This window comes from Streptomyces aureocirculatus, assembly GCF_000720475.1.
In the GTDB taxonomy this organism is placed as follows: Bacteria; Actinomycetota; Actinomycetes; order Streptomycetales; family Streptomycetaceae; genus Streptomyces; species Streptomyces aureocirculatus.
In genome coordinates this window covers 1-57,671 of the sequence record NZ_JOAP01000012.1, presented here as the reverse complement: position 1 = coordinate 57,671, position 57,671 = coordinate 1, and the positions used below count along the sequence as shown (strand labels likewise).

Genomic DNA, 57,671 nt, shown 5'->3' with positions numbered 1-57,671 from the left:
GGGCCCTGGGCGGGGCTCCGCCGCAGGTCGGGATCCGGCTTCAGACGTTCCGCTTCAATGTGTAGCGGCTGACGTGACACCGCGGCGCTGATCTGGCAGACATGCAGGTCAGAGAGGGTCCGACTCTTCGGGGTCGGGCCCTTGGTTTTTTCCCGTGCTGGGATTGGTGCTGGGATAGCTGCCCCCTCGTCACCTGTCGTCACCCCTGGTCATCCGTACCGTGCTGGGATTGCGCTGGGATGGGGTGACGGCGCTGTGCTGGGTGGTGTGCCGCGCGACACTTCGCGGCACGCAGGCCGTGGCGCTTTTCCTACTCGTTTGACACACTTCGGGCATGGTGGAGAAGACGTACAGCATCGGGGAAGGGCCGGCGACGCGGGTGAGCCTGTCGCTGCCGGAAGGGACCGCGGAGGCGATCAGGGCGCGGGTGGGCAAGCGGGAGTTCTCCGCGTTCATCGCCGAGGCGGTCGAGCGTGAGTTGCGCGGGCAGGTCCTTGACGAGTATCTGGCGGATTACGAGAACCGCAAGGGGCCGGTCTCCGAGCAGGCTCGCCAGCGAGCGCGGCAGGTCTTCGACGAGGTGTTCGCCGAGGAGGGTGAGTGGCCCGCCGCAAGCTGAGTCACGAGGGAACGCTGGTCTTGGACAGCGAAGGGCTCTCGAAGCTACTCGCCGATGACGAGCAGGTGGTGGCGCTGGTAGCTGAGGCGCGCTCGCGCGGCATGGAGGTCGTGATCAGCGCACTCACCATCATTGAGGTCGTCCACGCTCGCACGAACAAGTCTCGCCTGAACTGGGTGCTCTCCGGACTGCGCGTGGTCGTGGTGGGTGACGAGGAGGCGAAGGCGGCCTCGAAGCTGCTGATGGATGCCGGCTTGCATGGGCATAAGTACGCGATCGATGCGGCTGTCGCCGAGGCCGCGCTGCGGCAGCATCGGCCGGTAATCATGCTGACCTCTGATATCGATGACATGGCCAAACTTTGCAGCGATCGCGTTCGGCTAGTGGGGATCTAACTGCCTCCGACCCCGGTGCTGCCTTCATGGCCGAGACCCGCCGGAATGGGATTTGGGCGCCGTACCTTGGCGGGATTGCCAGTGGTGAACGCGAGTCCGGACTGATACCACTGATCAAGATCCGGGCAGCACGGTTGTAGCGGGGGAACGTGGGCTGGCAGGAAGAAGTCGTCTCGGCGCTGGACGCCTGGGTGGCACACGAGGGCGTAGCTACTCGGGAGCCACGGTGGCGCCCGCTGGGGCGAGCGGTGCGAGGCCGCAAACCCGGAGAATACGTAGTTGACGTGCGCGGGTCCGAAACCGGGACGGACCAGCTCCAGGGGGACAGTCTGCGACTGGCCGGACCTGATGAGAGCGACATTGACGCAGGTTACTCCGTGCTCGACGTATACAGGGACGGCACCACGCTTCGAGTGCGTGTTCCGGAGTTCGCAGACCCGGCGGATCCCTGTCTGTGGATGAAGCCGCAGCCCACCGGATTCCTCGTCAAGGCGCTGCGGGAAGGCATGGCCTCGCTCGCCGATGCTCCGCTGGCCCATCTCATGGCCCGAGGCGAGGCGGGCACGGGGCGGCTTGCTCCCATTGGGCTGCCACCCGGCACGCTCTTGCCGGCCCAGGATCGCGCCTATCAGGCATGCATGGGCGAGGGTCTGTGGCTGGTGTGGGGGCCACCGGGTACTGGCAAGACCACAGTTCTCAAACGCGCCATCAGCGATCTCGTCGCCCGGGGGAAGCGGGTCCTGCTGGTCTCGGCCACCAATATCGCTGTGGACAACGCCCTGTGGGGCGTGGTGAAAGAGCGACGACATGGCGATGGCGAGCTCGTCCGCGTGGGGCCACCTCACCTGCGGGAGATAGCGGAAGACGCGAGTGTCTGCCTCACGCTGATGGTGCGCCTCCGATTGACCGAAATCGTTGAGCGCCGCCGTGCTGTCGCCGCTCAACTGGTCGAGGCTCGGGAGCGGGCCCGGCAGTTGGAGGAGCTGGAGCGGAGCCTCACGGACTTCGACGCTGTGGCGTACGCCGCGGACCGTGTCCGACTCGATGATCCTGCCCGAGCTTCCGCGGCTTTGGAGCAGATGCGCGATGAGGCACGCCGGGATGCCAAGGACGCGGAGGACACTGCCGTACGGCTGGAACGGTCCTACCAGGCCGCGCTCGAAGCGGTGAGGGTGACGAAGCAGGCTCAAACTGACTGGAAGTCGTACGACGAGTATCAGGAAAGCCTGGATCGACTCCGTCTGGCAGTGACCGACTTGGAGGCGAAGGCACTGGTCGCCGGCGGTGAGTGTGTGGCGGCTCAGGAGCTCGTGGACGGCCTTGAACAGATGAAGGGCTTTGCGAGGCGCCGGGCAAAGCAGGAACGGGAAACTGCGCGCACTCGACTGGAGACGGCGCGCGCTGACGCGCACCAGGCCGGTCAGCAGGCGGTGGACGCCCGGTCGGTCCTGGCCCGGCAGGAGGACGCCGTCGCGACGCAGCTAGCGGAACTCGGCGCTCGGATTCCGTTCAGCAAGCAGGAAATCGCGCTCCGGCAGACGACCCTGCAGAAGGTGGGGAAGGCCCTGGAACAGGCCCGGCGACACCATCTGGCGGCGGGCGCCAACCTGGCCGTTCTCGCCAGGGAACTTGGGCTTTCCCAAGCGGCTGAAACTCGTGTCGAGGAGGCCGACCGACTCGGCCACCCCCGACGCCATGCACAGGTGACGGACCTGAAACCTCGGGTGGCGGAGGACCAAGAGTACCGGTCGGCGCTGGAACGCCGTCATCGCGAACTCCAGGAGGAGTACGACAAGTTTGCGCGTGACGCCCAGGGTGAGATCATTCGCGGTGCCAAGGTTGTTGCCACTACCCTTGCCCGCTTCCGTACCACGAAAGCGGTCTTCGAGGGTGAATACGACGTGGTCCTGGTCGACGAGGCCGGGGCCGCGACCTTGCCCGAGGTCCTCCTTGCCGTGGGAAAGGCGAAGACCACTGCGGTCCTCCTTGGGGATTTCATGCAGCTCGGTCCAGTACTGCCGCAACTCGACGGAAGCAAGCGGCCCGACGTTGCCCGCTGGATCCTGCGTGAGGTCTACGAGCACTTCGATATCGAGTCCCCCACGGCGGCCGTGAATCACCAAGGCTGCGTCGTACTGGATGTCCAGCACCGCTTCGGCCACGACGTCATGAGTCTGGCGAACTCACTCGCGTATGACGGCGTGTTGAAATCCGGCCCAGGTGTTGAGCAGCGTGCAGCACGGCGCGCCTCGGACGACCCCGAGATCGTGATCATCGACACCGACGGGCTGCAGAACCTCGCCCAGGTCCACCGCACCGGCCGTCGCAAGGGATGGTGGCCGGCCGGCTCCCTGCTCGCACGAGCCCTGATCGACCTGCACGGAGAGGACGGTGAGGAGGCCGGTGTCGTGACGCCGTACCCGGTGCAGGCCGAAGCAACCTTGGAGGCGCTCCGGGACAACGAGGGTGTCGGCAGTCGGCTCGCCGAAGTCGGAACGGCTCACCGATTCCAGGGGCGCGAGTTCCCCGTAGTCATCTTCGACACCGTGGAGGACGACTACGGTGACGGCCTCTGGATGTCCCGGGCGTCCCGGGCTCCTGGAGCGTCGGCCTGGGAGCGCAATGGGGTACGACTTTTCAACGTCGCCGTCACCCGTGTTCAGACCAGGCTTTACGTTGTCGGAAGCCGAAGGCGCATTCTTGCTGCGGGCGAGCAGACCGCCATGGGCAGGCTTGCTGCCCTCGTCGGCGACCGACGGGTCCGCACGGTTCCGGCCACTCATCTGATCGCCCCCGGCGAGCGGCCGGACATCCCTCTCGGTCCGTTCGGCACGCGTCTCGCCGACGTCCTCTCCCGCCATGTCGAGGTCTCCGACGTCGACGACGAGATCTCGTTCTACGAGATATTTGCCGCACGGCTGGCCGAAGCGCGCAACTCCTTGTGGATCTGGTCTCCGTGGACTGCGAAACGTCTCATCGGGCTGCTGCCGGTGCTGGACGAGGCCGTGCGCCGAGGAGTGCGTGTGACGGTTTTCGTCCGTGATCCCTACGACACGGGTCAGAAGAAACAGGCCGACTTGGTCAGGCAGCTTCGGGCAGTGGTGCAGACGGTCGTCCCCGTCAACGTAATGCACCAGAAGATCGTCGTGATCGACGAGCACACGGTTCTGCTGGGGAGCCTCAACTCTCTCTCGCAGAGCCGCTCACGTGAGGTCATGCTGACCATCAAGGGCGGCCACTTCGCACGCAAGATCCTGACTCACGAGCATGCGGAGGACTTTGCCAAACCTCCTCGGTGCGATGCATGCAAGGGGGAGGAAGTGGACCTGCGCCGCCGGGCCGACGGTTCCTGGTACTGGCGATGCTTCAACCGGATATGCCCAGCGCGGCGAGGGAGTCGGGCGTGGGAGAAGGTTGTTCGGTTTAAGTCAGGGGCACGGCGCTAGCTGGGTCAACCTCGATGAGACAAGACCGCCCTGCGGCTGCCTGGTTCACGGCGGCTCGTTGAGGTTCTCGGTCGAGTCCTGGTAGGCGCGGGTGGCGCGGACGAAGTAGTCGAAGAGCACCTCGCGCTCCTCCGGGGAGTAGTCGCCGATGATCGCCCCGATCGCCCGGCGGGCGGGGGCCAGGACCTCGTCGAGTCTGCCGGGCCTGTCGATCGGCTCGATGATGACCTTGCGGCGGTCGTCGGGCGAGGGCGCCCTGCGGACGTATCCGGCCGCCTCCAGACGGTCGATGAGGCGGGTGGTCGGCCCGGTCGTCAGGCCGGTGCGCGTGCCCAGTTCCCCGGGGGTCATCGCCCCGGACAGTTCCAGGATGTTCAACGCGTACAGGTCCGTGGCGCCCAGGTGGCACGCCTTGGCGCCGGCGTGGCCGTGCAGCATCACCGCACTCAGATACTGCCGGTAGATCTTGCTCGCATCCTCGGGCGTTGACACGGGATGCTCCCCTCTCTAATCTCTTCCTAAAGGAAGATAAATCTTTACCGAAGAAACGTCTTGCGGGAAGTTACCTCTGAAGGTACCCCGCCACAGCGAACGGTCCAACCAGAGCGAACGGTCCAAGGTGCAGACCGACACGCTGGTTCGCCAGGCCGACGACACCCGTCCGATGAGGAGCATTTCCGTTGTTTGCCGCTCTGTACTGGATCAACGCCGTGCTGACCCTCGCGGCCCTGCCGCTCTGGCTGCTGGCCGGGCAGTTGACCGGCCGGTTACGCAAGGCCCGGACCCTGGGCCGGTTGCGGCGCACCTCCTGGGCGGCGCTGACGGCAACGCTCCTTGCGCTCCTGCCGACCGCCACCACGGCGGCGCTGATCGGCGGCGCGCTGGGCTCGTACGGGACGGTCGTGATGGCCGATCGGCTGTACGTGCAGTTCCCGATGATCCTCGCCGCGCTCGCGGTCGTCCTGGTGAAGGGACTGCCCGGGCTGTGGCGCACCGCCAGGGTCGGCGGTGATGCGGCCGAACCCGTGCCGGTCGAACGCGCCCGCGCTGCCGCAGGACCCTGGCTCGTCGTCCCGGTGCAGATCAACGCCGTGGTCACGGCCATCAGCCTCTATCTGTGGTGGATCTCCCCGCCGCTCGGCAGGAGCGCGATGGTGTGGTGGGCGGTGCTGCTCGTCGCCGCACTGGCCCTGGTCGTCCGGCAGCGTCGGCGGCGCGACGCTCTCGGCTCGGAGAGCGGGGGCGTGACTCGTCTGGTGTCGGTGATGCGGATCGCCGCCGCATCCGTCGTGGTGTTGGTCGTGGTCGGCGGCGGACTGGTCTGGTCGGCCGAGCGGAGCAGGCTGCCCGAACGCCACTCGGCCAACGGCCACGGCGACTACGACCTCGGTGGCGGGCCCGACGTGCCAAGGGCGGCCGCCGGTCATCAGCACGCCGTACCCGTGGCCGCCTCCGGTCGGAGCGTCGACAGCCTCACCGAGCGGGACCTGTCGGGGCCGGTGCGCCGCTTCACGCTCACCGCCCGCACGGCCAGGATCCGCCTCGACTCGGGCCGCACCATCGACGCCTGGACCTTCAACGGAAGCTCCCCGGGCCCCGAACTCCGCGTCCGCCAGGGCGATCTGGTCGAAGTCACCCTCGTGAACGCCGACATCGAGGCCGGGGTGACCCTGCACTGGCACGGCTACGACGTGCCCAACGCCGCCGACGGAGCCGCCGGCGTCACCCAGAACGCGGTGGCCCCCGGACACCGCATGAAGTACCGGTTCCGGGCCAAGGACGCCGGCAGCTACTGGTACCACTCGCACCAGCAGTCGGCCGAGCAGGTACAGCGCGGCCTCTACGGGGCACTGATCGTCGAGCCCGGGCCCGTGAAGGGGGCCGACATCGCTGTGCTGTACCGCGAGTGGGGTACGGACGCGGTGGCCGGTGGGGCGCGGGTCTTCGGCACGTCGGACGGTCTGCGGCGGCAGCGGATCTCTCCCGGCACCCCGGTGCGGCTGCGGCTGGTCAACACCGTCAACGACCCCGTCGACCTGACGCTGGCCGGCAGCCCGTTCCGGGTCGCCGCGATCGACGGCGGTGAGCTGCACGGCCCCGGTGAGATCCGTGGCAAGGCCCTGCCGATGGCAGCCGGCGGCCGCTACGACCTGACCTTCACCATGCCCGCCCACCCCGTGGAACTCCGGCGGGCCGACACCGGGGGTCCGGCCCTCGTCCTCAGCCCGGACGGTCGGGGCCGCGCACCGGCACAAGCGACGAACGGCACCTTCGACCCGGCTTCCTACGGCACGCCGACGGCCACCCCGTTCGGCCCGGGCACCCGCTACGACCGGCACTTCACCCTGAACATCGACTCCTCGTTCGGGTTCTTCGACGGGAGGCCGGCGCTGCGATACCGCATCAACGGCCGGGTCTTTCCCGACATCCCGAACATGGTGGTCCGCGAGGGCGAGACCATCAAGATGACCTTCGTCAATCGCAGCGACGCCGACCACCCCATGCACCTGCACGGGCACCACGTCCAGGTCCTGACCCGCAACGGGAAGCGGGTCACCGGCGCCTCCTGGCGGGCCGACTCCCTGAACGTGGCACCGGGCGAGACCTATGACGTCGCCTTCAAGGCCGACAACCCCGGCCTGTGGATGGACCACTGCCACAACCTGTTCCACGCCAAGGTCGGCATGATGCTCCACCTCGCCTACGCCGGGGTGACCACCCCCTACGATTCCGGCACCGCCACCCCCAACCAGCCCGAATAGCGGTGCCGCCAGCCGTTGCCGTACGTCCGGGCAACGTCAGCCCAGGACCAGCAAGGTCGCGATGGCCGGCCCGAACGCCCCGCCCAGTTGGTAGCTGAGGGCGAAGAGACCGATGGCCGTGGGGCGCTGGGCGTCGGGCGTGGCGGTGGCGGCGTGCATGGAGAGGGTGGCGTTGGCGCCGGTCGCCGTGAACGCCGCCGCGCCCGCCGCGAGCAGCAGCAGGGGGCCGGACGTCGCGAAGACGGCGGTAACGATCGCTGCCGCGCCCACCGTGACCAGCACCACGCGCACCGCCGTCCTGCCCATCCGCGCCGCGTTCGCCGCCAGCAGCCACGACAGTGCCGACGCCGTCAGCAGGGTCACCAACTGGCCGGTGCCGATCGCCCCCTTCGACCAGTCCGCCCGGTCCCGCAACAGGCTCGGCACGGTGAAGAGCAGGGTGAAGTATGTGGTCGACAGCGCCCCGCCGAGTGCCGCGGAGATGAGGAACAGCGGCGAGCGCAGGAGCTGGACCGGGATGAAGCCCCCTGGGCGGCGGCGGATGTGCCGGGTCAGGAGGGTGCCGGTCAGCAGCGCGGCCGCCAGCGCCGGGAGCGGTGTCGTCGGCAGCAGGATCAGCGACGTCGCCAGCGCTATGAGCAGTGCCGCCCCGCGCGCGTCGAAGCCGCCTCCGCCCGGCTTCGTCCCCCGCGTGTACCGCGCCACCGCCGGTACGGCGAGCACCGCCACCGCCGACACCCCGAACGCCAGCCGCCACGACACCGCGTCCGTCAGCGTCGCCCCCAGCAGCGGACCCGCCGCCCCGAGGACACCGAACCCGGAGCTGATCACGCCCATCCTGCGTGCGCTCCCCGCCAGGTTCATCGCCGCCGCCACCAGGCCCGCGCCGCCCAGCGACTGCGCCACCCGGCCCGCCAGGGCCACCGGCAGCCACGGCGCGACCGCCACCAGGGCCGTGCCGCCGAGCACCAGCGCCGTGCTCAGGCGCAGCAGCGGCTGAAAACCGCGCCGCCGCAGCAGCGCGGCCAGCAGCGGCGTGCCCGCCGCCATCCCCCAGGCGAAGGCGGTCACCAGCCACGTCACCGTGGCCGTTCCGACTCCCAGGGAGCGCGCCATGTCCGGCAGGATCAGTACGGGGGCGTTGGCCCCCGCCGCCACCGGAGCCGCCAGCAACGCCAGCCATACGACCGGGACTTGGCCGGGCTTTCGTTCCCTTCCGGCGACGGTTGTGCCGGTGGGGGTGCCGGTTGGTTTGGGTGCGAGTGCGGGTGCGGGTGCTACTGGTGCGGTGGTGCTGGACATGGTGACCCCCTGGAGCGGGACGGGCTGAGCACGGTGGAGGTGAGGGAGGGCTGCGGCTGTGCGGCCGGGCGCAATCGTCTTCGCCTTCGTTTTCTGAAGGCTAAAAGTCTGAACGTTGAGATAAAAACACGGGGTTTCGTTCAGCGTCAAGTGTCTTAACATTGAGAGAGTTGGGTGTGGGGTGGGAGCGTGGAGTGTGGAGCGCGCCGAGCCCGCGGAGACCGCGGAGCCCGCGGAGACCGCGGAGCCCGCGGAGACCGCGGAGCCCACGGAGACGAGAAGGAGGCAGCCATGAGCGACGCCGTGGACGCGATCGTCGGGCAGTGGGAGAAGGAGCGGCCCGAGCTGGCGGACGATCTCTGGCCGGTCCAGTTGATCGCCCGGGTGCAGCGGGCGAACCGGATCGTCGAGCGGGAGCTGAAGGCGTTCTGCGCGGAGCACGGCGTGGAGGTGGGCGAGTTCGACGTCCTGACCACGCTGCGCCGCTCGGGGCCGCCGTACGCCCTGACCGCGGGCGCCTTCCTCAAGGCCGCCATGGTGACCTCCGGCGCGATCACCAACCGCATCGACCGGATGGAGGTCAAGGGCCTCGTCGAGCGCGTGCGGGACACCGCCGACCGGCGGACCGTCAAGATCAGGCTCACCGGGCGGGGGCAGCAGCTCACGGACATCCTGATGGCCGGTCATCTGCGTAACCAGGCCCGGATCCTCGGCGGCATCGACCCCGCGGAGATGGACCGGGCCGTCGTCGTGCTGCGTACGTTTCTGGAGCTGCACGGCGACACGTCGATCACCTGATGACGTCCCGGCCGCCTGGCGGCGCCCCGATCGGCTGACGGCATGTCGATCACCTGACGGCCGTCGCCGCGGGCCGGGCGGGACCGGTGCCGGGAGTGGTCCTCGTGGCCCGTGGGGCGCGGGCACCCTCGCGGGAAGCCCGCGGCGCAGAAGCATGGAGTGCCCACGGTGGCTGAAATCCCGCCACCGCGGCCCCCCGCAACCCTCCGCCCCACGGAAGCCGCAGTCCGGTGCCGCCGCCCGGACCAGGCGTTATCTCCCGCCGTCCGGACGAAATGCACGGATTATTGCCGCCATGTCATGGCGGGGGCATGGCAGTCGTGTTACGTCCGAACACTGCCCTTGTGGGTTTCCTATGGATCGGTCAATCTTTCGTCGGCGACAGCGAGTTGAACACTGATCAACTTGGCGTGACCTGTCTCCCAAACGTTGTCATGCCCTTGTCGCATCCCCCACCAGCGCACCACCGATTGAGGAGGACCCCTCAGATGGCAGTGATGCGTCACCCCCGCCGAAGACTGGCCGGTATAGGCACCCTCTCCCTGACCGCCGCCACGGCTGTCGCCCTCGGTGTCGTCTCCGCGCTCCCCGCGAGCGCGCAGCCGCAGGCCGCCGAAGGCCGGATCCAGTACGCCGGTGCCCCCGGCGCGATCGCGAACAGCTACATCGTCACGCTCGACGCGGACGCCGCGAAGGCCGACTCCCCGGCCGGCAGGGCACTGGCCAAGAAGCACGGGGCTGAGATCGAGCGTACGTACAAGAAGGTCCTGAACGGCTACGAGGTGCAGGCCTCCGAGGCCGAGGCGAAGAAGTTCGCCGCCGACCCCGCCGTCGCCTCCGTCGTGCAGAACCGGACGTACACGGTCGCCGCCACCCAGAACAACCCGCCGTCATGGGGTCTGGACCGTATCGACCAGCGCAACCTCCCGCTGGACCAGAAGTACACCTACCCGGACAAGGCGGGTGAGGGCGCCACCGTCTATGTCATCGACACCGGCGTCCGCAAGACGCACCAGGACTTCGGCGGCCGTGCCGTCGACGGCTACGACGCCATCGACAACGACAACGTCGCGCAGGACGGCCACGGCCACGGCACGCACGTCGCGGGCACCGTCGGCGGGATCGCGCACGGCGTCGCCAAGAAGGCGAGGATCGTCGGCGTCCGCGTGCTCAACAACTCGGGATCGGGCACCACCGCGCAGGTCGTCGCGGGCATCGACTGGGTGACACGCAACGCCACCAAGCCCGCCGTCGCCAACATGAGCCTCGGCGGTCCGGCCGACAGCGCGCTCGACACCGCCGTACGCAACTCCGTCGCCGCCGGCATCACCTTCGCCGTCGCCGCGGGGAACGAGTCCACCAACGCCTCGACGCGCTCACCCGCGCGCGTCACCGAGGCCATCACCGTCGGCGCCACCACCAACACCGACGCCAAGGCGAGCTACTCGAACTTCGGTGCGGTCCTCGACCTGTTCGCCCCGGGCTCCAACATCACGTCGGCGTGGAACACCAATGACACGGCGACCAGCACCATCTCGGGTACGTCGATGGCGTCGCCGCACGTCGCGGGCGCAGCGGCCCTGTACGTCGCCGAGAACCCGACGGCCACCCCGGCCCAGGTGTCCACCGCCCTGACCACGGCTGCGACGCCGAACGTCGTCGGCAGCCCCGGCACGGGCTCGCCCAACCGCCTCCTGTACGTGGGCGGCGGCGGCACCAACCCGCCCGGATCGAAGTTCGAGAACGGCGCGGACTTCGCCATCACCGACAACGCCACGGTCGAGTCGCCGGTGACGGTCACCGGCGTCGACGGCAACGCCCCCGCGGCGCTCGCCGTCCCGGTCGCCATCAAGCACACCTACGTCGGTGACCTCAAGGTCGAACTCGTCGCCCCCGACGGCACCGCCTACGTCCTGAAGAACTTCGGCACGGGCGGCAGCGCGGACGACATCAACACCTCGTACACCGTCGACGCCTCGTCGGAGACGGCCAACGGCACCTGGAAGCTGCGGGTGACGGACAACGCGGCCCAGGACGTCGGCACCCTCGACTCGTGGGGGCTGCAGTTCTGACGCCGCGCGGTAGCGGCACCGAGCGGTACCAGTAGGTGACTTCGCCCCCGTGGAACGGCCCCGGATCCCCGGACCCGGCCGACCGCGGGGGCGCGGTCATGTTTGCGGGTGGGAGTGCCAACCACTGTCGTGGGAACGTTAGTTGATGGCTATAACGCGTGAAAGGCCCTGCGTAAAGCCCTGCGCGGCAGGAAATCATCACTTCGAGTGATTCTTTGGCCTAGGGTTGCGGCGAACAACCCACGGTTGCCAGGCTGTTGCTGTCTGTCAACCTGATGGGAGTGGCCAGTGACCTTCGGTGAGCAGCCGGCGTATCTGCGCGTCGCGGGTGATCTCCGCAAGAAGATCGTCGACGGTTCGCTGCCTCCGCGCACCCGGCTCCCCTCGCAGGCCAGAATCCGCGAGGAGTACGGGGTCTCGGACACGGTCGCTCTCGAAGCCCGCAAGGTGCTCATGGCCGAGGGCCTGGTCGAGGGCCGCTCCGGTTCCGGTACGTATGTGCGCGAGCGCCCCGACCCCCGCCGCATCGCGCGTACGGGCTTCCGCGGCCCCGGCGTCTCCACCCCCTTCCGGCAGGAGCAGGCGGCCGAGAGCGCCCGCGGCACCTGGGAGTCCCGCAGCGAGCAGGTGGAGGCGAGCGCCGTGGTCGCCGAGCGCCTCGACATCCGCCCCGGCGACCGGGTGATGTGCACGAGGTACGTCTTCCGGGACGCGGGCGAGGTCATGATGCTCTCCACGTCCTGGGAGCCCCTCGCCGTCACCGGGCGGACGCCGGTGATGCTCCCGGAGGAGGGGCCCCTCGGCGGCTGCGGCGTGGTGGACCGCATGGCCGCCATCGACGTGATCGTGGACAACGTCGCGGAGGACGTCGGCGCCCGCCCCGGCCTCGCCGAGGAGTTGCTCGCCCTCGGCGGTGTGCCCGGCCATGTCGTTCTCGTCATCCGCCGGACCTATTACGCCTCGGGGCGCCCCGTGGAGACGGCCGACATCGTGGTGCCCGCGGACCGCTATCGCGTCGCCTATCACCTGCCGGTGCGCTGACCGCCGACGCGCGGCGGGGTCGGAGGCGGCTCCGGGTGCGGTGGCGGAGGCGGTGGCGGCGGTATCCGGCCGTTCTTGTGGCCGGTCGTTGTCGGGGCTCCCGGTGTTCGAGGGGGCGCCGGGCGGCTCCCGGCGGCCCGGACCGTCGGTGACCCGCCGTGCCATCGGCGTGAGCGGGGCGCACGTCGCCCGAGGGCAAGTCAATAAACCGTAAACCAGGGGGAGTTACGGCTCGTGGGAGCCGTGCGGGATCGCTACAGGGGGCGCGCCCAGGAAGATGCGCCCCCTGTACGCTGGCCGATTGCGTATCTCTTTGTGCAAACTCGTATCCGCTCCGTAAAGGTCGGGCGTAAGGTCGGGCATATGCGGATTGCGGTTTCCTTACAGATCGAGGCGTGGGGCGCGTCGGGGGCGGGGAGCGGAGGGACGGCATGAATGACGGAACGGTCATACTTCCCTGGCTCGTGATACGGCAGGACGACAACGGCAACCGCTACCGGGTCGGCAGGTACGCGACCAAGGCCGAGGCCCAGAAGATGGCCGACAGCCTCGGCGTTCGCGGCAAGGAGAAGCTCTACTGGGTGGAGCGGCTGAGTCCGAACGGCGGACGGTGAAGGCCGTAGGCTCCGCCGTATGACTGAGCTGATCGCGGTGGTGGGTGCCGCGCTGTACGACGAGGGGCGACTGCTCGCCGCCCGCCGGAGCGCGCCCGTGGAACTGGCCGGGCGCTGGGAGCTGCCGGGCGGCAAGGTCGAGCCCGGGGAGCGGGGCGAGGACGCGCTGGTGCGCGAGCTGCGCGAGGAACTCGGGGTCGAGGCGGAGTCGCTCGGGCGGGTGCCTGGGGAGTTCGAACTGGGGTGCGGTCATGTGATGCGGGTGTGGCGGGCCCGGCTGCTCGCGGGTGAGCCCCGGCCCCTTGAGGACCACGACGAACTGCGCTGGTTGCGTCCCGGGGAACTGTGGACGGTGGACTGGCTGCCCGGCGACGTCCCGGCGATCCAGGCGCTGATCGACTCCTCGTCGGAGCGTACTGGGGGCTTCTCGCCCGGCTCCTCCTCGTAGGACCTCAGGTCAGACTTCCCGGCCCTGGTCGAACCTTCGTCCCCCGGACGAACCCTCGCGGCCCTGCGGTCGACCCCTCGGGCCCTGCGGGCGAACCTCGGACCTCTGACCGACTCCGCGTGTCGGAGCCCCGCGCAGATGTCGCACATCCGTCCCCCTCGGGGTGTGGAACCCCGGGGCCCGCGGTGTCACAAGGCATTCCATGGCGCCCGGGCAAGGGGGCGCGCGAGGTGAGGGGGGGACAGTTCAAGCGCCCCCTACGCTATTCGTGTCACTGTGACCCCGTGGACACGGTAGTCCGGCCGGGATATCGGGTATGTGCCCATTAACCCCATGAAACCGGACATAGGTCCGCCGCTGGCCTGGGAAGTGATCGGCGTGATCGACACCGAAGGCGACTGCGCCGAGTGGGCTTTCCCCGCGGACCCCGGAGCCGTGCGCACGGCCCGGGCCGTGGTCCGCAGGCAACTCGGCGAGTGGGGTCTCGGCGCCCTCGGTGATGTCGCCGTGCTGCTCGTCAGCGAATTGGTGACCAATTCCCTGCGGTATGCCTCGGGCCCCATCGGCGTGCGCCTGGTGCGCCCGCCGGGAGCGGGCGGCATCCTGCTCGTGGAAGTCTCCGACCCGCTCCCGGACCCGCCGAGGGAACGTGCCGCCGCCCCCGACGACGAGGGCGGACGAGGCATCCAGCTCGTGGCACGATCGTCCCGGCGCTGGGGTACCCGACCGGGACGAACGGGCAGCGCGGGGAAGACGGTGTGGTTCGAGCTGGTGCTGCCCGGATAGAAGACAGGTGGCGCCGGTACGTACAAGTGCGGGGGACGAGCACAAGGCGGACACGGGCCAAAAAGCGTTGAGTCCGTGCTGTGATCGTGAACGGCGTGTGGCCCCGCACCGTAGTGCTGGATACTGCGGGCAGCCACATCCGGTGACCGGTGCCGGACGCGGTGAGCTGGAGGGGACGGTTCGCGTGAGCGAGATACCAGCGAAGGCGACGGGTGCGAAGCGGCCTGTGGCGCGGGCGGGCGGCGCCCTGCCCACCCGGCCGGTGCCGGGTCTGCCCGGAGCCGGGGGGACACCTCGCTCGGCGGATCCGGCGGGGGCCCCGGACGCGGTGGACGGCACCCGGGGTGCCGCGGGGGCCGCGGGCGCGGCGGCCGCCGGTCCGGAGGGCGACCCCGAGGGCTCCGCGACCGAGGACGCGCCTGGCTCCGCCGGGGACGCGCCCGGCTCCGGCTCCGGTACGCCTGGCTCCGCCGGGGACGCGCCCGGCTCCGCCTTCGGTACGCCCGGCTTCGCCGAGGATGCGCCCGGCTCCGCCTTCGGTACGCCCGGCTTCGCCGAGGATGCGCCCGGCTCCGGCAGCGATGCGCACGGTTCCGCTGGGGACGCGCCTGACTCCGGCTCCGGTACGCCTGGCTCCGCCGGGGACACGCCCGGTTCCGCCGAGGGGCCGCTTGTTCCCGCCGAGGGTGGGCCCGGTTCCGCTGGGGACGCGCCTGACTTCGGCGTCGGTGGGCATGGCTCCGCTGAGGACGCACCCCGTTCCGCCGGGGACGCGCCCGGCTCCGGCAGCGATGCGCACGGCCCCGCCGGGGACGCGCCCGGCTCCGGCGGCGATGCGCACGGCTCCGCCGGGGACGCGCCCGGCTCCGGCAGCGATGCGCACGGCCCCGTCGAGGACGCGCCCGGCTCCGGCAGCGATGCGCACGGCCCCGCCGGGGACGCGCCCCGCTCCGGTCGCCGTACGCCCGGCCCCGTCGAGGACGCGCCCGGCTCCGGTCGCCGTCCGTCCGGCCCCGCCGACCGCAGTGGCGCGGGCCGCGTAGGACCGGGCACGTCCGCCTCGGCACACCCGGGTCGGCCGGGGGACGTACCGCAGCGGGCCGGTGGTGTCGGCGCGCGTCGCCGGGGTGCGGCGGTCGCGTACTCCCCGGTCGACACCGGCCCCCTCATCTCGGACGACATCGCCTGGCAGGCCAGCCCCCCGGGGTCCATCTACGACTACATCAAGGTGGCGTCCTTCTCGATCGGGCCCGACGGCCTGGTCGACCAGTGGAGTGTGCGCGCCGAGCGGCTGTTCGGTGTGGCCGCGCAGGACGCCGTCGGCAAGGACCCGATCGAGGCCTTCGTCGCCCCCGAGCTGCGCCGCAGGGGCCACCGCAAGATGGCCGAGATCCTCGACGGCCGGGAGTGGACCGGGTCGGTCCCCTTCCGGGTGCCCCCGGCCGCTCCGGGCCCGGCCGACGCCGGTTCGGACACCGCCGACGCTCCGGCCACCCCCGGCCTGGAGGGCATCGCGGAGGTCTATGTCATGCCGGCCAGGACGGCCGACGGTGAGCGCTCCGCGGTGTGCATCGTCGTCGACGTCCGCGCCCTCCGGCAGATCGAGAGCGATCTTGCCGCATCACAGGCGATTTTCGGGCAATCTCCCTTCGGTTTCCTGCTGTTCGGTACTGACCTCACGGTGCAGCGGGCCAACCACCGCTTCGCCGACGTCTTCGGCGGCGCCGTCGAGGACCACCGCGGCCGGACCGTCCACGACTATCTGCCCCGCCACGAGGCCGACCGCATGCAGGCCGCGCTGCACCGCGTCCTGGAGACCGGCGAGGCCGTCACGGACATGCAGATCGTCGGCCCGGCCCCGGGCGGCAACGAACGCCGTCACTGGTCCATCAACCTCTACCGCGTGCACAGCGGTTCCGGCCGCCCCATCGGCATCGCCTTCCTCGGCAGCGACGTCACCGGCCGCCACGCCGCCGCCCGCGAAGCCGCGCACGCCCGCCGCAACCTCGCCCTCCTGAACGAGGCGGGCGCCCGCATAGGCAACTCCCTCGACCTGGAGACCACCGCCCGCGAACTCCTCGACGTCGCCGTCCCCGGCTTCTGCGACCTCGCCTCCGTCGACCTCTACCAAGGGCTCCTCGACGGCGACGAGGCCGTGAACGTCCGGCAGAGCCTCGCCGACGGCAGTGCCGAGCTGCGCCGGGTCGCCTTCGCCAGCGCCGTCGCCGACGCGCCCTTCCCCGAGGGCACAGGCCCCGTCGAGGTCGGCTCCGTACACCGCTTCGGCTTCAACTCGCCCTGCGCCGACGCGCTGCGCGCCGCCCGCCCGCGGCTCATCGCCGCAGGTGACGACAGCGGGCCCGCCCGCCGTCTGACCAGCGGACTCATCCAGTCGACGCTCGCCGTGCCGATGGTCGCGCACGACACCGTCGTGGGTCTCGCGCAGTTCTCCCGTACGAAGGGCAGCGAACCGTTCGGCGAACGCGACCGCGCGCTCGCCGTCGAGCTCGCCTCGCGCGCCGCCGTCTGCATCGACAACGCCCGCCTCTACCGCCGCGAGCACGAACGCGCCCTGATCCTGCAGCGGTCCCTGCTCCCGCCCGGCGATCCCGAGGCCGCGGGGCTCGACATCGCCTGCCGCTATCTGCCGGGGAACGCCGCCACCGAGGTCGGCGGCGACTGGTTCGACGTCATCGAGCTGCCAGGACACCGCACGGCCCTGGTGGTCGGCGATGTCATGGGGCGCGGTCTGCGCGCCGCCGTCGCCATGGGCGAGCTGCGCTCCGCCGTCCGCACCCTCGCGCTGCTCGACCTGGAGCCCGCCGAGGTGCTCTCCGCGCTCGACGAGATCGCCCGCGGCCTCGGCAGCCCGCAGAGCCCAAGGGACGCCCGGCGCTCCGGGCCCGCCCGCGGCGGCGACGGCGACGACCTCGCCGAGGTCTACCTCGCGACCTGCGTGTACGCGGTGTACGACGCCGTCACCCGCCGCGTCACCTTCGCCAACGCCGGGCACCTGCCACCCGTACTCGTCGAACCCGGCGAGAGCGCGCTCATGCTCGACGTGCCACCGGGCATGCCGCTCGGCGTCGGCGGCGAACCCTTCGAGGAGGTCGAGGTCGACCTGCCGGACGACGCGCTGCTCGCGCTCTACACGGACGGCCTCGTCGAGTCCCGCGACCACCCCCTCGACGAGGGCCTGAACGCCTTCGTCGGCGCGCTCACCGACCCCGCGCAAGCCCTTGAGGACATCTGCGACCACGTCCTGAACACCCTGGACACCCACCACGGTGAGGACGACATCGCCCTCCTGATGGCCCGCGTGCAGGGGCTGCCCGCCGAGCACGTCGGCGACTGGACGCTGCCGCGCGAGCCGCAGTCCGTGGGCCGCGCCCGCGAACTGGCCTGCGAGCGGCTGCGGGAGTGGGACCAGGACGGGCTCGTCGACACCGCCGAGCTCCTGGTCAGCGAACTCGTCACCAACGCCCTGCGCTACGGCGAGGGCGAGATCCGGCTGCGGCTGCTGCTCGACCGGACCCTGGTCTGCGAGGTGTGGGACGCGGGTCTCGTCCAGCCGCGCCGCCGCCGTGCCCGCGACACCGACGAGGGCGGCCGCGGCCTCCAGCTCGTCGGCCTGCTGAGCGCCGCCTGGGGCTCACGCCGTACGCCGCGCGGGAAGACGGTCTGGTTCGAACTGGCCCTGCCCGACGGGGACGCGCAGCCGATGGACCCCGCGGAGGCGCTGATGAGCCTGTTCTGACCCCGGCCCCCGCGGGGAGGGGGCCGCACGTCTCCGGGAGGGGGCCTCACGTGGTCGCCTTCAGCGCGGCGAGCCGCGCCTCCACCTCCGCGGTGTCGCCCAGGCTGTCGAGGCGCTCGAACTGCGCGTCCAGCGAGGACGCGGCGAGCTCCGCACGGCCGAGCGCCCGCGCCTCCTCCCGCCGCACCTTCTCCTCGAACCGGTTCAGCTCGCTCGTCGGATCGAGCACGTCGACGCTGCGTGCCGCGTCCAGCATCCGGTTCCGCGCCTGTGCGGACTTCGACCGCGCGACCAACTGGTTCCGCTTCGACTGCAACTCCGTCAGCTTGATCTTCATGGTGTCGAGGCCGTCCTTGAGCCTGCTGACCACGTCGGTCTGCGCGGCGATGGACGGCTCGGCGTCCCTCGCCTCCTTCTCGGACCGCAACTGCCGCCCGAGCGCCACCTTGGCGAGCCCGTCGAACCGGTCCGCCTCCGCGGCGCTCCCGTCCGCCCGCAGCATGTCCGCCTTCCTGCTGGCGGCGAGCGCCTTCGCACCCCACTCCGCAGCGGCCTCCAGGTCCTCCTTGTGGTCCTGTTCCTGGAGCCGCAGATCGCCGATCGTGGTCGCGACGGCCTGCTCGGCCTCCCGGATGTTCTCCGTGTAGTCGCGGATGAGCTGGTCCAGCATCTTCTGCGGGTCCTCGGCCTGGTCGATGAGCGCGTGCACATTGGCCCGCGCCAACTGCGCCACGCGCCCGAGGATCGTCTGCTTGACCATGGCTGTCTCCTTGTTCGGGGCGTGCGAGGTGTCTGGGGCCTGCGAATTGTTCTGGCGGCGTACGAGGCCTACGAGGCCTACGAGGCGTACGGGTACGGGCGTGCTGCGGGCTTACGAAGGTCAGAACCGGCCCCCTCCACCCCGGCGCCCCCGCGTCCCGCCCCCGCCGAAGCTCCCAGGACCGCCCCCGCCGGAACCACCGGACCCGCCCCCGCCGCCGAACCCGCCCCGGTTCACGCCGCCCAGGATCTGCCCGAGGACGATCCCGCCGAGAACGGCCCCGCCCGCGCCGCCGCCCCCGCCGCCGTACGGATTGCCGTACGCCCGCACGTCCCGCTCGGCGAGTGCGTGTGCCTCGCGGGCCAGGGAGTCGGCGCGCTGGGCGTCGGCGAGGGCGGCCGCGGGCCCGCTGGTGCCCGCGGGCTGCTCCGCAAGGGCCAGGTGCCGCTGCCCCTCCGCGAGCCGGGTGCGGGCCTCGCTGCCCACGGCGCCGCGGTGCGTCGTCACATAGTCCGAGGCGGCCGCGACGGCGCTGCGGGCGGTGAGGAGTGCCTGGCCGAGCAGGGAGCGGGCGCGTTCGTCGGCGCTCTCGCGGGCGCGCGCGCCGGTGAGCGCCGCGTCCAGGGCCGCGTCCGCCTCCTCCACACGGCGCAGGGCGTCGACGGGGTCGGGGCGGCCCGCCGTCAGGGACCGCCGTACCTCGGCGAGCACGGCCTCCACCCGGGCCACCCGGCCGCGCAGCTCACCGGTCGGCACGCCGGTACCGGTGCCCGACAGGAGTCCGCGTGCCTCCGCGAGGTCGGCCTCCGCCTCGGCGAGGGCGCCCGGCAACCTGCGGGACGCCTCGGCGAGTTCGGCGGCGAGGCGCTCCACGGCCGTCACGAAGGTGCCCGCCTGGTCGACGGCGCCCTCGGCCGCGCGCAGATGGACCGCGGCCCGGGCGTGGTCGGCACCGCCCACCGCTTCGCGGGCCCGGTGCAGTTGGGCCGACGCGAACACGAGCCGGTCCTCGGCCTGGGCGAGGTTGCCGAGAACCGCTTCGGTGGCGCCGGGGGCGTACGCGGCGCGCGCGTCCTTGAGGGTGCTCCCGGCGGCGTCGGTGCGCGCCTCCACCTGCCGGAACACCGTCTCGGCGTGCTCCAGCGCGGCGGGCGCCCCGCGCTCCAGGGCGCGCAGCTCGTCGAAGGCGGCGGCCTCGGCGTCCAGGCGGCGCCCCGCCTCCGTGCAGCGGGCGACGATCTCGTCGAGCATGCGGCGGCGCGTCGCGTCGTCCTCGGGGTAGGCGTCGTCCAGGCGCTGGCGGAGCCGGAACGCGGCCGTCAGCTCGTCGCGTGCGGCGGCGACGGCGGCGGTGAACGGCTGTGCGGCGTCCTCGCCGAACTGGGCGGTGGCGAAGCCCAGCTCCTCGGTGCTGGTGCGCACGGCGTCGTCGGTCTCCACCAGGAGGGCCCTGGACCTGGCGTCGAGTTCGGGCAGCGGCACGGGCCCGGGACCGGCGGCCGCGCCCGGTGTCGTACGGGTGGCGAAGCGCCGTTTCCTGCGCCGGTACGCGGCGAGGGCGACGGCGCCCGCGACCCCGGCGGCGACCACCGGCAGCGCGAGGTCGCCCGCGACGCCGTCGTCGGCGGCCCGCCCGCCCCCGCCGGGGTCGGCCTCGCCCGGCGTGACCGTCGGCGTCGGCACGGACCGCCCGTCGAGCGCCGCCGCGTACCCGTTCGCCGCCCCGACCGCGGCCCCGGCCCAGTCGCTCCGCCGCAGCGCGGGTTCGACGGCGGTGCGGGCGACCTCCCGCATCTGGGCGTCGGTGAGCGGGGACCCGGCGGCGACCGTGTAGGCGTACCGGCGGTCGTGGGTGGCCACCGCGAGCAGCACGTCGTCGTCACCGAGGCCGTTCCTGTCGGCGGTGGCGTCGGCCCAGCCCTGCGCGGAGCGGCCGGAGAAGTCGCGTACGTACACGACGAACAACTGCACGCGCTGCTCGTCGTAGAGCTGATCCAGGGCCGCGGCGACGGCCCGGCCGCGGTCGCCGAGCGCGCCGGTCCTGTCGGTGACCTGGCCGTCGCGGTCAAGGCGTACCGGGTCGTCGAAGGGCGCCGCGGGCACGGCGGCGACGGGCGCTGCGGGCTGCGCGGACGCCGTGGGCGCCGACGGCGGGAACCAGCACGCGCCGAGCAGCACGGCGGCCGCCGCCCGCGCGGATATGTGCGACGGGGCGCGGGAGGACGGCGTCACATCGGTCAGCGTATGACCCGCTTTGTCCGCCCGCGACCGGGGGCACTCCGGGTGCGGTCGACGCGCTACGGCTGTACGAAGCGGACCTCGGGGAAGCGCGGCGACGGGCCGTCCAGGAGGTGGTTGTCGCGGCCGCGGAGCCAGCGGTCGAAGAACGCGGTGGCGTAGGCACGCTGGGCGGCGGTGGCGCGGGCCGGGTCGACGGTGCCGATGTTCTTCTCGACGACGTCGCGGCCCACTCCGGCCTGCGGCAGGACCGCCGCCAGGTCGGTGTACGTCTGGTGCTTCGCGCCGCGCAGCGTCAGGTCCCGCTTCCAACCCGTGCTGTGCTTCCAGAACGGGGCCCAGGACGGCTCGGTGGTGTGGTCGCTGCCGTCCCGGCCCATCAGGACGAACGGCCGGTCGAGGCCGTGCCGGGCGACGGGCATGAGGTTCGTGCCGTTGGGTTCGCCGTTGTACTCCAGGGTGCCGTCCATATTGAGACCCGCCCGCACGCGCTTGTCCTCGTACATGGTCTCGGCGGTGGCGATCCCGCCCGCGGACTGCCCGAACATGCCGACGCGCCGGGTGTCGACCGCCTCGCCGAGGCCGTGGGGCAGCGACGTGAGCCGGTCGAGGACGAACTTGTCGTCGGCGACGCGGACCGTGAGCACCTTCTCCAGGAGCTGCGGCATCCCCTCGGGCCCGGCCTGCGCGAGCGCGTCCCGCACGGGCTTGTCGTCCGTCACGGAGCCGTCGGGGAACTGCACGCCCGGCGACTCATAGGTGTGGTCGACGGTCACCACGACGTAGCCGCGGCTCGCCATCTCCTCGGCGAGGGACGTGCCCCAGGTGCGCGGGTCGCCCGCGCCCGCGCTGTACACGAGCACCGGCAGGCGTCCCCCGTGCCCTGACCGCGCGACCGCCCTCTTCAGGGGTGCGCCCTCACGGGCGTGCGTGCGCATGCCCGCCCAGTCGACCGCGCCCGAGGGGATGCCGTGCCGCTCCGCCGCGCCCCAGCGGGCCGCCGCTCCCGCGGCCATGTACGGCGCGAGACGGTGTCCGCCGGTGGCCCGCGCCGGGTACCAGACGCTCACCATCAGCTCCCGGTGCGGCCGCGACGAGACCCACGGGTCGGGCCGCGAGGCGTCCACCAGGCGGGTGGAGAACGTGCCGACGGCGTGCGGTCCCGTCGGCGCGGGCAGCACGGCCCGCACCCCCGGCCGGTCCGGCACGGGAGCCCCCGCCGCCCCGTGCGCGGCGGCGGGCGCGGCGGCCCCGGCGGCCAGCACGGTCGCCACCGCGAGGCCCAGGGTGAGCGCGCTCCTGCGGGAACGGGTGATACGAAGATCGATGAGGTCCATGCCTCCATGCTGGCGTCGCCGTACGCCCGCCACCATGGAGGCAATCCGGAGAATCCGGGTGGGGGATTACCCCCACCCGCGGTTTCCGACTGTCTACGTAGACCGCCGCTGTCCACGTAGACAGTCGCTGTCTACGTAGGCCGCCGCCGGATCTTGTTGCCCAGCCAGACCAGCGGGTCGTACTTGCGGTCGACCGCCCGCTCCTTGAGCGGGATGAGCGCGTTGTCGGTGATGTGGATGCCCTCGGGGCACACCTCCGTGCAGCACTTGGTGATGTTGCAGTAGCCCAGGCCGTGTTCCTCCTGGGCGGTGGCCTTGCGGTCCAGGCCGTCCGCGGACGCCGAGTCCAGCGGGTGCATGTCGAGTTCGGCCACGCGCATCAGGAAGCGGGGCCCGGCGAAGGCCGTCTTGTTCTCCTCGTGGTCACGCACCACATGGCAGGTGTCCTGGCACAGGAAGCACTCGATGCACTTGCGGAACTCCTGGGAGCGGTCCACGTCCTCCTGCATCATGCGGTACTCGCCAGGACCGAGGTCCTTCGGCGGTACGAACGACGGCACCTCCCTGGCCTTCTCGTAGTTGAAGCCCACGTCCGTCACCAGGTCCCGCACCACGGGGAACGCCCGCAGCGGCGTCACCGTGACGACCTCGTCGCGGCCGAAGACCGACATGCGGGTCATGCACAGCAGCCGGGGGCGGCCGTTGATCTCGGCGGAGCACGAACCGCACTTGCCCGCCTTGCAGTTCCACCGCACCGCGAGGTCGGAGGCCTGGGTGGCCTGGATCCTGTGGATGATGTCGAGGACGACCTCGCCGTCGTTGACCCGGACGGTGAAGTCCTTCAGGTCACCGCCGTCGACGTCGCCGCGCCAGACCCGGAAGCGCGCGTCGTAGGCGCCCCCGTCGGCGACCTTGTCCTCGCCTTCGCCCGCGTCGGGGCCGGGGCCGGAAGCCGCCTCGGAAGGCGTACGCGTACTCACTCGTAGAGCTCCTCTTCGGCGAGGTACTTGACCAGCTCCTCCTTGTCGAAGAGGGCGAGCAGGTCGGGACGGATGGGGTCGGTGGTGACCCGGGTGAGGGCGATCTGGCCGTGGCCCGGATCCATCGCCGTCAACTCACCGGTCGGGTCGGCGAGTCGGCACAGCAGGTTCACGCGGCGCCAGTCGCGGTTCATCCCGGGGTGGTCCTCACGGGTGTGCCCGCCGCGGCTCTCCGTCCGCTCCAGGGCCGCCCGCGCCACGCACTCGCTGACGAGCAGCATGTTGCGCAGGTCGAGGGCCAGGTGCCAGCCGGGGTTGAACTGGCGGTGACCCTCGACCCCGGCCCGCCGGGCGCGCTGCCGCAGATCCGCGAGCCGGTCCAGGGCCTCGGCCATCTCGCCCTCGCGGCGGATGATGCCCACCAGGTCGTTCATCGTCTGCTGGAGTTCCTGATGCAGGGTGTACGGGTTCTCCGGGACCGTGCCGTCCCGCGGGCCCTCGGCGCTGAACGGCCGCAGGGCCTCCGCCGCCGCCAAGTCCACCTGGGCGTCGTCCACCACGCGGGCGGCGCCCGGCGCGGCGGCGTGGCGGGCCGCGTGGAGACCGGCACGCCGCCCGAACACAAGGAGGTCCGAGAGGGAGTTCCCGCCGAGCCGGTTCGAGCCATGCATGCCGCCCGCGACCTCACCGGCCGCGAACAGACCCGGCACGCCGCGCGCCGCCGCCGTGTCGGACTCGACGGCGATGCCGCCCATCACGTAGTGGCAGGTCGGGCCGACCTCCATCGCCTCGGCCGTGATGTCGACGTCGGCGAGCTCCTTGAACTGGTGGTACATCGACGGCAGCCGGCGCCGGACGACGTCGGCGGGCATCCGGGTCGACACGTCCAGGAACACCCCGCCGTGCGGTGAGCCGCGGCCCGCCTTCACCTCGGCGTTGATGGCGCGCGCCACCTCGTCGCGGGGCAGCAGTTCGGGCGGGCGGCGGTTGTGGTCCGGGTCCTCGTACCAGCGGTCGCCCTCCGCCTCCGACTCGGCGTACTTCTCCTTGAAGACGTCCGGGATGTAGTCGAACATGAACCGTTTGCCCTCGGAGTTGCGCAGCACCCCGCCGTCACCGCGGACGGATTCGGTGACCAGGATTCCCTTCACCGAAGGCGGCCAGACCATTCCCGTCGGATGGAACTGCACGAATTCCATGTTCAGGAGCGGCGCCCCGGCGAGCAGCGCGAGCGCGTGCCCGTCGCCCGTGTACTCCCAGGAATTCGACGTCACCTTGAAGGACTTGCCGATGCCGCCGGTGGCGAGTACGACGCTCGGCGCTTCGATGACGAAGAACCGCCCGCTCTCGCGCTCGTAACAGAAGGCACCGGCGACGCGGCCGTCGTCGTCGTTCTCATCCTTCAGCACGCGCGTGACCGTGCACTCCTGGAACACTTTCAACCGGGCCTCGTAGTCCCCGAACTCACGCTTGTCCTCCTGCTGCAACGCCACGATCTTCTGTTGCAGCGTACGAATGAGTTCGAGGCCGGTACGGTCACCGACGTGCGCGAGCCGCGGATATTCGTGCCCGCCGAAGTTCCGCTGCGAGATCCGGCCGTCCTTGGTGCGGTCGAAGAGCGCGCCCCATGTCTCCAGTTCCCACACCCGGTCGGGGGCCTCGCGCGCGTGCAGCTCCGCCATGCGCCACTGGTTGAGGAACTTTCCGCCACGCAGGGTGTCGCGGAAGTGCACCTGCCAGTTGTCACCGGAATTCACATTGCCCATGGACGCGGCGATACCGCCCTCGGCCATCACCGTATGGGCCTTGCCGAACAGCGACTTGCAGATCACCGCGGTACGCGCGCCCTGCTCACGCGCCTCGATGGCGGCCCGGAGACCGGCACCCCCGGCACCCACCACGACGACATCCCACTGCTGTCGCTCCACTTGAGACATCAGAAGCACCCTTTGTTCCGCTAGAAGAGGGTCGGGTCGTCGAAGGCGCCGGAGGCGATGAGATACACATAGAAGTCCGCGAGCGCGACGCTGATCAGGGAGGCCCACGCGAGCAGCATGTGCCGGCCGTTCAGCCAGCCGACCCACCGCCACATCCGATAGCGCACCGGATGCTTCGAGAAGTGTTTGAGCTTTCCGCCGACGATGTGCCGACAGGAATGGCAGGAGAAGGTGTACGCCCAGATGAGGGTGATGTTCACGACGAACACCAGGGTGCCGAGCCCGGCGTGCCCCCACTCGTAGTGCTCGTTCCGGAAGGAGAGCACGGTGTCGTACGTAAGAATCCCCGCGACCGGCACCGCCGCGTAGAAGAAGTACCGGTGGATGTTCTGCAGGATCAGCGGGAAACGCGTCTCACCCGTGTACTTGGCGTGCGGCTCGGCGACCGCGCAGGCGGGCGGTGACGCCCAGAAACCGCGGTAGTAGGCCTTGCGGTAGTAGTAGCAGGTGAGGCGGAATCCGAGCGGGAAGATGAGAATGAGCAGGGCGGGGCTCAGCCCCCACCAGCTCCCGAGGATCTCCCAGTTGGGGCCGTTCCGCATCGGCTCGCAATTGTCGGCGAGACACGGCGAGTAGAACGGCGAGACGTAGGGCGCCTCGTAGTAGTCGGCGTTCGCGAACGCCCGCCACGTCGAGTACACGACGAAGGCGAGCAGTCCGGCGGCGGTCGCGGCGGGCTGTAGCCACCAGCGGTCCGTCCGCAAATGGGCAGCGGCGATCGCGGCGCGCGTGCCGTGCCGTACGCCGCCGGGGGCCGTGCCCTTCTTCAGATGGGGTTCCGTGCCAGTGGCCAACGAGGCTCCACTCCTTCGTCGACGTGCGGATCGCGGCGGGCGCCGCTTGTCCGGACCGGGCTCGGGCCCGGTTCCGGTTCCGGTGTGCGGGGGGGCTACGGCGCGTGCCGGTCGCGGGCGCCCAGGCCCTCGTCGTCCGAGTCCGTCCACAGCGAACGGTCGTACGGCGTGTCGGGGATGGTGACGAGGTCGGGGCGGGCCTTCGCGGGCGCGGTCGGTGATGACGGGGTCGTGGCGGTGGTGTCGGCGGCGGCGCGCAGCAGGGCGACGCTCTCGCGCAGATGGTCGGTGTCCATGCGGACCCGGCGGAAGTCGACGCCGGCCAGCTCGGTGCCGGCCCGCTGTTCGACCCTGCCCACCGTGCGGACCAGCTCGTCCACACAGTGTTGAATGGCCGTCAGATCGTCGTGCAGAGCCATGACTTGCCCTCGCTTAGGGGGTGCGGGTGCGGTGGCTGCGCTCACGCAAAACGCTCATGCGCCTGCGAGTGTCGCGCGTCACATCCCGCTTGGGAAGCCATGCGCGCCGATTCGCCCCCTTCGGGGGTGTGGGCGGGGAAGAGCCCGTCCGGCGGAAGAGAGCCCGTCCGGCGATTGAGGACGAGCGCGGAGCGCGATCTGCGGCGCGGGAGCGTTCCGGTCACCACGGGGGCGTACGCCGTCCCTTCTCCGGCAAGCGCCCGCCCTCCGGCAAACCCCGCCCCCGCCGGGAGGGCAGCCCGCCCCCGGGCAAGCCCCGCCGGGAGGGCACCCCGCCCCCCCCGGGCAAGCCCCGCCCTCCGGCAAGCCCCGCCGGGAGGGAACCCCGCCCCCCGGGCAAGCCCCGCCAGGAGAGCCACCCCGCCCCGGGGAGTTGCGCCGCACGGGTGGCTTCCGCGCCGTCGCCGCCGTGTCGCGCCCACCCCCGTCACCCCGTCCCCTTCAGTGGAGGCGATAGATGTGATCAACTCCATATTTGCTTGCAATACCGCCAACCGTGCACAAGTGCGCACATATGCAAGGCGCCACGTCATCAGATCCGGCCGCCACACCCCCGCCCCTCATCCGTCCCGGCAGGGCGGTGCGCGCCCGGGCAACCCCCGGAGGTACCCGTCATGCCCCACGACCGCGCCAGGCCGCGACCGGTCCGCCCGGCGGCCACGGCCCGCTCCGCCGTGTTCCTCGCCGCCGGAGTCCTCGCGCTGCCCGCCCTCACCGGGTGCGGCGCGGGCGACGAGCCGAGCACCCCGACGGCCGGGCAGGACATCGCCCCCGCGACCCGTGACCTGATCGCCGACGGCGCCACCATGAAGTGGGCCGTCGACGCGCTCCCCGAGACCTTCAACGCCTTCCAGTCCGACGCCGACGCCACCACCACCCGCGTCGCGGGCGCCGTACTGCCGTCGATGTACCGCATCGACGCCCAGGGCAGGGCCCAGCGCAACCCCGACTTCCTGGAGTCCGCGGAGGTCGTCGAGCGCGAACCCCGCCAGGTCGTGCTCTACAAGCTGAACCAGCAGGCGGTCTGGGGCAACGGCCGCGAGATCGGCGCCGACGACTTCGCCGCCCAGTGGCGCGCCCTGTCCGGCAGGGACAGCGCGTACTGGACGGCCCGCAACGCGGGCTACGACCGCATCGGCAAGATCGAGCGCGGCGGCAACAACCTGGAGGTGCGCGTCACCTTCGACAAGCCCTACGCGGACTGGCGGTCCCTGTTCTCGCCGCTCTACCCGAAGGAAGTCATGGGCACCCCCGACTCCTTCAACGACGGCGCGCGCACCAAGCTCAAGGTCACCGCGGGCCCCTTCGCCCTGAAGGGCGTCGACCGCTCCGCGGGCCGGATCACCCTCCAGCGGAACCCGCGCTGGTGGGGCCGCCCCGCCAAGCTCGACAAGCTGGTCCTGCGCTCCGTACCGCGGAGCCAGCGCGCCGCGGCCCTCGCCGAAGGCCGCGTCGACCTCGCCGACATCGACGCCGGCGAGGCGAACCGCATCGCCCTCGCCGCCCGCGACAACAAGGACGCCCAGGGCGGGCTCGCGCACGGACCCGGCGCGCGGCTCACACCCGCGAGGGCCCTGCGCTCCTGGGCGATCGCGCACGGCTCCGACGAGGAGGCCGCGGACACCGAACAGCGCGCCCGCAAGAAGACCCGCAAGGCCGTCGCCCGGTACGTCGAGCAGCAGGCGGGCCTGCGCGGCTACGTGGTCCGCAAGTCCCTCGAACCCGCCTACACCCAGCTCGCCCTCAACGGCTCCGAAGGCCCCCTCGCCGACGACCGCGTCCGCCGCGCCGTCGCCCGCGCCCTGGACCGCGGCGAACTCGCGGAAACGGTTCTGAAGCCCCTCGGCCTGCCCGCCGAGCCGGTCGGCAGCCACCTCGCGCTCGCCGGGCAGGAGGCGTACGCCGACAACAGCGGCGCTCTCGGCGACCAGGACGCCGCCGAGGCCCGAGCCCTCCTCGCCGACGCCGGGTGGACCCCCGGCGCCGTCACGGGGAAGAAGGAGAAGGGCACCGCCAAGGAACGGGCGGGCGAGGACGAAGAGGAGAAGACGGCGGGAGGCGAGGCCGGGTCAGGGGCCGAGTCCGGGTCGGGGTCCGGCTCCGAGTCCGGGTCGGGTTCCGGTTCCGGTTCCGACGACGGCACGTACATCGTCGGCGAAGACGATCACAAGCCGGGCGACACCGGCACCCCCGTGCTCTCTCCCACCCACGCCGCCGCCTACCAGGAGTCCGTCCTGCTCCGCCAGGCCGACACCCTCGGCGCACGGCGCGAAGCCGACAAGGAGCAAAAGAAGGACCCCGGCGAGAAGTCCAGGTCGAAGGCGGAGAACAAGGCGAAGGCCAAGGGTGAGAAGCAGGCTCAGGGCGGGGCCCCGGGGGCCTACGCCCCCAAGGGCACCGCCGCCCCCGAGGCCGCTGCCGCCAAAGGCCCCCTCGCCAAGGACGGCAAGCCGCTCACCCTCCGCTTCGTGCTCCCCTCCGGCGCGGGCTCGGAGCCGCTGCGCGGTGTCGCGGACCGCATCTCGCGGATGCTGCAGCGCATCGGGGTCCGTACGGAGATCGCCAAGGTCGCCGACGAGAGCTACTTCAAGGACCACATCGCGTCCGGCCAGTACGACCTGGCGCTCTACTCCTGGCCCGCCTCCGCCTTCCCCGCCACCGACGCCCGCCCGATCTTCGCCAAGCCGGTCCCCGCGGCGGACGGCTCCCTGAACGTCGAGCAGAACTACACCCGCGTCGGCACCGACCATATCGATCAGTTGTTCGATCGAGCGCTCGGTGAGCTGGACGAGAACGAGAACCGCGCCCTGGTGAAGAAGGCCGACGCCCGGATCTGGGCGGCGGCAGGCTCCATCCCGCTCTACCAGCGCCCCCAACTGGTGGCCGCCCGCCCCCAGCTAGCCAACGTGGGCGCCTTCGGCTTCGAAACCCCCGTCTACCAGGACATCGGCTTCCTGAAGGCAGGCGCGAAGGCACCCGCAAGCCCGTCCGGCGACTGAGGGAGCAGGCCGAAGGCGGCGACAAGAGCCGGTCCGGCGCCTGAGCACGAGCAGGCCGAAGGCGGCGCGTTGAGAGCCGGTCCGGCGCTTGAGAACGAGCAGGCCGCGAAAGAAGAGCCCGTCCGGCGATTGAGGACGAGCAGGCCGAAGGCCGCGAAAAACGACCCCGGCCACCGAAAACACCCTCACCGGAGACACCGCGGAACGCCCCCGGCGAGACACCGCGGAACGCCCCCGGCGAGGCACTCCCGGCGAGGACCCGTAGGATGGGGTAAGGCCGTGGCACGTCTGCCCGGCAGTGCACGCGTACGAAATGGACGTACGCGTCGCCTCCAAGCCTCCCGGGAGAAGCGCACCTCGCATGCCCACGCGCCACGACATTCGTAACGTAGCCATCGTCGCCCACGTCGACCACGGCAAGACGACCATCGTCGACGCCATGCTCAAGCAGGCGGGCTCCTTCGCCGCGCACGCCGCCGAGTCCCTCGACGACCGCATGATGGACAGCAACGACCTGGAGCGTGAGAAGGGCATCACGATCCTGGCCAAGAACACGGCCGTCAAGTACCACCCGAAGGATGGCGGCGACGTCATCACCATCAACATCATCGACACCCCCGGCCACGCCGACTTCGGCGGCGAGGTCGAGCGCGGTCTGTCGATGGTGGACGCGGTCGTCCTCCTCGTGGACGCCTCCGAGGGGCCGCTGCCGCAGACCCGGTTCGTGCTGCGCAAGGCCCTTCAGCAGCGGCTGCCCGTCATCCTCTGCATCAACAAGACGGACCGCCCCGACTCGCGCATCGACGAGGTCGTCAACGAGACCTACGACCTGTTCCTCGACCTGGACGCCGACGAGGACCAGATCGAGTTCCCGATCGTCTACGCCTGCGGCCGTGACGGCGTGGCCTCGCTGACCAAGCCGGAGGACGGCACCGTCCCGGCGGACAGCACCAGCCTGGAGCCGTTCTTCACCACGCTCCTTGAGCACGTCCCCGCGCCCGAGTACGACGAGAGCGCGCCCCTCCAGGCCCACGTCACCAACCTGGACGCCGACAACTTCCTCGGCCGTATCGCGCTGCTCCGCGTCGAGCAGGGCGAGCTGCGCAAGGGCCAGACCGTCGCCTGGATCAAGCGGGACGGCTCGATCTCCAGCGTCCGCATCACCGAGCTGATGATGACCGAGGCGCTCACCCGCAAGCCCGCCGAGAAGGCGGGCCCGGGTGACATCTGCGCGGTCGCCGGTATCCCCGACATCATGATCGGCGAGACGCTCGCGGACCCGGAGAACCCGATCGCGCTGCCGCTGATCACGGTCGACGAGCCCGCGATCTCCATGACCATCGGTACGAACACCTCGCCGCTGGTCGGCCGCGGTGGCACCGGCAAGGGCGCGGACGCCAAGGCGGCCGTCAAGGACCGCAAGGTCACCGCCCGTCAGGTCAAGGACCGCCTGGAGCGCGAGCTGATCGGTAACGTCTCGCTGCGCGTCCTCGAAACCGAGCGCCCCGACGCCTGGGAGGTGCAGGGCCGCGGTGAGCTGGCGCTCGCCATCCTGGTCGAGCAGATGCGCCGCGAGGGCTTCGAGATGACCATCGGCAAGCCGCAGGTGGTCACCCGACAGATCGACGGCAAGACCCACGAGCCGGTCGAGCGCATGACGATCGACGTGCCCGAGGAGCACATGGGCGCCGTCACGCAGCTCATGGGCGTCCGCAAGGGTCGCATGGACAACATGTCGAACCACGGCTCCGGCTGGGTCCGTCTGGAGTTCGTCGTGCCGTCCCGCGGCCTCATCGGCTTCCGTACGGAGTTCCTGACGCAGACGCGCGGCACGGGCATCGCCCACTCCATCCACGAGGGCCACGAGCCGTGGTTCGGCGAGCTGAAGACCCGTAACAACGGCTCCCTGGTCGCCGACCGCGCCGGTGCCGTCACCGCCTTCGCGATGACGAACCTCCAGGAGCGCGGCGTGCTGTTCACCGAGCCCGGCACCGAGGTGTACGAGGGCATGATCGTCGGCGAGAACTCCCGCGCCGACGACATGGACGTGAACATCACCAAGGAGAAGAAGCTCACCAACATGCGCTCCGCCTCCGCCGACTCCTTCGAGGCGATCGTGCCGCCGCGCAAGCTGTCGCTTGAGCAGTCCCTGGAGTTCTGCCGCGACGACGAGTGCGTCGAGGTGACCCCGGAGGCCGTCCGCATCCGCAAGGTCGTCCTTGACCAGAAGGAGCGCGGCCGCGCCGCGTCGCGCGCCAAGCACAACTGAGCCCGCGGCGGCCCCCTGGGTCCTCGGCGATGCGCCGGTGACTCCTGAGGGCCTCTGAGGACCCCTGAGGCCGGGTTCCCGCACTCTCCGGAGTGGGGGAACCCGGCCTCTCGCGTTTGTGCCTGGCGCTACCGTGAGCGTCGGCCCACCGACGCCAGGAGACGTCAACGCCCTCGCGGCAACCGGTTTTCGCTGCCGATCTGTCCGGTATACGGACTCAACTGACCGTTAGATGTGTAACACGTCCGTTTCGCAACCATCTATCTAGGATCGGTTTGTCCGGATTTTGGAAGTTGTACGTGGCAGGTGTGATTGAACCGAGACCAAAAGGGTGTGGTCGGGCCGTACCTCATGGCTAATAGTTGACCGCGTATAGCTCGGGTCAATGGGTCACGCGCTGTGGGGAGCGCCGACTCACGAGCACACTGGGGTACTCGATCTTCGCCGTCAGGGGTGTCGGCACGGTCTCTCGTACCCCCTCTTGTAGTGAACAAGTGGACTCATGAGGAGGAACCCCATGCGTGGTGCCAAGAGCGCCAAGTGGGTCGCCATAGCCGGCGTTGTGGCGCTGACCGCTACTGCCTGTGGCGGCGGCGACGACGATAAGGGCAGCGGCAAGGTCGACCCGAAGGGGATCGTCAGCTACGCCAACGGTGAGCCGCAGAACCTGCTGCAGCCGTCCAACACCATGGAGGCGTACGGCAGCGTCGTCATCGACGCCCTCTTCACGGGGCTCGTCCACTACGACAAGCAGGGCAACATCACCTATGAGAACGCCGAGTCGGTCACGCCCGACAAGGCGAACAAGGTGTGGACGGTCAAGCTGAAGCCGGGCTGGAAGTTCCACGACAACACGCCCGTCACCGCCAAGTCCTACGTGGACGCGTGGAACTGGGCCGCCGACCCGGCCAACGGCCAGCAGAACAGTGCCTGGTACCGCGACATCGTCGGTTACGACGAGGTCCACCCGGCCAAGGGCAAGGCCAAGAAGAAGGCCATGTCCGGTCTGAAGGTCGTCGATGAGAACACCTTCACCATCACGCTGAAGAACGGCATCCCGTACTACCAGTACAAGCTGGTCTACAAGCCCTTCTTCCCGCTGCCCGAGGCCGCCATCAAGGACCCGAAGAAGTACGGCGAGGCCCCGGTCGGCAACGGTCCCTACAAGTTCCAGAAGTGGGACCGCAAGAAGATGATCTCGGTCCGCAACTGGCCCGGCTACAAGGGCGCGGACAAGCCGAAGAACGGCGGCATCGACTTCAAGGCGTACACCAAGGACACCGCGGCCTACGCCGACCTGAAGTCGGACAACGTCGACACGATGCCGATCGTGCCGAACAGCGAGCTCGCCAACTTCAAGAACGACTTCGGTGACCGCGCCATCGTCTCCGACTACTCGGCGCTCAACACGGTCAACTTCGCCTTCTACACGCCGCAGTGGAAGAAGGCCGACATCAAGGTCCTCCAGGGCCTGTCGATGGCGATCGACCGCGACACCATCGCCAAGACGGTGTTCTACGGCACCCGTGAGTCCGCGACCGGCTGGGTCGCCAAGGGCGTCAAGGGCTACCAGGACGACGCCTGCGGCAAGTACTGCAAGTTCGACCCGAAGGGCGCCAAGGACCTGATCAAGGCCGGCGGCGGTGTCCCGGGCAACAAGATCCAGATCCAGTACAACGCCGACCAGCCGCACAAGGACTGGGTCGTCGCGGTCTGCAACTCCATCACCAAGGCCACCGGTGTCAAGTGCACCGGCGACGCGGTGACGGACTTCGCGGCCGACACGGAGATCCGGGACCAGAAGAAGGTCAAGTCGATGTACCGCTCCGGCTGGGTGCTCGACTATCCGTTCAACGGCAACTTCCTCGCCGACCTCTACGGCACCGGTGTCGACGGCAACAAGGGCGGCTTCTCGGACAAGAAGTTCGACAAGCTGACTGCCGAGGCCGACAAGGCGAAGACGATCGACGAGTCCGCCGAGCTGTACCAGAAGGCCGAGAAGGAGCTGGTCAACAGCTTCCCGGGCATCCCGCTCTGGTACAACAAGACGCTCTCCGCCTACTCGAACAACGTGAAGAAGATCGAGTTCGACCAGGCCGGTGACCCGATCCTCTCCGACGTTGAGGTCTTCGAGAAGTAGCAGTCGCCGGAGCTGCGCACCGTGAAGCGACGCCCGGCGATCCCGGGCGTCGCTTCCGGGCGGCTCCGCAATGGACGGAGGCACCACTATGGGGCGTTACGTCGCGAGGCGACTGCTCCAGATGATCCCGGTCTTCATCGGGACAACCCTGCTGATCTTCCTGATGGTGAACGCCCTTCCCGGTGACCCGGTGAAGGCGCTGTGGGGAGACAAGCCGCCGGACCCGGCACAGGTCGCGCAGATCAAGCACGACCGTGGTCTGGATCTGCCCCTGTGGGAGCAGTATCTGCACTACATGAAGGGTCTGTTCCAGGGAGACTTCGGCAACACCATCGCCGGCAACCGGCCCATCCTCGACGAGATCACGCAGGCGTTCCCGGTCTCGATGCGGCTCGCCGCGATGGCCTGGACGTTCGAGCTGGTCGTCGGCATCACGCTCGGTGTGATCGCCGGTGTGCGGCGCGGCCGGATCATCGACACCACCGTGACGTTCTTCACGCTCATCGTGATCTCCGTCCCGATCTTCGTGTTCGGCCTCGGCTTCCAGTTGATCTTCGGCAACGAACTCGGCTGGGTGAAACCGACCGTGCAGGACTCGGAGAGCTTCCAGCAGTTGATGCTGCCGGCCCTCGTGCTCGGCCTCGTCGGCCTCGCCTATGTGGCCCGGCTGACCCGTACCTCCATCAAGGAGAACCGGTCGGCGGACTACATACGCACCGCCGTCGCCAAGGGCCTGCCACGGCGCCGCATCATCTCCCGGCACCTGCTGCGCAACTCCCTGATCCCCGTGGTCACCTACCTCGGTACGGACATCGGGGCCCTGATGGGCGGCGCGGTCATCACCGAGGGCATCTTCAACGTCTCGGGCGTCGGCAACCTCCTCTACCTGGGCATCAGCCGACGCGAGGGCGCGGTCATCGTGGGCATCGTGACCGTCCTCGTCATCGTGTACCTCCTCGCCAGCCTGCTCGTCGACCTGCTCTACGCGGTCCTGGACCCGAGGATCCGTTATGCCTGATCTGATGAAGTCCCCGGCCGCGGACGAGCCGGAGGTGGCGCTCGCTCCGCCGAGCGGCAAGGCCGCCGAAGCCGGAGAGGTGGGCGGTGCCCGCAGTCTCTGGGGCGACGCCTGGCGGGACCTGCGGCGCAGGCCGCTGTTCGTCATCTCCGGCCTGCTCATCCTGCTCGTGCTGCTGGTGTCGGCCTTCCCGGGCCTGTTCACCAGCGCCGACCCCGGCAGCGGCGATCTGACGAACAACTTCCTCGGCTCACCGCAACTCGGCCACTTCTTCCAGGACGACTGGTTCGGGTACGACCGCCAGGGCCGCAGCATCTACGCCCGCGTGGTCTTCGGGGCGCGCAACTCCGTGATGGTCGGTCTCGGCGTGACGCTGCTCGTCACCGTGTTCGGCGGTCTGGTCGGCATGCTCGCGGGCTACTTCGGCGGCTTCTGGGACAGCCTGCTCTCCCGGATCACCGACGTGTTCTTCGGCATCCCCTTCCTGCTCGGCGCGATGGTCGTCCTGAACGCCTTCACCGACCGCGACGTATGGGTGATCACCGGTGCGCTCGCGTTCCTGGGCTGGACACAGATCGCGCGTGTCATGCGCGGTGCGGTCATCACGACCAAGCACGCGGACTATGTGATGGCGGCCAAGGCCCTCGGTGCCGGCACCAAGCGGATCCTCTTCCGCCACGTCCTGCCGAACGCCGTCGCCCCGGTCATCGTGGTGGCGACCATCGCCCTCGGCACGTACATCGTCGCGGAGTCGACGCTGTCGTACCTGGGCCTCGGATTCGCCAGTGACGCCGTCTCCTGGGGTGCCGACATCTCCGACGCGACGCAGGACATCAGGAACAACCCGCACACGCTGATCTTCCCCGCCGGAATGCTCAGCATCACCGTGCTGGCGTTCATCATGCTCGGCGACGCGGTACGCGAAGCCCTCGACCCGAAGCTGCGCTGAGGGAGGCGTACGTGACCATCATCGACAAACCTGCGGACGTCCCCGCCCCCCGCTCGGGCGGGGAAAAGAGCGGCAGGCTGCTCGACGTGAAGGATCTGCACGTCGAGTTCCACACCCGCGACGGCGTGGTCAAGGCCGTCAACGGAGTCAACTACAGCGTGGACGCGGGCGAGACGCTCGCCGTGCTCGGTGAGTCCGGCTCCGGCAAGTCCGTGACCGCGCAGGCCATCATGGGCATCCTCGACATGCCGCCCGGAAAGATCCCGCAGGGCGAGATCGTCTTCCGGGGCCAGGACATGCTGAAGATGTCCAACGAGGAGCGCAGGAAGGTCCGCGGCCGCAAGATCGCGATGATCTTCCAGGACGCGCTCTCGTCCCTGAACCCGGTGCTCTCCGTCGGCTACCAGCTCGGCGAGATGTTCCGGGTGCACGAGGGCATGAGCCGCAAGCAGTCCAAGGCCAAGGCCGTCGAGCTGATGGACCGGGTGAAGATCCCGGCCGCCAAGGAGCGGGTGAACGACTACCCGCACCAGTTCTCCGGCGGTATGCGCCAGCGCATCATGATCGCGATGGCGCTCGCCCTGGAGCCGGACCTGATCATCGCCGACGAGCCCACCACGGCCCTCGACGTGACGGTCCAGGCCCAGGTCATGGACCTGCTCGCGGAACTCCAGCGCGAGTACAACATGGGGCTCATCCTCATCACCCACGACCTGGGTGTGGTCGCGGACGTCGCCGACAAGATCGCGGTGATGTACGCGGGCCGGATCGTGGAGACGGCGCCGGTGCACGAGCTGTACAAGCGCCCGGCGCACCCGTACACGCGGGGTCTGCTCGACTCGATCCCGCGCCTGGACCAGAAGGGCTCCGAGCTCTACGCGATCAAGGGCCTGCCGCCCAACCTGCTCAAGATCCCGAGCGGCTGCGCGTTCAACCCGCGCTGCCCGAAGGCGCAGGACATCTGCCGCACCGAGGTGCCGCCGCTGGTCCCCGTCACGGAGCGGGACGGCACGGACCTCGCGGGCCGCGGCAGCGCGTGCCACTTCTGGAAGGAGACGATCCATGGCTGAGGTCCCCAAGAACGACGAGCCGACGGACGCCACGCCGAACGTCTCCGAGGTGGAAACGGTCGACGCGGAGACGCCCGAGGAGGCGGTGGCCGCCATCGAGGCCCCCGTCGAGCGCGGTGAGCCGATCCTCCAGGTGCGCAACCTGGTGAAGCACTTCCCGCTCACGCAGGGCGTCATCGTCAAGCGCCAGATCGGTGCGGTGAAGGCGGTCGACGGGATCTCCTTCGACCTCTACCAGGGCGAGACGCTCGGCATCGTGGGCGAGTCGGGCTGCGGCAAGTCGACGGTGGCCAAGCTGCTCATGACCCTGGAGCAGGCGACGGCCGGCGAGGTCTTCTACAAGGGCCAGGACATCACCAAGCTGTCGGGGCGCGCGCTGAAGGCGGTGCGCCGCAACATCCAGATGGTGTTCCAGGACCCCTACACCTCGCTGAACCCGCGCATGACGGTCGGCGACATCATCGGGGAGCCCTTCGAGATCCACCCGGAGGTGGCCCCGAAGGGTTCGCGGCGCCAGAAGGTCCAGGACCTCCTGGACGTCGTCGGCCTGAACCCGGAGTACATCAACCGCTATCCGCACCAGTTCTCGGGCGGTCAGCGCCAGCGCATCGGCATCGCGCGCGGCCTCGCGCTCAACCCCGAGATCATCATCTGCGACGAGCCGGTCTCGGCCCTGGACGTGTCCGTCCAGGCCCAGGTCATCAACCTGATGGAGAAGCTCCAGGACGAGTTCAACCTGTCCTACCTCTTCATCGCGCACGACCTGTCGATCGTCCGGCACATCTCGGACCGCGTGGGCGTGATGTACCTCGGCAAGATGGCGGAGATCGGCTCCGACGAGCAGATCTACGACCACCCGACGCACCCGTACACGCAGGCGCTGCTCTCCGCGGTGCCGGTGCCCGACCCCGAGGCGCGCGAGGGCCGCGAGCGCATCATCCTCACCGGTGACGTGCCCTCGCCCGCCAACCCGCCGTCGGGCTGCCGCTTCCGCACCCGCTGCTGGAAGGCGCAGGACAAGTGCGCGCAGGAGGTCCCGCTGCTCGCGATCCCGGAGCGCTTCGTGGACCAGGACACCCCTGCCGCCCACGAGTCGGCGTGCCACTTCGCGGAGGAGAAGGACGTCGTGCACGCGGCCTGACGCGCGCGCGGACCCGACGCAGGACGGAGTGGCCCTCCGGAATCCCCGGATTCCGGAGGGCCACTCTTTTGCGTTGCTCATACGGGTCTGCGTTGCTCATACGGGTGGGGCAAATGTGCGGTTGGAGCGTTCTGACGCGATATTTAGCGATACGTGTCACGGATCACTCCAAGGAGGCAAGCCATGCGTGGAGCCACGCAGGCCAAGTGGGCCGCATGTGCGGTGGCCGTCGCGCTCACGGCGACGGCCTGTGGGGGCGGCGGTGGCGGCGGCTCCGGGATCGTGGGGTCCTCCTGGGGGGATCCGCAGAACCCCCTTGAACCCGCGAACACCAACGAGGTGCAGGGCGGCAAGGTCCTCGACATGATCGTGCGCGGTCTGAAGCGGTACGACCCGAAGACGGGCGAGGCCAAGGACATGATCGCCGAGTCCATCGTGACCAAGGACTCGCAGAACTTCACCGTCAAGATCAAGGACGGGTGGAAGTTCAGCAACGGCGAGAAGGTCACGGCCAAGTCGTTCGTCGACGCCTGGAACTACGGCGCGCACCTGAAGAACAACCAGAAGAACTCCTACTTCTTCGGGTACATCGAGGGGTACGACAAGGTCCACCCGGAGAAGGGGGACGCCACCGCCGACACCCTGTCCGGGCTGAAGGCCGTGGACGAGCGGACCTTCACGGTGAAGCTCACACAGAAGTTCTCCACCTGGCCCGACACCCTCGGCTATCCGGCCTTCGCCCCGCTGCCCAAGGCCTTCTTCGACAACCGCGACGCCTGGCTGGCCAAGCCGGTCGGCAACGGCCCGTACACCGTGAAGTCGTACCAGAAGGGCTCCAGGATGGAGCTCAGGAAGTGGGACGGCTACAGCGGGGACGACAAGGCGGAGAACGGCGGCGTCGACCTCAAGGTCTACACCGACAACAACAGCGCCTACACCGACCTCATGGCGGGCAATCTCGATCTCGTCGACGATGTGCCCGCGTCGCAGCTCAAGAACGTCAAGAGCGACCTCGGGGACCGCTACATCAACACCCCCGCCGGCATCATCCAGACGCTGGCCTTCCCCTTCTACGACAGCAAGTGGAACAAGGCGGGCATGGACAAGGTCCGCCGCGGCCTGTCCATGGCGATCAACCGCGAGCAGATCACCGACACGATCTTCCAGAAGACCCGCACCCCCGCCAAGGACTGGACCTCGCCCGTGCTCGGCGACGACGGCGGCTACAGCGACAGCGTCTGCGGCGACGCCTGCACCTACGACGCCGCACGGGCCAAGAAGCTGGTCAAGGACGGCGGTGGCATCCCCGGCGGCACCCTGCGGGTCTCGTACAACTCCGACACCGGCTCGCACAAGGAGTGGGTGGACGCCGTCTGCAACTCCATCAACAGGGCCCTCGGCAACGACAAGGCCTGCGTCGGCAACCCCATCGGCACGTTCGCCGACTACCGCAGCAAGGCATCCCAGCAGAAGCTCGACGGCGCCTGGCGGGCCGGCTGGCAGATGGACTACCCGCTGATCCAGAACTTCCTCGCACCCGTGTACTACACCGACGCGCCCTCCAACGACGGCAAGTACTCCAGCGAGGAGTTCGACAAGCTCGTCGACCGGGCCAACGCCGAGACCGACACCGCCAAGGCCGTCGCCACCTTCCGGGACGCCGAGAAGGTGCTCGCCAAGGACATGGCCGCGATCCCGCTCTGGTACCAGAACGGCAGCGCCGGCTACTCCGACCGCGTCTCCGACGTCGCGCTGAACCAGTTCAGCGTGCCCGTCTACGAAAAGATCAAGGCCGACTGACCCCGGCCACCGGCCACCCAGCTACTCACCGGAGCGAGCCATGGGTCGTTATGTGATCCGGCGTCTGCTGCAGATGATCCCGGTGTTCATCGGCGCCACGCTGCTGATCTTCCTGATGGTCAATGTGATGGGCGACCCCGTCGCGGGCCTGTGCGGGGACCGCAGGTGCGACCCCGCGACGGCCGCCCGACTGAAGAAGGAGTTCGGCCTCGACAAGCCCGTGTGGCAGCAGTACGCGACCTACATGGGCAACGTGTTCACCGGCGACTTCGGCACCGCGTTCAACGGACAGAAGGTCACCGAGCTGATGTCCACGGCGTTCCCCGTGACCATCCGCCTCACCCTCGTCGCCATCGTCTTCGAGATCGCCATCGGCATCACCCTCGGCGTGCTCACCGGGCTGCGGCGCGGCAGGCCCGTCGACACGGCGGTGCTGATCCTGACCCTCGTGGTCATCTCCGTGCCGACGTTCGTGACCGGGCTGCTCCTCCAGTTGTTCCTCGGCGTGGAGTGGGGGGTCATCAAGCCGTCGGTGTCCTCGGAGGCCACCGTCGACGAACTGATCGTGCCGGGGCTCGTGCTCGCCTCGGTCTCGCTCGCCTACGTCACCCGGCTCACGCGGACCTCCATCGCGGAGAACCGGCGCGCCGACTACGTACGCACCGCCGTGGCCAAGGGACTGCCGAGACGGCGTGTCATCACCCGGCACCTGCTCCGGAATTCACTCATTCCGGTGGTCACCTTCATCGGCACGGATGTCGGCGCGCTGATGGGCGGCGCCATCGTCACCGAGCGGATCTTCAACATCCACGGCGTCGGCTTCCAGCTCTACCAGGGGATCCTGCGGCAGAGCACCCAGACCGTGGTCGGGTTCGTGACGGTGCTCGTCCTCGTCTTCCTGATGGCGAATCTGATCGTCGACCTGCTGTACGCCGTACTCGACCCGAGGATCCGCTATGCCTGAACCCCACGAGCCCGCCGAGGGAGCCGTCGCAGGCACCGGCATGGGCGGCGCGATGGACCTCGCCGCGAGCGAGGCGACGACACTCGCGGCGGGCGAGGCCGGGGCCGGGCCGGGGGCCGGACCCGGTGGCGGGCCCCGCGGAGGGCCCAGTGCCCCCGCCCGCAGCCTGTGGTCCGACGCCTGGCGCGACCTGCGCCGCAACCCGGTGTTCCTCGTGTCCGGGCTGATCATTCTGTTTCTGGTCCTCATCTCGCTGTGGCCCTCGGCGATCACCTCCGGCGACCCGCTCGACTGCGACCTCGCCAACGCCCAGAAGGGCTCGTCGCCCGGCCACCCCTTCGGCTTCAACGGGCAGGGCTGCGACGTCTACACCAGGACGGTGTACGGCGCCCGCGCCTCCGTCACCGTCGGGGTCTGCGCCACCCTCGGCGTCGCGGTCCTCGGCAGCGTCCTCGGCGGGCTCGCCGGGTTCTTCGGCGGGGTGTGGGACGCGATCCTCTCCCGCATCACCGACGTCTTCTTCGCCATCCCCGTCGTCCTCGGCGGCCTCGTGCTGCTCTCCGTGGTCACCAGCAACACCGTCTGGCCGGTGATCGGCTTCATGGTGCTTCTCGGCTGGCCGCAGATCTCCCGCATCGCCCGCGGCTCCGTCATCACCGCCAAACAGCACGACTACGTCCAGGCCGCCCGCGCCCTCGGCGCCTCCAACGCGCGGATGCTCCTGCGCCACATCGCCCCCAACGCCGTCGCCCCGGTCATCGTCGTCGCGACCATCGCGCTCGGTACGTACATCGCCCTCGAAGCGACCCTGTCGTACCTGGGCGTGGGCCTGAAGCCGCCCACGGTGAGCTGGGGCATCGACATCTCCGCCGCGTCCCAGTACATCCGCAACGCGCCGCACATGCTGCTCTGGCCGGCGGGCGCCCTCGCGGTCACCGTGCTCGCGTTCATCATGCTCGGCGACGCGGTGCGCGACGCCCTCGACCCCAAGCTGAGGTAGGCGCCATGGCCACACCCGCGTCCAGGGCAACCGCTGCGACCGCGCCGCCCCCCGCGTCCACTCTGCTCGAAGTGCGCGACCTGCGCGTGGAGTTCCACACCCGCGACGGGGTCGCCAAGGCCGTCAACGGCGTCGACTACGCGGTGGCGGCGGGGGAGACGCTCGCCGTGCTCGGTGAGTCCGGCTCCGGCAAGTCCGTCACCGCCCAGGCCGTCATGGGCATCCTCGACGTCCCGCCGGGACGCATCACCTCCGGCGAGATCCTCTTCCGCGGCCAGGACCTCCTGAAGCTGAAGGAGGAGGAGCGGCGCAAGATCCGCGGTGCGGACATGGCCATGATCTTCCAGGACGCGCTCAGCTCCCTGAACCCCGTGCTCAGCGTCGGCGACCAGCTCGGCGAGATGTTCGTCGTACACCGCGGCATGTCCCGCAAGGACGCCCGTGCCAAGGCCGTCGAACTCATGGACCGGGTCCGCATCCCCGCCGCCAGGGAGCGCGTCACCCAGTACCCGCACCAGTTCAGCGGCGGCATGCGCCAGCGCATCATGATCGCCATGGCGATGGCGCTCGAACCGTCCCTGATCATCGCCGACGAGCCGACCACGGCCCTCGACGTCACGGTCCAGGCCCAGGTCATGGACCTGCTCGCGGAACTCCAGCGCGAGCTGCACATGGGCCTCATCCTGATCACCCATGACCTGGGCGTGGTCGCGGACGTCGCCGACAGGATCGCGGTGATGTACGCGGGCCGGATCGTGGAGACCGCGCCGGTGCACGAGATCTACCGGGCCCCCGCCCACCCGTACACCAAGGGCCTCCTCGAATCCATCCCGCGCCTCGACCAGAAGGGCCAGGACCTCTTCGCCATCAAGGGCCTGCCGCCCAACCTCATGGACATCCCGCCAGGCTGCGCCTTCAACCCGCGCTGCCCGATGGCCCAGGACGTGTGCCGCATCGAGGACCCGCCCCTGTTCCACGTCACGTACGAGGGACTCACGGCGGAGCGCCGCAGCGCCTGCCACTTCTGGAAGGAGACCCTCCGTGGCTGAGCCCATCCTGGAGGTGCGGGGGCTCGTGAAGCACTATCCGCTCACCCAGGGGATCGTGATCAAACGGCAGATCGGCGCGGTCAAGGCCGTCGACGGCGTGGACTTCGCGCTCGGGCGTGGCGAGACGCTCGGCATCGTCGGCGAGTCCGGCTGCGGGAAGTCCACGGTCGCCAAGATGCTCGTCAACCTGGAACGGCCGACCGCCGGGCACATCCACTACCGGGGCGAGGACATCACCAAGCTGTCCGGGCGCGCGCTGCGGGCGGTCCGCCGCAACATCCAGATGGTGTTCCAGGACCCCTACACCTCCCTGAACCCGCGGATGACGGTCGGCGACATCATCGGGGAGCCGTACGAGATCCACCCGGAGGTGGCGCCGAAGGGTTCGCGGCGGGCGCGGGTGCGGGAACTCCTGGACGTGGTGGGCCTCAACCCCGAGTACATCAACCGCTACCCCCACCAGTTCTCCGGCGGGCAGCGGCAGCGCATCGGCATCGCGCGCGGGCTCGCGCTGCGGCCCGAGGTCATCGTCGCCGACGAGCCCGTCTCCGCGCTCGACGTGTCCGTGCAGGCGCAGGTCGTGAACCTCCTTGAGAAGCTGCAGAGCGAGTTCGATCTCTCGTACGTGTTCATCGCCCACGACCTGTCGATCGTGCGGCACATCTCCGACCGGGTCGGGGTCATGTACCTCGGGCGGATCGTCGAGACCGGCACCGACGCGGAGATCTACGAGCATCCGACGCATCCCTATACGCAGGCGTTGCTCTCGGCGGTGCCCGTGCCGGATCCGCTGGCGCGGGAGCATCGTGAACGGATCATTCTGAGCGGGGATGTGCCCTCGCCCGCCAATCCGCCTTCCGGGTGCCGGTTTCGCACTCGGTGCTGGAAGGCGCGGGAGCGGTGTGCCCTGGAGGTTCCGCTGCTTGCCGTTCCGGCGGAGTTCCGTGGGGTCGAGGGGCCCGCGGCGCATGATTCCGCGTGCCATTTCGCGGAGGAGAAGCACGTGGTGCCGTGAGCCTTCGCCCCTTCTCCGATACTGGGGCTCCGCCCCAGACCCCGTTATCGGCCTGCGGCCTCGTCCTCAATCGCCGGACGGGCTATGAATAGCCCTTCCGGCGTTTGAGGAGCGGGGTCTGGGGCGGAGCCCCAGTTCGGGAAGGGGCGGGATCGGGGAGCCCCCGCTAGGACAAGCCCAGCGACCGCTTCAGGAAGTCGACCTGGAGGAGGAGGAGGTTTTCGGCGACCTGTTCCTGGGGGGTCATGTGGGTGACCCCGGAGAGGGGCAGGACCTCGTGCGGGCGGCCGGCGGCGAGCAGGGCCGAGGAGAGCCGCAGGGCGTGGGCGACGACGACGTTGTCGTCGGCCAGGCCGTGCACGATGAGGAGGGGACGGTGCGGCTCCCCGGGATCGACGAGCCCGTCGTCGCAGACGAGGGAACTGTTCCGGTAGGCGTCGGGGGAGGTGCGCGGATCGCCCAGGTAGCGCTCCTGGTAGTGGGTGTCGTAGAGACGCAGATCGGTGACGGGCGCCCCCACCACCGCGGCGTGGAAGACGTCGGGCCGCCGCAACGCGGCCATCGCGGAGAGATAACCGCCGAAGGACCAGCCGCGCATCGCCACCCGGCCGAGGTCGAGCGGGAACCGCTCGGCGAGCGCGTGCAGCGCCTCCACCTGGTCGTCGAGCGTGCGCGTGAGATCTCCCTTGACCGCCTTCTCCCAGGCGGGCGAGCGCCCCGGCGTACCGCGCCCGTCGGCGACGACGACGGCGAAGCCCTGGTCGGCGAACCACTGCGAGGTGAGGTGGACGTTGTGGGCCCTCAGTACGCGCTGGCCGTGCGGACCGCCGTACGGATCCATGAGTACGGGAAGCGGTCCCGACACCTCCGGGTCGTACCCCGTGGGGAGCAGCACGGCGCACGGGATCCGCCGTGCGCCCCCTTCGGTGAGTGTCACGCGCGGGGTGAGCCCCGGCCGCTGGGCGTGTGAGGCGACGGTCGTCACCTGTTTGCCGTCGCGGAGCACGGACACACGGGTGCCGGGCTCGTCGAGAGTGGCCGAAACCAATACGGTGACGTCGCCCGCGCGCACCGCCGAGTGCACCCCGGGCTCCTGGGATACGCGTTCCACGCCCAACTCGTTGACCCGGTAGACGTGCACCTCGCCGAGCTCGGGATCGGCGGCGCCCTCGCCCGCTGACGCCGAGATCAGCGCGGAGTCCTCGGTCACGTCGAGCACCGCGCGAAGCTGCAACTGAGGTCCCGTCAGCGGCCGGTCGCCCCAGGCGAGGACCCGCGCGCCGCCCTCGTCCGCGATCCGGACAAGGCGTCCGCTCGGCGACCAGCAGGGCACACCGGGATGGAGTTCCAGCCAGTCGTCGTCCTCGTCGGCGTGCACCATCCGCGTCGAACCGTTCTCCGCGTCCACCGCCAGGTACAGCGCGCTGCGCTGGTCCCTTGCCTGCACCAGGAGCAGCGGAGCGCCGCTTGAGGACCAGTGCACCCGCGCCAGATACGGATACCGGGCCCGGTCCCACACGACCTCCGTGCGCACCCCGTCCAGGCCCACCACGAACAGCCGCACGTCCGCGTTGTCGGTGCCCGCACTTGGATAGGCGATCGATGTCGGCTCCCGGTCCGGATGCGCCGGATCCGCGATCCACCAGCGCTGTACGGGGGCGTCGTCGACCCGTGCGACCAGGAGGCGGTCGGACTCGGGCGACCACCAGAAACCCCGGGAGCGGTCCATCTCCTCGGCCGCGATGAACTCCGCGAGACCGTAGGTCACCGTGTCCGCCTCCACCGCGTCCGGTGCCGCGAGCGCCCGGTCGTCCCCGCCGTCGGCGGCCACGACGCGCAGGGCGCCCCGGGACACGTACGCGATGTGGCGGCCGTCGGGAGAGGGGCGCGGATCTATCACGGGGGCGGGCGCGGGCAGTTCGCGCGCGGTGCCCGCGCGCAGCTCAGCGGCGAACAGCTTCCCGGAAAGGGCGAAGGCCGCGAGCTCCACGGCCGCGTCGGTGGCGTAGCCGACGATGCCCGAGCCGCTCTCGCGGCTGCGCTCGCGCCGCGCCCGCTCCGCCGCCGAGAGCCGCTCGGCCGCACCGCCGAGGAGCGTCCGCGGGTCGGCGGCCACACGTTCGACCGAGCCCCCGTCCGTGAGGTCGAGGACCCACAGCATGCCGGTCCTGTCGGTGCCGGACGCGGAGCGTACGAAGACGACTCGGGAGCCGTCGGGAGCCACGGTGAAGGCGCGGGGCGCGCCCAGGGAGAAGCGCTGTGTCCTGGCGTGCTGACGCGGGAAGGAAAGCCGCTGCGCGGAGCCTTCGGGGGGCCCGTCGGTTTCGGGGGTCTCGGTGGTCATTCTCTGAGCCTATGGCTCATGCGCCCCTTGTGCTGCGGTGCTCCGACTCATGTGGCTCGACACATAGTTATGATCCGTAGCACTTGGTGGGTATGACCTTGCTGGCACGGCGAGTTGGGTCCCGTCGGCCGGACGCAGGGGGCGGCCCCGGGGCGACTCGGGGGCAGTTGGTCGGAACGTTGTCGGGTCATGGGAATGGGAGGTGAACCGCGTGGCAGTCTCGGTATCGGTGGTGCTGCTGCTGGCGATCATCGTGGTCATGATGGTGCGGAAACAGGGGCTCAAGACGATCCACGCGATCGTGTGCGCGCTGCTCGGTTTCTATCTCGCCAGCTCGTCGCTCGCGCCGACCATCGACGAGCTGTCGACGAACCTCGCGGGGGTCATCGAGGACATCAACTTCTGACGGCACCGAGGAGCCGCCGGGGAGCGGCAGGGGAGGTACCGGGGGCGCGGGTGGTGCGGGGGCGTCGGCCTGGCGGGACGTGCGCGCCGGGCCGGTGAGACGTGCGCGCCGGGCTCGTAGGCTGTTCCCATGACGGAACAGCCCGCCCGGCGCCTGCTGCTCGTGCACGCGCACCCCGACGACGAGTCGATCAACAATGGCGCGACCATGGCCAGGTACGCGGCCGAGGGCGCCCGAGTCACGGTGGTGACCTGCACGCTCGGCGAGGAGGGCGAGGTCATCCCGCCCGCCCTCGCGCACCTGGCCGCCGACCGCGAGGACGCGCTCGGCCCGTACCGCGTCGGTGAGCTCGGCGCCGCCATGAAGGAGCTCGGCGTCGCCGACCACCGCTTCCTCGGCGGTCCCGGCCGCTATCGCGACTCCGGGATGATGGGCACCGAGCAGAACCGCAGGACCGGAGCGTTCTGGTCCGCCGACCTCGACGAGGCGGCGGCCCACCTCGTGGCGGTGCTCCGCGAGGTGCGCCCGCAGGTCCTCGTCACCTATGACCCGGACGGCGGCTACGGCCACCCCGACCACATCCAGGCCCACCGGGTCGCCATGCGCGCCGTGGACCTCGCGGCCGAGCCGCGCTTCCGCGCCGACCTCGGCGAGGCGCACGCCGTCGCCAAGGTCTACTGGAACCGTGCGCCACGCTCGGCGGTCGAGGCGGGCTTCCTGCGCCTCGCGGACGCGCTGCCGGACTCGCCGTTCACGGCCGCCGCCACGGCGGGTGACGTACCTGGCCTGACCGACGACGCGCGCGTCACGACGGAGATCGACGGGCGGGCGTACGGTGCGGCCAAGGCGGCGGCGATGCGGGCCCACGCGACCCAGATCGAGGTCCACGAGCCGCTGTTCGTGCTGTCCAACGGCCTGGCACAGCCGATTTTCGACGTGGAGTACTACGAGCTGGTGAGAGGCGAGGCGGGCACGGTGGACGGTGGACGCGAGAGGGATCTGTTCGCGGGCCTCGACGTGGGACCGGCGGCGGGACCGGTCGTGGAACCGGCCGCGGAACCGGTCGTGGGCCTCGACGTGGCGGGCGTCGAGACGGAGGGCGCGAAGTGAGCGCGCGGTCCAAGGCATCGGCACAGCGGTCCAAGGCGTCGGCACAGTCGAAGGGATCTTCTCGGCCAAACCGAGCCGCGTCCGGGGGAACGTCCACCGTCGCGTCCGGAGAGCCCGGGAAGCCCAGAAAGACCGGAAAGTCTGAGAAGACAGGAAAGTCCGGCAAGGCGGCGGGCGGCGCGGCTGCCCCCGCCGGTGGTGCCCGTCCGCCCGCCGGCGCCGGAAGCTTCCTCGCGCGGCCCCTCGACGCCGCCCGCCTCGGGGCCTACGCGGGCCTCTTCGTACTCGGCGCGGCCGTCGGGGTGGCGGGCGCGCTCGTCCAACAGGCCTGGGCGCCCGGCGGGTTGCTGCTCGCGCTCGTCGGTTCCGCCGGTGCCTTCTACGGCGGCTCGCGTGCCACCGGCACCCGCGGCGGAGCCGTGGCGCCCGCCGCGGGCTGGCTCGTCGCCGTGATGTTCCTGACCGCGACGCGCCCGGAAGGCGACTTCGTGTTCGGTGCCGGGGTGGGCTCGTACGTCTTTTTGCTGGGCGGTATGGGCGTCGCTGTGATGTGTGCCACCCTCGGGCAGTCACCGCAACCGGGCGCGTCCGACGCCCGACTTGGCAAGTGACGTACCACTTGAGCCCGTGTCGCGCATGGGTTTGACGCCGGTCACGGGAAGTCCGTGGGCGGCGGCCAGTATGGTGGTGCGCGCCGCCGAGCCGCCCGAGTGGTCGAGACGGGCGGTGGAGCCAACCAGGAGAACCTGCCTTGAGTCGTGAAACTGACAGTTCGTCCTCCGGTCCCCAGGGGCGCGCGGGAGCCGCGTACCCCTCGGGGACGCCGCCGTACGGCTCGCCCGCACAGGGCGGCACGCCAGAGGGCGGCCCGGACGGCGCCGGCACCGGTGCCGGCGGCGAGCGGTCCGGCGAACCCAAGACCGAGACCACGCTGACGACCCGTATCCGGATCAACATCCCCGGGTCGCGGCCCATCCCGCCGGTCGTCATGCGCACGCCGGTCGGCGACTCCGACGGCGAAAGAGGCGACAGAGACGCCGACGACCGGCGCGCGGACGGCGCCGGGAACACGGGTCCGAGCAGCAGCATTGGCGGCGCGGGCACCCCTCTCTCCGGTCCTTCGGCCGCGCCCAGGTCCTCGGCTCCCGCCTCGCCCGCGCCGTCGGGGTCCGGTTCCGCCGCGTCGCCGCGGAACTCGGCCGATGGCGACGACGGCGACGAGAAGACCAGCGACTGGTTCGCGCCGCGCAAGGGCGCCGCGCCCAAGGGCGGAGGCGCCTCGTCGGGCAGCGGTGGCGGTGATACCGGTGCGTACGACGTGTCGGGTGCCGTCGCCGCCGGGCCCCTCGGCAGCGGCGGGCCCGGCGGGGAACCGCAGCGCGACGACCTGCCGTACTTCTCCGGCGGCGAGGGCGAGTACGGCTCCTCCGGGCCCGCGGGACCCACCGGGGGGCCGGTGACCGGCGACGGCCCGATGCTGCCGCCCGGGCCTCAGGGCGGGCCCGGGACCCTGGGAGGACCCGGACCCCTGGGAGGACAGGGCGGCTACCCCGAGGGCTCCGACGGCTACGGCGACGGCTCGGGCACCTATCCCGGCGAGGCGGACCCGCTGGGTGGTCCCGGCGGTCTTGGTGGTCCCGGCGGTCCGGGCGGCCCTGGTGGTCCCGGGGTTCCTGGCGGTCCCGGTGGCCCCGGCCGCTTGAGCGACGACACCGCCATCCTCACCCCGCAGAGCCCGATTCCCGGACCCGGTGGCCTGCGCCCGCCCGCGTCCGGCGGACCCGGGGCGGGCGGTCCCGGCGCACCCGGCGGCCCCGGCGGAAACGTCTCCGGTGACACGCTCACCAGCGGCATCCCGGTCGTACCGCCCGCGCAGAGCTCGCCGTTCGCGCCGGGCACGCACCTGGACGAGCCGGGCCCGCACACACCGCCCAAGCTGCCCGAGCCGGTGCAGCCGAACGTGCCGGCCGCGCCCGCTCCCAAAAAGAAGAAGGGCCGCAACAAACTGGTCCTGCTGGCCGGTATGGCCGTCGTCATCGGCTGCGGGGCGTACGGCGCGGGCCTGTTGATGAACCACGCCGACGTGCCGAAGGGCACCACCGTCCTCGGTGTCGACATCGGCGGCGGCACCCGCGACGAGGCCGTGAAGAAGCTCGACGCGGCCCTCGGCGAGCGCGTGAACAAGCCGCTGAAGCTGACGGTGGGCGGCGACGAGGTCACCCTGAAGCCGGACCAGGCGGGCCTCACCCTGGACAGCCAGGCCACCGTGCGCGCCGCCGCGGGCAGCGACTACAACCCGGTCTCGGTGATCGGCAGCCTCTTCGGCGGCGAGCGCGTCGTCGAGCCCGAGATGCCGGTGGACGAGGAGAAGCTGGCGGCCGCCCTGGAGCGCTCCGCGGGTGGCTCCGGCACGGCCAAGGAGGGCACGGTCAAGTTCGTGCCCGGCAAGGCCGTCCCCGTCTACGGCAAGGCGGGCAAGGGCATCGACGCCGAGAAGGCGGCGACGGCGATCGCCGAGGCGTACGAGAAGCAGGTCGAGACGGGCAGCGCGGGCACGGTCGCGGTACCGGTCACGGACCGTCGGCCGACCGTGTCCAACGCCGAGGTCGACGACTTCATGAAGCGCTTCGCCAAGCCCGCGATGTCCGCCAACGTCACCGTCAAGGCGGGCAGCGCCGAGATCCCGTTCGGCCCCTCGAGGTCGCTCCCGAAGGTGCTCGGCGTGAAGGTCGTCAGCGGCGGCAAGCTGTCGCAGACGTACGACCTCGTCGAGCTCAAGAAGCTCTACGGCAACATCTTCGACGGCGTGCTCATCGAGCGCGCCAACGGCAAGAAGACCCCCGTACAGCCGACGGACGTCGCCCTGGCCATGGGCAAGGCGCTGCAGGGCAAGACGCCCGCGGAGCGCGTCGGCGTGATCGAGACGAACCCGAACTAGCCCCTGGACCCGAACGCGGAACGGGCGGGACACCTCCCGGTGTCCCGCCCGTTCTACTCGCCCCCGGCCGCAGGGCGGTAGGTGCACACCTGCACCCCGTTGCCGCTCGCGACCGTGGAGACCAGCTCCAGGGGGCGCTTCACGGCGTCGTCCGGGAAGATCGACTTTCCGCCGCCGAGCAGCACCGGCATGATCATCAGGCGTAGTTCGTCCACCAGGCCCGCGCTCAGGAGCGAGCGCGCCAGGGTCGGGCTGCCCATGATCAGCAGATCGCCGCCCTCGGTGGCGCGCAGCTCCCCGATCTGGTCGAGGGCCTTGTCACCTTCGATGAGCGTGGTGTTGTTCCAGGTCAGATCCGCTTCGCCGAGCGTCGACGACACCACGTACTTCTTGATCGAGTTCATTCGGTCGGCGAACGGGTCCCCGCCGCGCTCCGGCCACGCCCCGGCCATCGTCCGCCAGGTGCGGCGTCCGAACAAGAGTCCGTCGGCCGTGCTCAACGCGTCGTCGAACGCGCCGCCGACCACCTCCGCGTCGAAGTACGGGTGCGACCAGCCACCGTGCGCGAAGCCGCCGTCGGTGTCCTCATCCGGGCCGCCCGGTGCCTGCACCACGCCGTCCAGACTGGTGAACTGGCTGACCACGATGCGCATGGGTTTCGCTCCTCTGCCGGGTTCCGCTGTATGTGCCGACCATGAGACCGGCGCCGCGCCGGAAAGTCATCGCCGTGGTGGGAGTCATCTCCCGCGCATGACATCTGTCATCCGGGGCCGCGTACGGACGACACTGCCACGCAGGGCTCTGACCAGCAAGAATGGAGCACATGACGACGACAGTGAATGCGGCGGGCGCGGCCGCGGGGACCGTGACGGGGAGCGCCGGGAGCGCCGGGAGCACCGGGAAGTCCGGGAGCGCGGTGAGCTTTCAGCAGGTGTCCAAGGCGTACGGAGAGGTGAAGGCCGTCGACGGTCTGACCCTGGACCTGTACCCCGGTGAGACGGTCGCGCTGCTCGGACCCAACGGCGCGGGCAAGTCCTCCACCCTCGACCTGCTGCTCGGGCTGAGCCGTCCCGACAGCGGCACGGTGCGCGTGTTCGGCACCAGCCCGCGCGACGCCATCGCCGCCGGGCGGCTCGGGGCGATGCTGCAGAGCGGCGGGCTCATGGACGAGGTCACCGTGCGCGAACTGGTGGGCCTTGCCTGCGAGCTGCACCCGCGGCCGCACCGGGTGCACGACGTCCTGGCCGCGGCGGGCATCACGCAGATCGCGGACCGCAAGGTCAACAAGCTCTCCGGCGGCCAGGAGCAGCGGGTGCGGTTCGCCGTCGCCACGGCGGGAGCGAACGATCTGATCGTCCTTGACGAGCCGACGACCGGCATGGACGTCACGGCGCGGCAGGCGTTCTGGGCGACCATGCGGGAGCAGACGGACCAGGGCCGGGCGGTCCTGTTCGCCACGCACTACCTGGAGGAGGCCGACGCCATCGCGGACCGCGTCCTCGTGCTGCACCGGGGCCGCCTCCTCGCGGACGGCACGGCGGCCGAGATCAAGACGAGGGCGGGCGCCCGCAAGGTCAGCTTCGACCTGCTCGACGCCGACACTCAGGAAGTGGCGGGACCGGCGCTCGAACAGCGGCTGCGGCAACTGCCGTGCCTGTCGGCGCTGACCGTGTCCCGCGGCGGCTCCGCGGCACACAACTCGGGGCACACGGTGCGGCTGCAGTCGACGGACGCGGACGCCACCGTGCACGCGCTGTACGGCCTCGGGTTCTACCCCCGCAACCTGGAGGTCGCGGGCCTCGGCCTGGAGCAGGCGTTCGTCGCGATCACCGCGGCGGAGGAGGCGAGGACGGCATGAACGGCGCACTCGACCTCGACACCCCGGGCAGCGCGCCCGGCCCCGGCCGCACGGACAGTGCACCCGGCCCCGGCCGCACGGACAGTGCACCCGGCCCCGGCCGCACGGACAGTGCACCCGGCCTCGACCAGCGATCCCGTACAAGCACCGGCAAGGAGAAGCGCGTGACCACGCACAAGGGGGTGGGAGCCCTCGTACGTCTGGAGGTGCGGCGGGCCCTGCGCAACAAGAAGTTCCTGTTCTTCTCGGTGATCTACCCGGCGCTGCTCTTCCTGATCCTCGCCGGGGGCGCGGACAGCACGAGCGAGGTCGGCGACAGCGGGCTGAGCATGCCCGCGTTCATGATGGTGTCGATGGCGTCGTTCGGCGCGCTCACGGCCGTCCTCATGGGCAACAGCGAGCGCATCGCCAAGGAGCGCGAGAGCGGCTGGGTGCGCCAGCTCAGGCTGACGAGCCTGCCGGGCCGCGGCTATGTCCTCGCGAAGACGGCGAGTGCGGCCGTGGTCAGCCTGCCGTCGATCGTCGTGGTCTTCGTGACCGGCGCCGTGGTCAAGGACGTCCGCCTCGACGCCTGGCAGTGGCTGGCCCTGACGGGCGCCATCTGGGCGGGCAGCCTGTGCTTCGCCGCGCTCGGCGTGGCCGTCGGCTACTGCGCCACGGGGGACGCGGTGCGGCCGGTCACGATGATCCTCTACTTCGCGCTCTCGCTGCTCGGTGGCCTGTGGATGCCGACGACGACGTTCCCGCACTGGCTCCAGAACCTGGCGGAGTGGCTGCCCACGCACGCCTACGCGGCGCTCGGCAGGGCCATCGAACTCGGTGACGCGCCGCACGCCAGGGACATCGTCCTGCTCGTGGCGTACTTCCTGGCGTTCGCGGGTGGCGCCGCGTGGCTGTACCGGAAGGACACACTGAAGGCGTGAACGCACCACTCGACCCCGAGCGCCATCCCCTGCACACCTTCGGGCAGCCCGTCCTCGACCGGCGGCAGCGGCGGGCCAAGATGCTCTGGATCGGCATTTGGCTGATCTTCATGGCAGCGCCCGTGCGGGATCTGGTCGACGGCGGCCACGGCACGGCCGCCACGGTCCTCGGCGCGCTCGGTCTGACGGCGTTCGTCGGCTGCTACCTCGCCCTGGTCTTCCGGTACACGGCGAGGGTCCACGAGTGGCGCGCGGTGTACGCGACGTTCACGGTGCTCCTGGTCCTCGCCGTGGCCCTCGCCCTCGGCATGGGGACGGCCTGGCTCGGTCTGTTCGTGTACGCGGCGGTGTCGGCGGGCGCGGCGCTGCCGATGCGGCGGGCGGTGTGGATCATCCCCGCGATCACCGTGACGATGATGGCGATCGGGATGCGCGACACCGGTGCGGCCGACCTCTTCCCCGGGCTCGGGGTGACGACGCTCCTGGTCGGCTTCGCGATGACGGGCGTGCGCCAGCTCATCCGTACGACGGTGGAGCTGAGGCAGGCGCGGGCGACGGTCGCCCAGCTCGCCGCCAACGAGGAGCGGCTGCGCCTCGCCCGCGACCTGCACGACCTGCTCGGCCACTCCCTGTCCCTGATCACCCTGAAGAGCGAGCTGGCAGGGCGGATGCTCCCCGCCCACCCGGACAAGGCCGCCCAGCAGGTGGCGGACATCGAACAGGTCAGCCGCCAGGCCCTGGTGGACGTGCGCGAGGCCGTCACCGGCTATCGCAGGCTCACCCTCGCCGGTCAGCTCGCCGGCGCGCGCACGGCCCTGGCCGCCGCGGGCGTCGACGCCGACGTCCCCCTGGAGCCCCCGGGGCCCGGGGCCGCGCCGGACGAGGAGCGGGAGGCCGCGCTCGCCTGGGCGCTGCGCGAGGCCGTCACCAATGTCGTGCGGCACAGCGGCGCCCGCCGCTGCGCGGTCACCCTCACCCGCCGCCAGACCCTCGCGGGCCCCGTCCTCGAGCTCGCGGTCGAGGACGACGGCGTGGGCCCCGCGTCCGGCGCCGGGCCCGGCAGCAGCGGTCACGGCAACGGTCTGACGGGACTCACCGAACGCCTGGAGGCGGTCGGCGGCACCCTCGACGTCGGCCCCGGCGCCGGTGGCCGCGAGGGGTTCAGGATCGCGGCCCGCGTACCGCTGGGCCAGGACGGCGGCGGCCAGGCGGAGCCCACCGCGGCCGTGTCCCCGGGCCGCCTAGGATCGTCTGCATGACCGCCACGCACAGCCCCACGGAAGCCTCCGTACCCGAAGGCCCGCAGGGCTCGGGCGACCGCCCCGTCCGGGTGCTGCTCGCCGAGGACCAGTCGATGGTCCGCGAGGCCCTCGCGGCGCTGCTCGGCCTGGAGCCGGACATCGAGGTCGTCGCGCAGGCGGCCCGCGGCGACGAGGTCCTCGCCGCCGCCCGCGCCCACGCCGTCGACGTGGCGCTCCTGGACATCGAGATGCCCGGGTGCACCGGCATCGAGGCGGCGGCCGAGCTGCGGGACGCGCTGCCGGACGTCAAGGTCGTCGTGCTCACCACGTTCGGGCGGCCCGGCTATCTGCGCAGCGCCATGGAGGCCGGGGCCGCCGCCTTCCTGGTCAAGGACGCGCCCGCGGCGCAGCTCGCCGAAGCGGTACGCAGGGTCCTCGCCGGGGAGCGCGTCATCGACCCCGCCCTCGCGGCCGCCGCGCTCGCCGAGGGGGCGAACCCGCTGACCGACCGCGAGCGCGAGATCCTGCGGGCCGCGGCCGACGGCGCCGCCAACGCCGAACTGGCCGCCGCCCTGCACCTCTCCCAGGGCACGGTCCGCAACTATCTGTCGACGGCCATCCAGAAGCTGGCCGCACGCAACCGCGCCGAGGCGGTGGGCATCGCCCGCGAAAAGGGCTGGCTCTGAGCGCGGGCCCGGCTCCGTTCAGGCCCGGGTGTCCGCCGCTCCCGGTGGTCAGTTGAGCCGTGCCCGTGCCGCCCGCGCCTGCTGCCGCACCCCGTCCGCCGCTGTCTCGTCGGAAACGGCGAGGGCGTCCGCGTACCGGTCGAGACCGGCGGCGCCCGCCCAGAAGTCCCCGCGCTGGACGAGGAGCTGGGCCCGGTCGTGGTGCAGGCGGTCCGGGTGCGCGGGCAGGAGCAGGGACAGCTCCACGGCCCACAGGGCGACGTCGGAGCGTTCGGGGCGCGTCGCGGCCCAGGCGCGGATGTTGTTGAGGACGCGCTGCACGATGTCGAGCGTGCCGACGGGCCGCAGCATCGCCGGGTCGAGCGGTGCCCCGGTGGCGCCCGCGACGAGGACCTGCACGTCCGTACGGGTCAGTAGGGGGCCCGCGTGGAACGGATCGGCCAGTACGCGCTCCGCGTACCGCTCGGGGGAGCCGTGGAGGCCGCAGCCGCCGTACGCGTCGGGCGGCTCCTCGGCGCAGACACCGGGGGAGCCGAAGCCGACGACGAAGTGACCGGGCAGGGCGACGCCGTGGACGGCGAAACCCGCCCGCCGCGCGACTTCGATCCAGACGACGGAGAGCAGGATCGGCAGTCCGCGCCCCCGCCGCAGCACCTGATGCAGCAGCGCGGATTCGATGCGCTGATAGTCGCCGGGGCGCCCGCCGAAGCCGCAGCGCACGCCGAGCAGTTCGGCGACCGCGGCCGCCCCCGCGTGCGGGCAGCAGCCAGGAACGGGCGGGAGCAGGGCCGTGAGCCGGTCCAGGCGCCGCTGTGCCGCCGCCATGCCCGGGGCGTCGAGCGCGGGGTCCACCTCCGCGCCGATCAGCAGGCACAGCCGCGCGAGGTCCGGCCGCTCGGCCCTGGCCTCGGCGGCGAAGGCCCGGCGCCACCGCGTGGTGGGGGCAGGTCGGGGATGCATACGAGCGTGGTGCCCGGCAGGACCGATCGCTACCGCGCCCCACCCCGACGAAGCGCCCTCGGCCCGCGCCCCGCGCCGGTCGCCCCGGCCGCGCCCGCGGGGGTCAGTTGAGCTTCGCCCGTGCCGCCCGTGCCTGGAGGCGTACGCGTTCCGCCGTCGTCGGCTCGATGGGCTCCACCACGTCGGCGTACTCGTCGAGGCCCCGCGCGCCCGCGAGGAAGTCACCGCGCTCGACCAGGAGTTGGGCACGCTCGTAGCGAAGGCGGGCTGGGTGGGCGGGGAGCAGGAGGGACAGTTCGAGGGCCCACAGGGCGACGTGGGAGCGCTCGGAGCGGGCGGCGGCCCAGGCGCGGATGTTGTTGAGGATGCGCAGCATGATGTTCAGCGGGTCGGCCGCCGTCAGCAGGGAGGGGTTCAGCCTGCCCCCCGACGCCTGCGCCACCAACTGCTCCGCGTCCGTGGCGGACAGCAGCCGTCCGCCGTTGAACGGATCGGCCAGAACCTGCTCCGGCTTGCCGTACGCGTCGGCGGAGCCGAAGCCGACGACGAAGTGGCCGGGCAGGGCGACGCCGTAGACCGGCGCGCCGGCGCGCCGCGCGACCTCGATCCAGACGACCGAAAGCAGGATCGGCAACCCGCGCCCGCGCCGCAGCACCTGGTGGAGCAGGGAGGACTCAAGGCGCTGGTAGTCGGCCGCGGTGCCGTGGAAGCCGTGCCGCCCGCCGAGGAGTTCGGCGACCGCGAGGGCCCACTCCCGCGGGCCGCCGGGGCGAAAGGGCAGTTGCCCCGCGAGGGTGTCGAGATCCATCTGCGCCGCGTCCATGCCCGCCTCGTCGAGCTCCGGGTCCGCCTCCCCGGCGAGCAGCAGGCACAGCAAGGACAGGTCGGGCCGCTCGGACCTGGCCTCGTCGGCGAACCTGCGCCGCCATTCACTGGACTTCGCGGGCTGTGCGCGCATCCGTGCCTCTGTCGTTTCTGTCTGGCACCGGGAGGATTCGCCGTGGGGGCCATCCGCGGTGCGGTCGCCGGTGGTGCGGGGTTGAGGGGCGGGCAGGGAGTGGGGCGTGCGGGGTGCGGGATTCGTGGGGGGAGGGGGGGGTGGAGCCCACCCGTGGCCGGGGGAGCCAGTGGACCAGCTTCGGGCGGTCGATGCCGTCGCGGTAGAG

Annotated in this window: 43 protein-coding genes and 1 pseudogene; 31 read left to right on the top strand and 13 right to left on the bottom strand. The window is 70.8% G+C overall.

Annotated features, from left to right (window positions below):
- Nucleotides 1-334 precede the first annotated feature (334 nt).
- The 3 genes from IG78_RS0113510 to IG78_RS0113500 all read left to right on the top strand — a co-directional run bounded on the left by IG78_RS0113510 (nt 335) and on the right by IG78_RS0113500 (nt 4,460).
- Nucleotides 335-619, top strand: coding sequence for a hypothetical protein (locus IG78_RS0113510; RefSeq protein ID WP_030562649.1), 285 nt, complete (start codon nt 335-337; stop codon nt 617-619).
- Entirely contained in the window at nt 601-1,014 is a 414-nt protein-coding gene (locus tag IG78_RS0113505; protein WP_030562647.1) for a hypothetical protein, read from the top strand. The genes IG78_RS0113510 and IG78_RS0113505 overlap by 19 nt, the downstream gene beginning before the upstream one ends.
- A 377-nt stretch (nt 1,015-1,391) precedes the next feature.
- Nucleotides 1,392-4,460, top strand: a complete 3,069-nt coding sequence (locus IG78_RS0113500) for an AAA domain-containing protein (protein WP_225882079.1) — start codon at nt 1,392-1,394, stop codon at nt 4,458-4,460.
- Nucleotides 4,461-4,505: 45 nt separating this feature from the next.
- Here the strand turns inward: IG78_RS0113500 and IG78_RS0113495 are convergent, their stop codons facing one another.
- Nucleotides 4,506-4,952, bottom strand: coding sequence for a MarR family winged helix-turn-helix transcriptional regulator (locus tag IG78_RS0113495; RefSeq protein ID WP_030562643.1), 447 nt, complete (start codon nt 4,950-4,952; stop codon nt 4,506-4,508).
- A 188-nt stretch (nt 4,953-5,140) separates the two neighbouring features.
- Here IG78_RS0113495 and IG78_RS0113490 point away from each other — a divergent pair, with 188 nt between their 5' ends.
- Nucleotides 5,141-7,222, top strand: a complete 2,082-nt coding sequence (locus tag IG78_RS0113490; RefSeq protein WP_051852604.1) for a multicopper oxidase family protein — start codon at nt 5,141-5,143, stop codon at nt 7,220-7,222.
- 36 nt (nt 7,223-7,258) lie between these two features.
- Here IG78_RS0113490 and IG78_RS0113485 read toward each other — a convergent pair whose 3' ends face one another.
- Nucleotides 7,259-8,524 carry an MFS transporter gene (locus IG78_RS0113485; RefSeq protein WP_030562639.1) on the bottom strand — a complete coding sequence of 422 codons (1,266 nt, stop codon included), beginning with the start codon at nt 8,522-8,524 and terminating at the stop codon, nt 7,259-7,261.
- Between the two features lie 291 nt (nt 8,525-8,815).
- Between IG78_RS0113485 and IG78_RS0113475 the strand changes: the two genes are divergently transcribed.
- From IG78_RS0113475 to IG78_RS0113445, 7 genes are all read left to right on the top strand, one after another.
- Nucleotides 8,816-9,322, top strand: coding sequence for a MarR family winged helix-turn-helix transcriptional regulator (locus IG78_RS0113475; RefSeq protein ID WP_030562637.1), 507 nt, complete (start codon nt 8,816-8,818; stop codon nt 9,320-9,322).
- Nucleotides 9,323-9,810: 488 nt separating this feature from the next.
- Complete coding sequence (locus IG78_RS0113470; protein WP_030562635.1) at nt 9,811-11,394, top strand: S8 family peptidase; 1,584 nt, start codon at nt 9,811-9,813, stop codon at nt 11,392-11,394.
- A gap of 288 nt (nt 11,395-11,682) precedes the next feature.
- Complete coding sequence (locus IG78_RS0113465) at nt 11,683-12,435, top strand: GntR family transcriptional regulator (protein WP_030562633.1); 753 nt, start codon at nt 11,683-11,685, stop codon at nt 12,433-12,435.
- A 431-nt stretch (nt 12,436-12,866) separates the two neighbouring features.
- Complete coding sequence (locus IG78_RS0113460; RefSeq protein WP_030562631.1) at nt 12,867-13,049, top strand: SPOR domain-containing protein; 183 nt, start codon at nt 12,867-12,869, stop codon at nt 13,047-13,049.
- Nucleotides 13,050-13,068: 19 nt separating this feature from the next.
- Complete coding sequence (locus IG78_RS0113455) at nt 13,069-13,497, top strand: (deoxy)nucleoside triphosphate pyrophosphohydrolase (protein WP_051852603.1); 429 nt, start codon at nt 13,069-13,071, stop codon at nt 13,495-13,497.
- Between the two features lie 333 nt (nt 13,498-13,830).
- The gene (locus IG78_RS0113450) at nt 13,831-14,283 is read left to right on the top strand and encodes an ATP-binding protein (protein WP_199813258.1); all 453 of its coding nucleotides are present in this window, start codon (nt 13,831-13,833) and stop codon (nt 14,281-14,283) included.
- 184 nt (nt 14,284-14,467) lie between these two features.
- The gene (locus tag IG78_RS0113445) at nt 14,468-18,040 is read left to right on the top strand and encodes a SpoIIE family protein phosphatase (protein ID WP_430739015.1); all 3,573 of its coding nucleotides are present in this window, start codon (nt 14,468-14,470) and stop codon (nt 18,038-18,040) included.
- A 46-nt stretch (nt 18,041-18,086) separates the two neighbouring features.
- On the opposite strand, the gene IG78_RS0113440 is transcribed toward IG78_RS0113445, so the two are convergent.
- The 7 genes from IG78_RS0113440 to IG78_RS0113410 all read right to left on the bottom strand — a co-directional run bounded on the left by IG78_RS0113440 (nt 18,087) and on the right by IG78_RS0113410 (nt 26,565).
- Nucleotides 18,087-18,800: a PspA/IM30 family protein gene (locus tag IG78_RS0113440; protein WP_030562623.1), complete on the bottom strand. Its 714-nt coding sequence runs from the start codon at nt 18,798-18,800 to the stop codon at nt 18,087-18,089.
- A 120-nt stretch (nt 18,801-18,920) separates the two neighbouring features.
- Nucleotides 18,921-21,032, bottom strand: coding sequence for a TPM domain-containing protein (locus tag IG78_RS0113435; RefSeq protein ID WP_404827695.1), 2,112 nt, complete (start codon nt 21,030-21,032; stop codon nt 18,921-18,923).
- 65 nt (nt 21,033-21,097) lie between these two features.
- On the bottom strand, nt 21,098-22,375 hold the full coding sequence (locus IG78_RS0113430; RefSeq protein WP_030562619.1) for an alpha/beta hydrolase family protein: 1,278 nt from the start codon (nt 22,373-22,375) through the stop codon (nt 21,098-21,100).
- A gap of 131 nt (nt 22,376-22,506) precedes the next feature.
- Entirely contained in the window at nt 22,507-23,355 is an 849-nt protein-coding gene (locus IG78_RS0113425; protein WP_225882078.1) for a succinate dehydrogenase/fumarate reductase iron-sulfur subunit, read from the bottom strand.
- Nucleotides 23,352-25,292, bottom strand: a complete 1,941-nt coding sequence (locus IG78_RS0113420) for a fumarate reductase/succinate dehydrogenase flavoprotein subunit (RefSeq protein ID WP_030562615.1) — start codon at nt 25,290-25,292, stop codon at nt 23,352-23,354. Before IG78_RS0113420 ends, IG78_RS0113425 begins: the two co-directional genes overlap by 4 nt.
- A 20-nt stretch (nt 25,293-25,312) precedes the next feature.
- Nucleotides 25,313-26,146, bottom strand: a complete 834-nt coding sequence (locus IG78_RS0113415; RefSeq protein WP_030562612.1) for a hypothetical protein — start codon at nt 26,144-26,146, stop codon at nt 25,313-25,315.
- A 95-nt stretch (nt 26,147-26,241) separates the two neighbouring features.
- The gene (locus IG78_RS0113410; RefSeq protein WP_030562610.1) at nt 26,242-26,565 is read right to left on the bottom strand and encodes a hypothetical protein; all 324 of its coding nucleotides are present in this window, start codon (nt 26,563-26,565) and stop codon (nt 26,242-26,244) included.
- 674 nt (nt 26,566-27,239) lie between these two features.
- Here IG78_RS0113410 and IG78_RS0113405 point away from each other — a divergent pair.
- The 12 genes from IG78_RS0113405 to IG78_RS0113350 all read left to right on the top strand — a co-directional run bounded on the left by IG78_RS0113405 (nt 27,240) and on the right by IG78_RS0113350 (nt 44,039).
- Nucleotides 27,240-29,624, top strand: coding sequence for an ABC transporter family substrate-binding protein (locus IG78_RS0113405; RefSeq protein WP_063760749.1), 2,385 nt, complete (start codon nt 27,240-27,242; stop codon nt 29,622-29,624).
- 361 nt (nt 29,625-29,985) lie between these two features.
- A complete protein-coding gene (gene typA, locus IG78_RS0113400; RefSeq protein ID WP_030562606.1) occupies nt 29,986-31,893 on the top strand; it encodes a translational GTPase TypA in 1,908 nt (635 codons plus the stop codon).
- 517 nt (nt 31,894-32,410) lie between these two features.
- A complete protein-coding gene (locus IG78_RS0113395; RefSeq protein WP_030562604.1) occupies nt 32,411-34,033 on the top strand; it encodes a peptide ABC transporter substrate-binding protein in 1,623 nt (540 codons plus the stop codon).
- An 88-nt stretch (nt 34,034-34,121) separates the two neighbouring features.
- On the top strand, nt 34,122-35,051 hold the full coding sequence (locus tag IG78_RS0113390; RefSeq protein ID WP_030562603.1) for an ABC transporter permease: 930 nt from the start codon (nt 34,122-34,124) through the stop codon (nt 35,049-35,051).
- Entirely contained in the window at nt 35,044-36,000 is a 957-nt protein-coding gene (locus IG78_RS0113385) for an ABC transporter permease (RefSeq protein WP_030562601.1), read from the top strand. The genes IG78_RS0113390 and IG78_RS0113385 overlap by 8 nt, the downstream gene beginning before the upstream one ends.
- Nucleotides 36,001-36,011: 11 nt before the next feature.
- Nucleotides 36,012-37,070 (top strand): ABC transporter ATP-binding protein, encoded by a 1,059-nt coding sequence (locus IG78_RS0113380; protein WP_030562599.1) that lies wholly within the window; start codon nt 36,012-36,014, stop codon nt 37,068-37,070.
- Nucleotides 37,063-38,211 (top strand): ABC transporter ATP-binding protein, encoded by a 1,149-nt coding sequence (locus tag IG78_RS0113375; RefSeq protein ID WP_030562597.1) that lies wholly within the window; start codon nt 37,063-37,065, stop codon nt 38,209-38,211. Before IG78_RS0113380 ends, IG78_RS0113375 begins: the two co-directional genes overlap by 8 nt.
- A gap of 183 nt (nt 38,212-38,394) precedes the next feature.
- Nucleotides 38,395-40,011, top strand: a complete 1,617-nt coding sequence (locus IG78_RS0113370) for a peptide ABC transporter substrate-binding protein (RefSeq protein ID WP_030562595.1) — start codon at nt 38,395-38,397, stop codon at nt 40,009-40,011.
- 40 nt (nt 40,012-40,051) lie between these two features.
- Complete coding sequence (locus tag IG78_RS0113365) at nt 40,052-40,975, top strand: ABC transporter permease (RefSeq protein ID WP_030562593.1); 924 nt, start codon at nt 40,052-40,054, stop codon at nt 40,973-40,975.
- Entirely contained in the window at nt 40,968-41,975 is a 1,008-nt protein-coding gene (locus IG78_RS0113360) for an ABC transporter permease (protein ID WP_030562591.1), read from the top strand. The genes IG78_RS0113365 and IG78_RS0113360 overlap by 8 nt, the downstream gene beginning before the upstream one ends.
- 5 nt (nt 41,976-41,980) lie before the next feature.
- Entirely contained in the window at nt 41,981-43,024 is a 1,044-nt protein-coding gene (locus IG78_RS0113355; protein ID WP_051852602.1) for an ABC transporter ATP-binding protein, read from the top strand.
- A complete protein-coding gene (locus tag IG78_RS0113350; RefSeq protein ID WP_030562588.1) occupies nt 43,017-44,039 on the top strand; it encodes an ABC transporter ATP-binding protein in 1,023 nt (340 codons plus the stop codon). The genes IG78_RS0113355 and IG78_RS0113350 overlap by 8 nt, the downstream gene beginning before the upstream one ends.
- A 166-nt stretch (nt 44,040-44,205) precedes the next feature.
- Here IG78_RS0113350 and IG78_RS0113345 read toward each other — a convergent pair whose 3' ends face one another.
- Complete coding sequence (locus IG78_RS0113345; protein WP_030562586.1) at nt 44,206-46,383, bottom strand: S9 family peptidase; 2,178 nt, start codon at nt 46,381-46,383, stop codon at nt 44,206-44,208.
- Between the two features lie 211 nt (nt 46,384-46,594).
- Here IG78_RS0113345 and IG78_RS0113340 point away from each other — a divergent pair, with 211 nt between their 5' ends.
- From IG78_RS0113340 to IG78_RS0113325, 4 genes and pseudogenes are all read left to right on the top strand, one after another.
- Complete coding sequence (locus tag IG78_RS0113340) at nt 46,595-46,789, top strand: hypothetical protein (protein ID WP_030562584.1); 195 nt, start codon at nt 46,595-46,597, stop codon at nt 46,787-46,789.
- 129 nt (nt 46,790-46,918) lie between these two features.
- Nucleotides 46,919-47,899 (top strand): N-acetyl-1-D-myo-inositol-2-amino-2-deoxy-alpha-D-glucopyranoside deacetylase, encoded by a 981-nt coding sequence (mshB, locus tag IG78_RS0113335; protein ID WP_078965125.1) that lies wholly within the window; start codon nt 46,919-46,921, stop codon nt 47,897-47,899.
- A gap of 221 nt (nt 47,900-48,120) precedes the next feature.
- A pseudogene (locus IG78_RS52425) lies at nt 48,121-48,510 on the top strand (DUF6113 family protein); the annotation flags it as partial.
- A gap of 140 nt (nt 48,511-48,650) precedes the next feature.
- Nucleotides 48,651-50,837, top strand: coding sequence for a hypothetical protein (locus IG78_RS0113325; protein WP_030562578.1), 2,187 nt, complete (start codon nt 48,651-48,653; stop codon nt 50,835-50,837).
- Nucleotides 50,838-50,890: 53 nt separating this feature from the next.
- On the opposite strand, the gene IG78_RS0113320 is transcribed toward IG78_RS0113325, so the two are convergent.
- A complete protein-coding gene (locus IG78_RS0113320; protein ID WP_030562576.1) occupies nt 50,891-51,490 on the bottom strand; it encodes a dihydrofolate reductase family protein in 600 nt (199 codons plus the stop codon).
- Between the two features lie 161 nt (nt 51,491-51,651).
- Between IG78_RS0113320 and IG78_RS0113315 the strand changes: the two genes are divergently transcribed.
- The 4 genes from IG78_RS0113315 to IG78_RS0113300 all read left to right on the top strand — a co-directional run bounded on the left by IG78_RS0113315 (nt 51,652) and on the right by IG78_RS0113300 (nt 55,545).
- Nucleotides 51,652-52,695 carry an ABC transporter ATP-binding protein gene (locus tag IG78_RS0113315; RefSeq protein ID WP_404827694.1) on the top strand — a complete coding sequence of 348 codons (1,044 nt, stop codon included), beginning with the start codon at nt 51,652-51,654 and terminating at the stop codon, nt 52,693-52,695.
- Entirely contained in the window at nt 52,692-53,618 is a 927-nt protein-coding gene (locus IG78_RS0113310) for an ABC transporter permease (RefSeq protein WP_404827693.1), read from the top strand. The genes IG78_RS0113315 and IG78_RS0113310 overlap by 4 nt, the downstream gene beginning before the upstream one ends.
- A gap of 80 nt (nt 53,619-53,698) precedes the next feature.
- Entirely contained in the window at nt 53,699-54,877 is a 1,179-nt protein-coding gene (locus IG78_RS0113305; protein WP_078965136.1) for a sensor histidine kinase, read from the top strand.
- Nucleotides 54,874-55,545, top strand: coding sequence for a response regulator transcription factor (locus IG78_RS0113300; protein ID WP_078965124.1), 672 nt, complete (start codon nt 54,874-54,876; stop codon nt 55,543-55,545). Before IG78_RS0113305 ends, IG78_RS0113300 begins: the two co-directional genes overlap by 4 nt.
- A 48-nt stretch (nt 55,546-55,593) precedes the next feature.
- On the opposite strand, the gene IG78_RS0113295 is transcribed toward IG78_RS0113300, so the two are convergent.
- Nucleotides 55,594-56,505, bottom strand: a complete 912-nt coding sequence (locus IG78_RS0113295) for a transglutaminase family protein (RefSeq protein ID WP_030562565.1) — start codon at nt 56,503-56,505, stop codon at nt 55,594-55,596.
- A 103-nt stretch (nt 56,506-56,608) separates the two neighbouring features.
- Nucleotides 56,609-57,463, bottom strand: coding sequence for a transglutaminase-like domain-containing protein (locus IG78_RS0113290; RefSeq protein ID WP_030562563.1), 855 nt, complete (start codon nt 57,461-57,463; stop codon nt 56,609-56,611).
- Nucleotides 57,464-57,671 lie beyond the last annotated feature (208 nt).

Coding starts and splice junctions, on each gene's coding strand:
- IG78_RS0113510 (WP_030562649.1), top strand. CDS start 335: ATGGTGGAGAAGACGTACAGCATCGGGGAAGGGCCGGCGACGCGGGTG.
- IG78_RS0113485 (WP_030562639.1), bottom strand. CDS start 8,524: ATGTCCAGCACCACCGCACCAGTAGCACCCGCACCCGCACTCGCACCC.
- IG78_RS0113475 (WP_030562637.1), top strand. CDS start 8,816: ATGAGCGACGCCGTGGACGCGATCGTCGGGCAGTGGGAGAAGGAGCGG.
- IG78_RS0113470 (WP_030562635.1), top strand. CDS start 9,811: ATGGCAGTGATGCGTCACCCCCGCCGAAGACTGGCCGGTATAGGCACC.
- IG78_RS0113460 (WP_030562631.1), top strand. CDS start 12,867: ATGAATGACGGAACGGTCATACTTCCCTGGCTCGTGATACGGCAGGAC.
- IG78_RS0113455 (WP_051852603.1), top strand. CDS start 13,069: ATGACTGAGCTGATCGCGGTGGTGGGTGCCGCGCTGTACGACGAGGGG.
- IG78_RS0113450 (WP_199813258.1), top strand. CDS start 13,831: ATGAAACCGGACATAGGTCCGCCGCTGGCCTGGGAAGTGATCGGCGTG.
- IG78_RS0113440 (WP_030562623.1), bottom strand. CDS start 18,800: ATGGTCAAGCAGACGATCCTCGGGCGCGTGGCGCAGTTGGCGCGGGCC.
- IG78_RS0113430 (WP_030562619.1), bottom strand. CDS start 22,375: ATGGACCTCATCGATCTTCGTATCACCCGTTCCCGCAGGAGCGCGCTC.
- IG78_RS0113420 (WP_030562615.1), bottom strand. CDS start 25,292: ATGTCTCAAGTGGAGCGACAGCAGTGGGATGTCGTCGTGGTGGGTGCC.
- IG78_RS0113410 (WP_030562610.1), bottom strand. CDS start 26,565: ATGGCTCTGCACGACGATCTGACGGCCATTCAACACTGTGTGGACGAG.
- IG78_RS0113405 (WP_063760749.1), top strand. CDS start 27,240: ATGCCCCACGACCGCGCCAGGCCGCGACCGGTCCGCCCGGCGGCCACG.
- typA (WP_030562606.1), top strand. CDS start 29,986: ATGCCCACGCGCCACGACATTCGTAACGTAGCCATCGTCGCCCACGTC.
- IG78_RS0113395 (WP_030562604.1), top strand. CDS start 32,411: ATGCGTGGTGCCAAGAGCGCCAAGTGGGTCGCCATAGCCGGCGTTGTG.
- IG78_RS0113390 (WP_030562603.1), top strand. CDS start 34,122: ATGGGGCGTTACGTCGCGAGGCGACTGCTCCAGATGATCCCGGTCTTC.
- IG78_RS0113385 (WP_030562601.1), top strand. CDS start 35,044: ATGCCTGATCTGATGAAGTCCCCGGCCGCGGACGAGCCGGAGGTGGCG.
- IG78_RS0113375 (WP_030562597.1), top strand. CDS start 37,063: ATGGCTGAGGTCCCCAAGAACGACGAGCCGACGGACGCCACGCCGAAC.
- IG78_RS0113370 (WP_030562595.1), top strand. CDS start 38,395: ATGCGTGGAGCCACGCAGGCCAAGTGGGCCGCATGTGCGGTGGCCGTC.
- IG78_RS0113365 (WP_030562593.1), top strand. CDS start 40,052: ATGGGTCGTTATGTGATCCGGCGTCTGCTGCAGATGATCCCGGTGTTC.
- IG78_RS0113360 (WP_030562591.1), top strand. CDS start 40,968: ATGCCTGAACCCCACGAGCCCGCCGAGGGAGCCGTCGCAGGCACCGGC.
- IG78_RS0113355 (WP_051852602.1), top strand. CDS start 41,981: ATGGCCACACCCGCGTCCAGGGCAACCGCTGCGACCGCGCCGCCCCCC.
- IG78_RS0113345 (WP_030562586.1), bottom strand. CDS start 46,383: ATGACCACCGAGACCCCCGAAACCGACGGGCCCCCCGAAGGCTCCGCG.
- mshB (WP_078965125.1), top strand. CDS start 46,919: ATGACGGAACAGCCCGCCCGGCGCCTGCTGCTCGTGCACGCGCACCCC.
- IG78_RS0113320 (WP_030562576.1), bottom strand. CDS start 51,490: ATGCGCATCGTGGTCAGCCAGTTCACCAGTCTGGACGGCGTGGTGCAG.
- IG78_RS0113315 (WP_404827694.1), top strand. CDS start 51,652: ATGGAGCACATGACGACGACAGTGAATGCGGCGGGCGCGGCCGCGGGG.
- IG78_RS0113310 (WP_404827693.1), top strand. CDS start 52,692: ATGAACGGCGCACTCGACCTCGACACCCCGGGCAGCGCGCCCGGCCCC.
- IG78_RS0113305 (WP_078965136.1), top strand. CDS start 53,699: ATGCTCTGGATCGGCATTTGGCTGATCTTCATGGCAGCGCCCGTGCGG.
- IG78_RS0113300 (WP_078965124.1), top strand. CDS start 54,874: ATGACCGCCACGCACAGCCCCACGGAAGCCTCCGTACCCGAAGGCCCG.
- IG78_RS0113295 (WP_030562565.1), bottom strand. CDS start 56,505: ATGCATCCCCGACCTGCCCCCACCACGCGGTGGCGCCGGGCCTTCGCC.
- IG78_RS0113290 (WP_030562563.1), bottom strand. CDS start 57,463: ATGCGCGCACAGCCCGCGAAGTCCAGTGAATGGCGGCGCAGGTTCGCC.